This is a genomic window from Cypionkella sp. (assembly GCF_028290025.1).
In the GTDB taxonomy this organism is placed as follows: domain Bacteria; phylum Pseudomonadota; class Alphaproteobacteria; order Rhodobacterales; family Rhodobacteraceae; genus Cypionkella.
This window is the reverse complement of sequence record NZ_JAQGKQ010000098.1, coordinates 1-55,490: the sequence shown is the minus strand read 5'-3', so window position 1 is coordinate 55,490 and position 55,490 is coordinate 1. Positions and strand designations below refer to the sequence as shown.

The following is a 55,490-nucleotide window of genomic DNA, read 5'->3' as shown; positions in this document are numbered from 1 at the left end:
AGTCCCCGACATCCTTGAATGTCACCTGATGGCAGGCACCGCCGACTACCTGATCAAGATCATGGCGGAAGATACCGAAGATTTCGCCCGCATCCACCGCCAACACCTAAGCCGCCTACCCGGAGTGCGCCAAATGCAGTCCAGTTTTTCGCTGCGCACCGTGGTTAAGACGACGGCACTCGCGGTCTGACTCACCCCTAATTTCTGCTTATAGCTTGTTCTGCGTCATCTTCCGCGAGCACCTGCCCATCACGCACGCGTTACACGCCGCCGCTATCTCTGCTGCGACCCAGCCAGAGGAAACTCCAGTCATGAACAAGACCCCTGACAATTTGCACAACCGTGCCACCAACAAACCAATGCGCGACATCATTGCTGACCGTTCCCGCCGCAACTTTCTGAAAAGCGCAGGAGCCACCCTTGGAGCCGTCGCCGCACAAGGTTTTGTCGGCTCGCTGTTTTCCACACAAGCCTATGCCAAGGCCGCACAGTCCAGCCTGCAATTCACCGAACTGACCCGCATATACGACAAAATGCACCATGTCGCCGACGGCTATAAGGCCGATGTCGTGGTCGCTTGGGGCGATGCCATGAAAGCCGGGCAAGGGGCTTTTGACCCCACCAAAATCGACGCCGCAACCCAAGCCGACCGATTCGGCTATAACTGCGATTTCATCGCCTTCATGCCGCTGCCGCGCGGCTCGCAGACCTCGGATCACGGCTTGCTGTGCGTGAACAACGAATACGTCTCGCCCAACGTCATGTTCGCGGGCATGACCGAAGATGAAGCTGGCGCGAAGATGACCGAAGCGCAGGTTGCGCTTTGCAACATGGCGATTGGGCATTCGATTGTCGAAATCATCCGTAAGGATGGCGTGTGGTCGGTGGTGCAAGACAGCCCGCTGAACCGCCGCATCACACTGGATACCCCGATGACGATTTTCGGCCCTGCGGCTGGCAATGCGCATTTGAAAACCTCGTATGACGCAACTGGCACAATGGCCAAGGGCACAACCTACAACTGCTCGGGCGGCGTGACGCCTTGGGGTACCGTGCTAACCTGCGAAGAAGGTGCGTCAGATACGTTTGGCGGCGTGACGGAAGGCAATCCCGAAGCCGCCGTGCTCGAACGCTACGGTTATGACGGCTCAGACTATTACGGCCGCGCCCGGTTTGATGCACGGTTTGATATGGCAAAAGAGCCGAACGAGCCGAACCGCTTTGACTGGGTTGTCGAGATCGACCCCTACGAGCCGAACTCTACCCCCGTCAAGCGCACCGCTTTGGGCCGCATGTCGCATGAAGCCTCGACCGTTGTATTGAACAAAGACGGTCGCGTTGTGGTTTATATGGGCGATGACGATTACTTTGAATACGTTTACCGCTTTGTAACTGAAGCGAAATATGATCCGGCCAATCCGGCATCGGGAAAAGATTTGCTGGATGCGGGCACGCTTTCGGTCGCGCGTTATGATGCCGACGGCACGCTGACGTGGTTGCCACTGATCCACGGCACCGCAGGGCTCACCGCAGACGCGGGCTTCGCCGATCAGTCCGATGTGGTGCGCAAGGCCCGTCTGGCTGCCGATATCTTAGGTGCGACGCCAATGGATCGCCCGGAAGATATGGAAACCAATCCGGTAACAGGCCGCGTCTATGCCGTGATGACCAAGAACAAAAAGATCACGCAGGATAAACTGAACGCCGCCAACACCCGTCCGGAAAATCTGTGGGGCCACATCGTCGAGATGATCCCACCGGGCGGCGCAGGCGTCGATGCCGACCATACTGCCGAAAAATATGAATGGGATCTGTTCGTTTTGGCGGGCAACCCGAAAGACCCTACGACCGGCTCCACCTTTAGCCCGGATACCTCCGAGAACGGCTGGTTCGTCAACCCCGACAACCTGACATTCGACCCCAAAGGCCGCATGTTCGTCTCCACCGATGGCGCGAATGACTTTGACATCGCCGACGGCGTTTACGGTGTCGATACCGAAGGCCCAGCGCGCGGTCTGCCAAAACTGCTGTTCGCCTGCCCGATCGGTGCAGAAGCTTCCGGTCCTTGCTTCACCCCGGATGGCACTACGCTGTTTGTTTCGGTGCAACATCCGGCAGAAAATGCCGAAACTTTGGATAAAGCTGAAACCTTATGGCCAGATTTTAAAGAAGGCGGTCTGCCACGTCCGGCAGTTGTAGCGATCCAGCGCAACGACGGTGCTGAAGTCGCAAGCTAAGACACATCGCCCACCTGCTGTGCGGGTGGGCGAAACCGCCCAAGCTCTTAAGCCGTCACTTCATCTGCCCAGACGGTGAACTTCTGCAACAGATGCGGCCCGAACGAATGGATCAGCGGCACGTCCGCCGCATCCCGCCCGTAAGCCACCTCTACCCGGCCAATCCGAGGCACATTGTTGCGCGGATCAAACGTGTGCCAGCCGCCATCCAGGTAAACTTGTATCCAGGCTGCAAAATCCATCGGCCCGGTCACCGGAACTCCAATATCCGGAATATAGCCGTTCACGTAGCGCGTCGGAATATTCATGCAGCGACAGAACGTCACCGCCAGATGCGCGAAATCCCGACACACACCCGTCTGCTCTTGCCAAGCCTCATACGCAGTGCGGGTATAGCGGGCGTTTTGGTAATTGAACCGGATGTGATTGTGTACATAGTCGCAAATCGCCTGCACCCGCGCATAGCCCGGCGCGATATTGCCAAACATATCCCAAGCGACCTGGCTCAAACGATCCGTCTCGCAATAGCGGCTGCCGAGCAGATAAATCAGCACGTCATCCGGCAATTCGGCCAACGGTGTCGGCTGCAACCACGGCTGCACCGGATCAGGATCACCGGTAATTTCGATCGTGCAATCGCTGTGCAGCGTAAACGGTCCCGGCTCAGCCACCATCCGCCGACACGTATTGCCGAACAAATCGCGATATAGCTTCGTTGGCACCACTGGCGTCGTCTGCATCGCCGATTGCTGGCGTAAATTCTCGCGCAATTCGTCGCGAACCGACATCATGCAAATCATCGGAGTCTCTAGGATGCAAGAGACCGTAATGTCATAGCCAAACCGCACAAGCATAGACAGCCCTTTCGCTGTTAACCCTCAGGCTAGAACGTCGCCCCGGGTTTTCGGTTGCTGCACTGCCGCATTTAACGCGAGGGAAAGCCACAATTTACGCGACACGCACAAGACGCAAGCATATTGCCCAAAATTCATACGTAAAGAAAAACCCCCGGCCTTGTGGGACGGGGGTCAATCGGGTTGGGGATCGCTCCCCCAGTGTCGCTAACGTGTAGCAATCCCGGCCTAAGCCAAAATTACATACCGCCTTCGCGCTGAAGCTTCTTCCGGGCGAGCTTGCGCGCACGGCGCACGGCTTCGGCGGATTCGCGAGCTTTCTTGACGGAGGGTTTCTCGAAATGTTGCTTGAGCTTCATTTCGCGGAACACGCCTTCGCGCTGGAGCTTTTTCTTGAGGGCCCGGAGGGCTTGCTCAACGTTATTATCGCGGACGCTGACCTGCATGTGGTTGTCACCACCTTCCTAAGTTAGAGTTGCACTGAAATGTGCAGGCTCGGGCCGGATAGCAAAGCCGCGCAGCTTTGTCTACCTTGTGTAAAGAAAGGGAACCAAATGGACGATAATAACACCTCGGAAACCAGTATGGATGCCGCCAAAACACTTATACTCAACGCCGCTTTGCCACACGCGGCGTTTGATGGTTGGTCGGAATCCACTTTTGCCGCAGCATTGACCGATTCGGGTGTGGCCTCCGGTTTGGCGCGTGCCCTCTTTCCGCGCGGTGGCATTGATCTCGCAGTCGCCTATCACCAATCCGGCGACCGGGCGATGACCGAGGCCATAAATGCCGCCGATCTCACCGCTTTGCGCTACACCGACCGCGTCGCCCAAGCGATCAAATTGCGCTTGGCCGATGCCGACAAAGAGCTCGTGCGCCGTGCCACCACGCTGTTCAGCCTGCCGCACCACGCCCCCGAGGGCGCAAAACTGATCTGGGGCACCGCCGATGCGATCTGGAAAGCATTGGGCGATACCTCGAACGATCTGAACTGGTATTCCAAACGCGCCACTCTTTCGGCGGTTTACAGCGCCACCGTGCTGTTCTGGCTTGGCGACCAATCGGATGGCAACGCCGAGACATGGGCCTTCCTTGAGCGCCGCCTTGCCAATGTCACCCAGTTTGAGAAAACCAAAGCCGCCGTGATGCGCAATCCGATTGCCAAAGCCTTGCTAAGCGGTCCGCTTAAGCTGATGGAAAAAATCCGTGCTCCGCAGTCGGCTGCCGACCTGCCTGGCCACCATAAATCCTGAAAGGGCTGCGATATGACGCTTGCCACCTCGATGATGGATACCTCAATGCTGGCGATGGAAATCTCGGCCCCCGGCGGCCCCGATGTGCTGGTGCCGACCTCGCTTCCGGTGCCAGTTCCCGGCCATGGTCAGATCATCATTCGCCTCGCCTATGCCGGAGTGAACCGTCCCGACGCTCTGCAACGCGCCGGTTCCTACGCGCCGCCCGCCAATGCCTCGCCCTTGCCGGGACTAGAAGGCGCGGGCACCGTCGTGGCGATGGGCCCCGGCGTCACCCGTTGGCAGATCGGTGACAAAGTCTGCGCTTTGCTGCCCGGTGGCGGCTACGCCGAATACGCCGCCTGCAACGAAGCCCACGCCTTGCCGATCCCCGAGGGCTTAAGCCTACGCGAAGCCGCCTGCCTGCCCGAAACCTGCTTCACCGTCTGGTCCAACATGGTGATGCGCGGCAAACTCAAGGCAGGTGAGCGTTTCCTTGTCCACGGCGGCTCCTCCGGCATCGGCACCACCGCAGTGCAAATCGCCCGCGCCTTAGGTGCCCGAGTTTTCGCCACCGCTGGCACAGACGAAAAATGCCGCGCAGTAGAAGCCTTGGGCGCTGAAACCTGCTTCAACTACGAAACCACCGATTTTCAGGAAGAAGCCAAAACCCTCGGCGGCTTTGATCTGATCCTTGACATGGTCGGCGGCCCCTACCTACCCCGCAACGTCCGCGCCTTAGCCGACGATGGCCGCCTCGTGCAGATCGCATTCCTGCAAGGCCCAAAGGTCGAGCTTAACTTTGCCGAGATGATGATGCGCCGCCTAACCCTCACCGGCTCAACCCTACGGCCTCAGTCTGACGCCGCTAAAGCCGCCATCGCGCATCAGGTGGAAACCCATGTCTGGCCACTAATAAAATCCGGCAAATTCCGCGTGGTGATCGACAGCGAATACGCCCTAACCGACGCCCCCGCCGCGCATTGGCGCATGGAAAGCTCCGGCCATATTGGCAAAATCGTACTGAGGATGCCGGAGTAACCCAAAACAAACTACAACAATTTATCTAAAATTGTTTCATCTGCTCATAAATATCCCACGGGGGTCAGGTCACATTGGCTCACAGCCAATGTGACTTTGGGGGTGTGAAACCCCCAGTTCCGACGCCAAACTCAATCGCCCAGCTTGGCGTGAACCTCATCCAGATCGACTTCGGCCAAAGGCATCTTGTTGCCCGGATTGTCGAAATCATACTTGAACAACTGGAAATCGCGCTTGTAGATTTCCCAAACCAAATGGCGCGACAGATCGTCGAAGTAATCCTCAACCGGGTGCAGCCGCTTCGGCCCATGCCCCTCGCTCTCGTTAAACTTCGGGATCTTCTTCAGATCAACCTTATGTTTTACTTTGATTTTTTTGAGAACCGCGCCCATTCCCTCATCGAATTTCTCGGTGAAGAAAATCTTGTCATAGCGCCCGCCGTTGACGATATAGGTAGAGACATGCCCCGCCATCGCTGACCAGTGAATGTCAGGCTCCATCGGTTTTTTGAATCGGATGGTGTCGCGCGCAAACAGCAAAAACCGCCGGAAACTGTCGATCTGATCGAACTCGCCTTGCCCATCATCGCCGCCGACCTGCACACCGTATTTTTGGATCAGCAGCGGCACAAGATTGCCGCGATAACGCTTGCCGTTGCGCTGAATCCCACAAATCTTATCGAAAAACGACGACAAAACCCGGGTGTAAGGGTTACGCACGCAGGTAAACGCATAAGACTTATGCGCCTTCACATTGCGTTCGATAATCGGCTGGCTCGCGTCTAGCGCCCACTTATGCATCCCACCGCCGGCATCGTGTATATCGCCATCAAAGAACGTGCCGTGGTCAGAATAGTACATGATCTGTCCGATGGTAGAGCAGGCACATTTAGGCACCACCCGATACACTACCGATTCCGACTCAGTCATCCAAGTTCCGGGAAAACCCATCCACAACACTCCTTCACGCCCGCAAGCACGCGGCACAAACCCACTCAGCCACGAAAAAGCAAACAAGTGCTGTCTTTTCCATACCTCTTCAAGCTATTTAGAGAAACAACGATGCGTTCAAGGGTTTAATGTTCTCGAAATGGCCAAAATAGCCTATATCCTGCTCTGCCATAAAGATCCCGAAGGTATTATCTCGCAGGCCCAGCGGCTGACAGCCGTTGGCGACTTTGTGGCGATTCACTTCGACGCCCGCGCCAAGCCTGCCGATTTTGAGAAAATCCGCACCGTTTTGGCCGACAATTCCCGCGTGGTCTTCACCAAACGCCGCCTTAAATGCGGTTGGGGCGAATGGTCATTGGTCGAGGCCACCCTGCTCGCCGTCGAGGCTGCGGTGAACGCCTTCCCGCGCGCGACGCATTTTTACATGCTTTCCGGTGACTGCATGCCGATCAAATCCGCTGAATACGCGCATAAGTTCTTGGATCGCAACGAAGTCGACTACATCGAAAGCTTCGACTTTTTCAATTCCGAGTGGATCAAGACCGGCATCAAGGAAGAACGCCTGATCTACCGGCACTACTTCAACGAGCGCACACAAAAAACCTTGTTCTACGCCTCGATGAAATGGCAGGACAAACTCGGGCTGACCCGCAAAGTCCCCGGCGATATCGCCATGCAGATCGGCAGCCAGTGGTGGTGTCTGCGCCGCCGCACCGTCGAATCCCTATTGGATTTCACCAAAAAACGCCGCGACGTGATGCGATTTTTCCGTACCACTTGGATCCCGGATGAGACGTTTTTCCAAACCGTCGTTCGCCACCTTGTTCCCGAGGCAGAGCTCAGCACCCGCACGCTGACCTTCTTGATGTTCACCGATTACGGTATGCCACTGACGTTTTATAACGACAACTATGCCCTGCTGATCAGCCAGGATTACCTGTTTGCCCGCAAAATAAGTGTCGATGCGAAAGAGCTGAAAGAGCGGCTCGGCAAGCTTTACGCAGCCCGCGGGGTGCCGTTTGCAATTTCAAATGAAGGCCCGTCGCTGTTTAAGTTTATCACCGGGCGCGGCCGCGTCGGTCGCCGTTTTGCGCCGCGTTTTTGGGAAACCGAAAGCACCTTGGGCCGCCACCGCACCCTGATGATGGTCACCTGCAAGAAATGGCACGTCGCCAAGCGTCTGGTCGAACGTGTCCGCCAAGTCACCAACCTGCCCGCGCTGGATTATCTCTTTAACGAGGCTGACACCCCCTTGCCGGACCTCGGCGGCATCCAGTCCACGCTTGAAAAACGCACCCGCCACCGCCGCGCGCTGATGCGGGTTCTGTTTGATTATTGGCAGACCGATCACCTCGTTGTCTGCATAGACCCCGCCAACGTCGATCTGATGCAGGATTTCTACAACGACAAAGCCAAAATCCGTCTGCTGGAAATTGAGTGCGACTTCACCGACGATTATCTGATCGGCCATGCCAAACGCGTCGGCCTCGCGTCTGAAAGCACGCCACGCGACACCATTGAGCGTCTGCTGCCGACCATCCGCTACGATGTGAAGTTTGAGGGCGACCGCATTCAAGATGCCGGCTTTCCCAACCTGCTGCGGATGCGTCAAAGTGCCAGCGTCGATGAAAACACTATACCACTGGCCGAGTTTCTTGATATCTCACCAGACAAAGCCCGCGAGATCGCCGCCACCGAATATCTGTTTGTGGATTGACCGATGCCCCATAACTACGACCCGCAAAATGTCTTCGCCCGCATCCTGCGCGGTGAGATACCGAACAAGACCGTCGTGGAAACCGAGCATACCCTGGCGTTCCACGACATCGCGCCCTCGGCTCCGGTGCATGTGCTGGTGATCCCAAAAGGCCCCTACACCACATTCGATCATTTCGCAGCCCACGCCTCTGCCGAGGAAATCGTCGATTTCCACCGCGCCTGTGCAAAGGTTTTTGAGATCGTCGGAGTGGCCCCCGGTCAAGGTTACCGCGCCATCACCAACGCCGGCCCGCACGGTATGCAAGAGGTGCCGCACTACCATTTGCACATCTTGGGCGGCAAAGTCATGGGGCCGCTCATCCAGCGTTAAGGCGGTTTGTGGTGTCGTACATGTTGATCAGAACATCCACTCCATCAGTGATTCTGTTTCAGCTTAAAGCCAATGCGTTAACCGCAGGTTTCGGGTCGCCGGATCCCTGATCGCAACGCTATCTGGGCCATACCCTAGCCCAGAGGTCGAAATGATCCGCTTCACCCCAATCCCCACCGCAATCGTCCGCGCCTATCAGGCAGGCGGGCTTGACGCCAACGGCCAAACACCCGAGCGCCACATCTCCGATGGCCCTGGCACCCCCTGCCGCCATTGCCTGCAAAACATTCCCAAAGGTGCCGGAATGCTAATCCTAGCCCACCGCCCGTTCCCCGAACCGCAACCCTACGCCGAACTCGGCCCGATATTCCTGTGCGCCGATGCGTGTGAAGCAGGCGGTGGCGCAGCCGTCCCCGAAATCCTCGCCTCGCCCGAATACATCATCCGAGGCTACTCCGCCGAGCACCGCATCGTCTACGGCACCGGCGCAGTCGTCGCCACGGCCACAATCCCAGCCGAAGCCGAAACCCGCCTGACCGACCCGCGCATCGCCTACCTCCACATCAGATCCGCCCGCAACAACTGCTACCAGTTGCGGATCGACCGCGCATAACTCGACGCCGCCCCGGCCTTGAGCCGGGGCCTTAACGCTGACCCAAAAATACCGGCTCAAGGTCGGTGCGCCCTCTGCGATCAAATGTCCTCGGAGTCTGTGGGCGAGCCCCCAGCGCCAGCCGCTAATGCGCCGCAGCCCAAGTAGCCCCCACACCAGCCTCAACCGTCAACGGCACCTTCAGATGCACGGCGGGATGCGAAGCCCCCTCCATCACACCCTTCGCCACCGCAATCAGCGCCTCAGCCGAGCCTTCCTCTACCTCGAACAGCAACTCGTCATGCACCTGCAACAGCATCTTGGCCGGCATCCCCGCAATCGCCGCAGGCATCCGGATCATCGCCCGCCGGATTACATCCGCCGCCGTGCCCTGAATAGGCGCGTTGATCGCCGCCCGTTTGGCAAACCCCGCCCCCGGCCCCTTAGCGTTGATCTCGGGCGTATTGATCTTGCGCCCAAACAAAGTCTGCACAAAGCCGTTCTTCTGCGCAAACGCCACCGTCGCCGACATATATTCCTTGATCCCCGGAAACCGCTCAAAATACCGGTCGATAAACCCCTGCGCTTCCGCCCTCGGTATCCGCAGGTTCCGAGCCAGACCGAACCCCGAAATCCCGTAGATCACCCCGAAGTTGATCGCCTTCGCCCGCCGCCTGATGTCAGAAGTCATCTGATCCAACGGCACGTTAAACATCTCACTCGCCGTCAGCGCATGAATATCAATGCCGTCTTTGAACGCTTGTTGCAGCGAGGCAATATCCGCCACATGCGCCAAAATCCGCAGCTCGATCTGGCTATAGTCCAGCGATACCAGCACCTTGCCCTTCGGTGCCACAAACGCTTCGCGAATCCTGCGCCCCTCCTCCGACCGGATAGGAATGTTCTGCAAGTTCGGATCGGTCGAGGCCAAGCGCCCCGTCACCGCCCCGGTGATCGAATATGAGGTGTGAACCCGCCCGGTTTCCGCGTTGATATGGTCCTGCAACGCATCGGTGTAGGTGGATTTCAGCTTGGCCAACTGCCGCCAATCCAGCACCAAACCCGGCAATTTATGCTCGGTCGCCAGATCCTCCAGCACATCCGCCCCCGTCGCATAAGCCCCGGTTTTGCCCTTTTCACCCCCCAGCAAACCCAGCTTGTCGAACAGGATCTCGCCCAACTGCTTCGGCGAACCTACGTTAAACGACACCCCCGCAACTTCTTGAATCTCCGCCTCCAGCCCCGCCATCTTCTGCGCAAACGCATTCGACATCCGGCTCAAAGTATCGCGATCCACCTCAATCCCGGCCATCTCCATCCGCGCCAATACCGGCACCAAAGGCCGCTCCAGCGTCTCATACACCGTGGTCACCTGCGCTCGATGCAACTGCGGCTTGAACAGCGCCCACAGCCGCAGCGTCACATCAGCATCCTCGGCTGCATATTTCACCGCGTCATCAATCCCAACCCGATCAAATGTCACCTGAGATTTGCCCGTGCCCAGCAAGCTCTTGATCGGCATACAAATATGCCCAAGATATTTCTCGGCCAACGCATCCATACCATGCGGATTGAGCCCCGCCTGCATCGCCGAGCTCATCAGCATGGTGTCGTCAAGCGGCGCGATCTCAATCCCCAACCGCGCGAAAATCTTCCAGTCATACTTCATATTCTGACCGATTTTCAGCACCGAAGCATCTTCCAGTACTGGCTTCAACGCCGCCAACACCGCCTCCAGCCCCAACTGCCCCGGCACCAGTTCTGACGAGCCAAACAGATCGCCGCCGCCCTGCTTATGGCCCAGCGGAATATACGCGGCCTTCCCCGCATCGACGCACAAAGAAATCCCGACCAGTTCGGCCCGCATCTCATTCAGACTGGTGGTTTCGGTATCAATCGCGACATGACCAACCTCGATAATCCGCGCGATCGACGCATCCAGCGCCGCCATCGTGTCGATCTTCTCATAACCCGCCAAATCAAACGGCAGCTGCTCGGCTTCCAGCGCATTTTCAGCGTCATTCACCGCCGCCAAAGCCAAGCCATCCTCAACGGCGAGGACCGGAATCTTCAACCGCTCCGCCACCCGCTTGGTCAGCGTCGAAAACTCCATCTCGCGCAGAAAGCCCATCACCACGTCCGGCTCCGGCGAAGTCAGCTCCAGATCATCCAACAAACATTCCAGCGGCATATGCGCATCCAGCGTCACCAATCGCTTGGAAATGCGGATCAATTCGGCATTGTCCACCAAAGCCTCACGCCGCGTAGGCTGCTTGATCTCCCCCGCGCGCTCAAGCAAGGTTTCCAGATCGCCATATTTCTGAATAAGCAAAGCTGCGGTTTTCAAGCCGATTCCCGGCGCACCCGGCACGTTATCGACCGAATCCCCAGCCAAAGCTTGCACATCAATCACCCGATTGGGTGCGACACCAAACTTCTCAAACACCTCATCAATACCCAGCCGCTTGTTCTTCATCGGGTCCAGCATATCGACGCCGTCCCCCACCAACTGCATCAGGTCTTTATCCGAGGATATGATCGTGACAGACCCACCAGCCTCCCGCGCCCGCCGCGCCAAAGTCGCGATAATATCGTCGGCCTCAAAGCCGTCTTGCTCGATGCAAGAGACGTTGAACGCCTTGGTTGCCTTGCGGGTATAGATGAACTGCGGCTTCAAATCTTCCGGCAAATCCGGGCGGTTGGCTTTGTATTTGTCGTAAATCGCGTTGCGGAAAGTGATCGAGCCCGCATCAAAAATCACCGCGAGATGTGTCGGCGCGGTTTCCTTGCGGGTCGAGGTCAACTCGCTCCACAGCAGGTTACAAAACCCCGCCACAGCGCCCACCGGCATCCCGTCCGACTTCCGCGTTAGCGGCGGCAGCGCATGGTAAGCCCGGAAAATAAACGCCGAGCCGTCGATCAGATGCAGGTGATTGCCCTTGCCGAATGCCATGATCTCGCAGCCCCTTAATCCGTTACAGGGCCAAGTATTGCCACGAAGCGAGGCCACGTTCCACCCTTACAGCGGCGCGCCTTCATGCCAGCGCAGCGACAACTCCACCGCTTGCGGCGTCGGCGTCCAAATTCCAAACGGCACTCCCGCCGCTCGCAGAGTTTCCCCCAGCCAAGCATTGCACGGATAAAGCAGGCTGAAATGACCGTTAGCCGCGAAAAACGCATCGTGATCGTTGAAACGCGCAGGCAGCGGCAACGGAGCCCCGGTCTGATCGCGCTGGAAATTCGCATCAAGACTGGCGAGCAAGGCCGCATATTGCGCCTCAGACAGCGTCAGATATTCGATGCCATCGACGCCGCTCACATCGCCCGCCACATCCAAGTGCAGCACGGCTTTATCGCCAGTGATCGCAGTCCAAACCGCCCCCGGCTTCATATCGCCGTAGCTGCCCGCAGTCGTGTAGAATGCTTCCGATCCCCAACCCACCAGCAACCACTCCGCTTGCAGCGCTTGCACAGGCACACCAGCACTTTCCGCAAAGCCATAGCGCGCCCGCAGTTCCGGCGACATTGGCAGCAGAAAGTCGTAATGGATCGGCGCACGGGCAAGACCGATCAAGACATCGGTGCCTTGCGGCAAATCCGCGTGCTTGCCGGGAATTATTGCGCCGACAAATCCCGCAGCGAAATACAGCAGCGGCAGGCAAATGATCGCCGTGATCGCCCGTATAATTCGACGCAAGATCAGACCTTAACGCGCAGAGCCGATGATGCCCGAAGCCCTAGTGATCATCATGCGCGTGTTCGCGGTCGATCTCAAAGCGTTTGTCGCAATAGCCACATTCGACATAGCCGGTATCTTCTGGGATAGGCAGCCAAACCCGTGGATGGCCCAAAGGCCCCTCGCCGCCGTCGCAGGCGACTTTCCAATGGGTGACAATCTGCGTTTCCGGCGGGTCGATCGGCATGGGCGCGTCCTTGGCTGAGGTATCTGCATTGTAACCGCTACAGCCTCGTGAGCAAGGGGCACACCATTGATATCGAGCAATGGTATGCGGGCGCAGTTAAGCCATGATGAAACTGCGGAATGTTCACAATTGCTCAATTACTCCCGCCGGCAGCATCCCGAAACTCATCCCGCGGAGTGTTAACAGATTGTGAACATGCCCTATATAACCCATTGAATTTGTTCACAGTCATGTCGTTGTCCACGTGTGGACAGCCCACAATTCGAGCCTAGGCACCTCTCCGCCAAGTGATCGCGAGGGGGGTGCGAACCCGACTTTGATGACGTATATATACCGCATGAAAAAGCTCCGCACCCTGCTTGCCCCGCTCGCCCTGATCCTGCTCGCCGCCCCCGCGTTGGCTGAGAAGATTCCGTTGAAGGATCTGTCAGCCTATCTGAACAGCCTGACCACGGCGGAAACTCAGTTCACCCAAGTCAACGCCGACGGCTCCATCGCCACCGGCAAGCTGATCATCAAACGCCCCGGCCGCGTCCGCTTTGAATACGCGCCGCCTGATAAATCGCTGGTTCTGGCTTCCAGCGGCAACGTCGCGATCTTCGATGCGAAGTCCAACCAAGCCCCCGAGCAATACCCGCTGACACGCACGCCGCTGAACCTGATCTTAGCGGCCAACGTCGATCTGAGCCGCGCGAAGATGGTTGTCGCCCACACCGAGTCGAAAAACGCCACGCAGGTCGTCGCCCAAGACCCGCAACACCCCGAATATGGCCAAATAGCACTGGTGTTCACCGCCAAACCCACCACCCTGCGGCAGTGGGTGATCACCGATGATCTCGGCCAGCAAACCACGGTGATCCTCGGCGATCTAAAAACCGGCGCCAACTACAGCGCCACCATGTTCAACATCACCGACGAAGTCGAACGTCGCGGCGGCAGTCGCTGATCAGTCGCAATAGCTCAGCTGACCCGCATACATCGCCGACCGCCGCCCAATCGCAGCGGCAACATCGACCAACCAAGGCTTCTCCAAATAAGACTTGTTGGCGAACCCCGACCGCCCCTCATGGTAAGCCAAATACTGCGACTCGGCGTCATTCAACGAGATGCCCAGCTTTGCGGTGCTCTGGCTCATGTACCAGCCCATGAAATCAGTCGCGTCGTTGATCCGGTCCCGCTTTGCGCCAAACCGCCGCTGCTCTTGCTGATACTCATCCCAAGTGCCGTCCAGCGCCTGACTGTAACCGTAGGCCGACGACTGCCGTCCCATCGGGATCACTCCCAATGCAAATTGATGCGGCGTGCGCGCATTGCCGATGAACTTCGATTCCTGATAAATCGCAGCCATCTGCACATGCACCGGTACGCCCCACTTGCGTTCAGTTGCCCGCATCGCTTTGAAGTACGCCGGGCGCTGCCGCAAAATTGCGCAGGCATCATCCATGTTTTGCGGCGCCGAAGAGTTTCCTCCCCCGCAAGATGCAAGGGCCAGCAACAGGATCGACGCACGGAGAAGTCTGCTCATTCGCCCCTCGTGCTTTTATTTTGTGCTGACGATACGAGAAAACCATCGTCGAGGAAATGGGTATGTCTTCGATTTTCCATGACATTCCCGTGCAAAGCAGGAGCCATACATATTTCCGCCTGCAAGCAGCCTTGGCAGACTAGGACCAAGCGCACGACAGACTGTTTCCCCTGCGGCGCGCCTGTGGAATAGACACCGCCACGCCAAGAGATTACTAAACCTTTATGGGGAGCAAAAATGAAATGCTGACGACGGCGGCCAAATATCACATCGGTCAGGTTTTGCGCCATCGCAAGCATCCGTTTCGCGGTGTGGTTTTTGATGTGGATGCGAGGTTTTCCAACACTGAAGAATGGTATCACGCTATCCCGGAAGATGCTCGCCCGTTACGCAATCAGCCGTTTTATCATCTGTTGGCCGAAAATGAGCAAAGCTACTACGTCGCCTACGTGTCAGAGCAAAATCTTGTGCCTGATGAAACCGGCGAGCCCGTGACTCATCCCGATCTGCCCGATCTGTTTGGCGATTTTGAGAATGGGCGATACCCGCTGCAATTCCAGCTCAACTGATTCTCTGGCCCCGCTTACCAAACAGTAACCTCTTCGGCTTAACCTGAGCTTACAGATTCAGGAAAGGGCCAAGCGGATGCAGCTTTTGGCAGAACAACGCGGCGAGGTTATTGTCGTGCAGGCGCTGGGTGATCGCATCGACGCGGCAGGTGCAATTCAGTTCAAAGATCGTATGCGCGAATTGACGCAACTGCCTTCCCTGCGGGTGATATTGGATTTGTCACGCGTGGCCTTTCTAGACAGCAGCGGTTTGGGTGCCGTTGTCGCGGTGATGAAGGCATTGGGACCGGAACGTAAGCTCGAACTTTCCGGTCTGACCCCGACCGTGCAGAAGGTATTTCGGCTCACCCGAATGGACAGCATTTTCATCATCCATGATCAATTGCCGGAAGATTTGCTGCCAGCCAAGCCAGGCCAATGCAGGTAATTGACGCCGAATACGCCACCCGTACCCGGCTGACGATACCTAGCCATTACAACGGCGTCCGCGATGGCTTGCGCGCATTGTTAGACTCGGTCCTGCTGCGCAGTTTACCCGAGGACGGTCGAGGCAACGCTGAAATTGTGCTGGCAGAAGCTTTGAACAACATCGTCGAGCACGCCTATGCCGGACGTCAGGGCGAAATCGAAATCTCACTGCATTTGCGCCAGAATGAACTGCTGTGCCAAATCTCAGACACTGGGTTACCGATGCCCGGTGGCACAATACCCACTGGTAGCCTCGCGGCTTCCGGCGAAAGCGTCAATCCGCCCGAAGGTGGTTTCGGTTGGCATTTGATTCGCTGCCTATCGAAAGATTTAGCGTATCAGCGGATCGGCGGGCGGAACCTGCTCAGCTTCAGTCTTAATACGCAACAATCGCCCGCATAGCAGGCTATTAATCACAAATCGTCAAATATGCCGTCAGTTTGCCGAAATTTCCCCGTAAAACAGCCGCGCAAAATGCCGATAATGTAGGTGTAGCTGCACAAAGCTTCACTCGGCGCTGCGGATCAAGCCCCCACCCAGTTCGTGGCGCCGAGGTCCACTTGCTCTTGGAAATTCCGCCGCACTTCCTTAGGCTTGCGCCAACAGGAGGGTTTTCATGCGCGATTTTCAGGCTCCGGGCCGATCTGCAATCTACGCCAGCAATGGCATATGCGCCACGTCGCATCCTTTGGCTGCCAAGGTGGCTGTCGAAACGCTAGAAGCAGGCGGTAACGCCGTCGATGCAGCCTTGGCAGGTGCCATTCTATTGGGGATTTGCGAGCCGCAAATGACCGGGATTGGCGGCGATTGTTTTGCCCTCATCAAGCCCGCAGGCGATGAGCGAGTCATTGCGCTGAACGGTTCGGGTCGCGCGCCCGCAGCCTATTCAGCCGAATCAATGCGTGCACGGGGCCTGAGTGCCGTCCCGGTACGCGGGGTCGATCCGGTCACCATTCCCGGCGCGATGGACGCGTTTTGCAAGCTTTCCGCCGACTGGGGCAAACTCGGGCTCGCCCGCGTTCTCGCCCCGGCCATCCGTTACGCCGATGAAGGCGTCCCCGTGGCCCCCCGCGTGGCTTTTGATTGGGCCGAGGATGGCCCGGCCTTGACCGGCGATGCGCGCAAGTTTTATCTCATTGACGGCAATATCCCCCAGATCGGGCAGATTTTCCGCGCCCCCAGCCAAGCTGAAGTGCTGCGCCGTGTCGCCAGCCAAGGTCGCGCTGGTTTCTATGAAGGTGAGGTCGCCGAAGATATGGTCGCCTCGCTGCAGGCCATGGGCGGCACGCATACACTGGAAGATTTCGCAGCAACTGCGTGCACTTACGAGCCTCCAGTTGCCGGTGATTACAAAGGCACCGAACTGGTTGAGCATCCGCCAAATGGTCAGGGTGCCACCGCAATCCTGCTCTTGAACATCCTCAAACATTTCGACCTTACCGCGATGGACCCATTCGGCACCCAGCGCGCGCATATTGAGGCAGAGGCGAGCAAACTTGCCTACGACGCCCGCAATCGCTTCATTGCCGAGTCGACGCCGCGCCTTGACCACATGCTTTCTGTCGAAACCGCCGCCAAACTGGCCGCACTGATCGACCCCAAACGCGCGATGGCGCAGGCCGCCCCGCTGACCGAGGCCGTCCATAAAGATACGATCTATATCACCGTGGTGGACCATGATCGCATGGCCGTCTCGCTGATTTACTCGATTTTCTGGGGCTTTGGCGCCGGGATAGCCTCGCAAAAGTTCGGCATCAACTTCCAAAATCGTGGCGCGGGCTTTAGTCTTGAAGCTGGTCACCCCAACGAAGCAGGCGGCGGCAGACGTCCGATGCACACCATCATTCCGGGTATGCTGCGCAAAAATGGCAAGGTTATCATGCCGTTCGGGGTGATGGGCGGCGCGTATCAGCCCTGCGGTCACGCGCGGTTTGTGACGAATATGGTGGACTATGGCCTGCAAGCCCAAGCCGCGATCGACGCACCGCGCTGTTTTTCGGGTGCCGACGGCATGTTAATGGAAAGCGGCTACAGCCCGCAGGTGCGCGCCGAACTGGCGGATATGGAGCATCAGGTGTCGCTGTCGCCCGAGCCGATCGGTGGCGCGCAAAGCATCCTGATTGACGAATCCGGCATCCTGATCGGCGCGTCAGACCCGCGCAAAGACGGCTGCGCTCTGGGGTATTGAGATGCAACATATCACCGAAACCATCCGCGCCCTGACGCATGGCGAAACCGACACTGTGGCACTGATGGCGACCGTCGCTTGTGAAATTCACCATGCGCATCCGTTCGCCGATTGGACAGGTTTTTACCGGGTAACCGAGCCTAACCTGTTGAAAATAGGGCCGTATCAGGGCGGCCACGGCTGCCTCGTCATCCCGTTCTCGCGCGGTGTATGCGGTGCTTGCGCCCGCACGGGACAGGTGCAAAACGTGCCAGATGTCGATGCCTTCCCCGACCACATCGCCTGCGCTTCGAGCACAAAATCCGAACTCGTGATGCCAGTTTGGAACGGGGTCGGAGAATTGCTCGGCGTGTTTGATCTCGACAGCAATACCCCCGCCGCGTTTACCAAAGCTGACGAAGATTGGCTGGTGCCACTGCTGGCCGAAGTCTTCAAGGACGCGATATGAGGGGCGGGTGTCTTTGCGGTCAAGTTCGGTTTGAGGCCGACGCCCCCCTACGCGACGTTGTCGCCTGCCATTGCACGCAATGCCGCAAAACGTCCGGACACTTCTGGGCCGCAACTTCGGTGCCGCACGACCGTTTCCGCCTAACCGAAAGCACTGGCCTCCGCTGGTTTCAATCTTCCGATATCGCCAGGCGCGGCTTTTGCGGCACCTGCGGCTCCAGCCTGTTCTGGGAACCCGTCGGAGAAAACCGCATCAGCATCGCCGCTGGAGCGTTGGAAGGCCCGACGGCCTTGAAGATAATCGAAAACTCGTGCCTTGAGGACAAGGGCGATTATTACGATATTCCCACGGCTTAGAATGTCGGAGATTATCAGCGGCATCGGCCTGAATAACCTGCTCGCCTTTCATCGGCGGCGGTATGGCTATGCTCAATCAAGTCGCAGCGGCGCCGTTCGCGGGCTTGGCGGCAAAACTAACACGGAGTGAATGATGCAGATTACCCTTCTCGACGGCGGCATGGGGCAGGAACTGGTGGCGCGCTCTGGCGATGATCCGACCCCGCTTTGGGCGACCCGCGCGATGATCGACAACCCCGGTTTGGTCAAAGCCATTCACGATGAATACTTCGCAGCGGGCGCTTCGGTGGCAACCACCAACACCTACAACATTCTGCATGATCGGCTAGAGGCCGTTGGTCTCGACGCTTTGTATCACGCCCTGCATCTGCGCGCGTTGATGGAGGCGCATGAGTCGAAAGCCCAAGCGGGTCGGGGGCTTATCGCAGGTTCGATGGGCCCGCTGGGCGAGTCCTACCGCCCCGATCTGACACCTCCAGTCTCTGTTTCCGCTCCGCTTTACGCTGAAAAGGCCCGCATCCTTGCCCCGCATGTCGATGTCATTCTGCTGGAAACCATGTCGTCTCTGGACCTTGCGCGCGGCGCTTTGCAGGGTGCGCAAGCCGCTGGCCTTCCGGTGTGGCTTTCGGTTTCTGTCGATGATCGTGACGGTAGCCGCCTGCGTTCGGGTGAACCGATAGCCGGCTTGCGCGATCTGATAGCCGAGCATCCCACCGCCGCCGTGCTGGCAAATTGCTCGATGCCAGAGGCGATGCTGGCCGCCCTGCACGAACTTTCGAGCATGGGCCTGCCGTTCGGTGCCTATGCCAACGGCTTCAGCGAAATCTCCAGCCTGCCGCTGCCAGACACCGTCGCAGCACCTGACTACACCCACCGCCACGACCTATCCCCCGAGAAGTATACCGCGTTCGTCATGGAGTGGGTCGCCCTTGGGGCCAGCATTGTCGGCGGCTGTTGCGAGGTTGGCCCCGCCCATATCCGCCACCTTGCCGCCAGCCTCAAAGCCGCCGGTCACAATATTTTATGATCCCAGATTTCATCTACAACCCGCCGGATGTTCCGCTGGATATTCTATATCAAGATGCCCAAATCATAGTGGCGAACAAGCCTGCTGGCCTGCTCTCAGTGCCGGGCAAGTTGGCGGGTCGCGAGGATTGCCTGGTCAGCCGCTTGCAAGCTGCGCTGTGGGACACTTTACTGGTGCATCGTCTGGATTGTGACACCTCTGGCGTGATGATTTTTGCCCGCACCAAACAAGCTCAGCGCTTTTTGGGACAGGAGTTTGAAAAACGGCGCGCCAAGAAGACTTATATCGCAGAAGTTTACGGACAGTTAACGCCCGATCAGGGTCATATCGACCTGCCAATTTGCACCGATTGGCCGAACCGCCCGCGCCAAATGGTCGATCACGTCAATGGTCGCTCCGCGCAAACCGATTGGCAAGTGCTCAGCCGTGGCGGCGAAACCACCCGCGTCCGGCTGTTTCCCTTGACGGGGCGCAGTCATCAGTTGCGCGTACATATGTTGGCGCAGGGCTGCCCGATCTTGGGGGACCCGATCTATGCCACTGGTAACGCCCGAGAATTTCCGCGACTTATGCTGCACGCCGAGAGCCTGTCGCTGCACCATCCGACCACCGGCGATTGGGTGACTTTCACCGCGCCGCTGCCATTCTGATCTGACAAGACTCTGTGACCTTCTGTCGTTAATCTTGCCGCAACATCTTTCGCTTTAAATGGTCAGCAGCCACGCTGGCCCAAGGATTATTATGCAATTTCTGCGCTATCCGTTTGAGCCCCGCTATATGCTGTTAACAATGTCGGTGATGCTTTGCGCATTGTTTGTCGTGCTCAGCCAAGCCTGGCCCTATTACGCCGAAGGGCTAGAGCTGCTGTCCGTGATCATGGCGGCGTTTGTGGCGCTCGGCGTGCACGATTTATTGCAAACCCGCCACGCGATCCTGCGCAACTACCCGATCATCGCGCATATGCGCTTTTTGCTCGAAGACATTCGCCCGGAGCTTCGGCAATATTTCTTTGAAGGCGACAAAGACGGCGCGCCGTTCCCGCGTGATAAGCGCGCGATTGTCTATCAGCGCGCCAAAAAAGACCTCGATAAGCGGCCATTCGGCACGATGTATGACGTCTACCAAGAGCAGTATGAGTGGCTGCATCATTCGATTGCGCCCCGCCCTGCCGCCCCGATTGATGCGATGCGGGTCAACATCGGCCTTGGCCCGCAGGCATATTCGGCGTCACTGCTGAACATCTCGGCGATGAGTTACGGCGCGCTTTCTGCCAATGCGATCAGGTCGTTAAACCGTGGCGCCAAGGCTGGTGGCTTCTTTCACGACACCGGTGAGGGCGGCGTTTCGCCCTATCACCGCGAATTTGGCGGCGATCTGGTGTGGGAATTGGGCTCGGGTTACTTCGGCGCGCGCAATATGGCGGGCGGCTTTGATGCCACGTTGTTCGCCGAAGCTGCTGCCGATCCGCAGATCAAGATGGTCGAACTGAAACTCTCGCAAGGCGCAAAGCCCGGTCATGGCGGCGTACTGCCAGCGGCGAAAGTCACCGCAGAAATCTCAGCGATTCGCGGTGTGCCGATGGGGCAAGACTGCGTCTCGCCCGCCAGCCATTCCGAATTCTCAACCCCTATAGGTCTGCTGGAATTTGTTGCGCGGATGCGTGAATTATCCGGCGGCAAGCCTGCTGGATTCAAGCTGTGCATCGGTCACACATGGGAGTTTATGGCGATCTGCAAGGCGATGTTAGAGACCGGCATCACCCCGGATTTCATCGTTATCGACGGTAAGGAAGGCGGCACGGGCGCTGCTCCGTTAGAGTTTATGGATCATGTCGGGATGCCTTTGCGCGACGGATTATCCTTTGCGCACAATGCTTTGATCGGTGTTGGCCTGCGAGATAAAATCAAGATCGGTGCTTCCGGCAAGATCACTTCGGCTTTTGATATGGCAACAATTCTGGCGCTGGGGGCGGATTGGTGCAACGCCGCGCGGGGTTTCATGTTCGCGGTTGGCTGCATTCAGGCGCAGTCTTGCCACACCGGGCTGTGCCCCACTGGCGTCACCTCGCAGGATCCCATCATCCGACAAGGTGATCTCGTTCGCCGAGCAATATGAGCAGCTTAAACCCGGTCAGTTACTCGCAGACCCCGCCTCATCGCCACATTTTCGCGACGCTTGGGCGCTGTCATCGGCCTACAGTTTCGCGCGCGTCGGCTAAAGCGATATTGCCAGCTTGCGGCCTTCGTGAAACGCGTAGGCCGCCAGCCGGGGTGCCACACAATCGCCGATCCGATGGGTTTGTTTTCCGGCAAAGACCTCGGGATTTAAATCAAAAGCCCGGTTCGTCGTCGCCATCACCAGACCCGAGGCCGCGATGGTTTCTTCCTCCCCTGTCAGCAGGTTGAGAATCGAGGCGCCATTGCCATGCCAGCGCGCGATGCAACTTTCGGTTTTGAACACCACGCCAAGCTTTGCCATGCGCCGCCGCGCCGCGCCATCCGCTGCCGTCCGTGCGATTTCTTTCCCGACAAAGGCTTCGGGAGTCACAATCGTCACCTGCTTGCCCGCCTCGGCCAAACTCCAAGCCGTGCCCACGCCGCGCCAGTTAGAGCCCTCGTCACAGACAATCACCGAATCGCCCAGCCGAGCCTCGCGCCTCATCACTTCCTCTGGCGACCAAACGCCACCCAACTCTAGCCCCGGCAGGCTTTCGAGATGCGGTAACCAGCGCTGAAATGCTTTTTCGTCGGGCAGTGAACCCGTCGCTAGTACCACTATATCCGCCGGATGCGCGGCGATTTCATCCTCATCCAGATAGGTGTTCAGCCGCAGCGTCACGCCAAGTTTTTCAAACTGCCGCTCATACCAATCCATCAAATCCAAAATCTGTGCGCGGCGTGGCTGCATACCCGCGAGCCGGAATTGCCCGCCAATAACAGGTAAGGCTTCCACGATTTCCACGGCAAAGCCGCGTTCTGCCGCGCCGCGCGCAGCCTCCAGCCCCGCGGGACCTGCTCCTACGACCAAGATAGATTTTGCTGCGGGTGTTGGAACAAAACGGTCGCCGCCCCATTCAAATTCGCGGCCCGCAGAGGGGTTAATCAGGCAGGAGATCCAGTAATCCCGGCTGCGACGCCCCCAGCACATCTGATTGCACGAAATGCAGCCGCGAATATCGTCGGCGCGGCCTTCGGTGACTTTTCGCGCCAAATGCGGATCAGCGATTTGACCGCGCACGATGGACACCAAGTCGGCCTCGCCGGCAGCGATCACCTGCTCGCCATTTTCCGGCGTGCGGATCCCAGCTTCCGAAGTCACCTTGATATGTTTCGCCAGCGCCTTCAGCTGAGCCGTCAGCGGCGTCGTCAGCTTTTCGCCATGGGTAAACGGTGGAATAATCGCGTCAAATTCCAGATAGCTGCCTGCGCCGACCGTGACATAATCGAGGTGCCCCGTCTCATCGTGCAAAGCTATGATTTCACACAGGTTTTCCGCTGAAAGCGTCGCCGAAAATGCCGTTGAATAGCTGACAGCCATCCCGACAATGAAATCCTCGCCACAGGCACGGCGGATATTTTCCACCAAAGTCCGCGAGAACCGCGTACGGTTTTCCAGTGAACCGCCCCATTTATCATCGCGCTGGTTTGACCACGGTGTCCAAAACTGATCGAGCAGCGAGTGGTAAGCCGCCCAAACTTCAACCCCCTGGAACCCAGATTTCTGCGCGCGCAACGCCGCGTCCAGATGCGCCGCCAGCAGTTCCTCGATCTCGTTTTCGGTCATCTTATGCGAGCCGTCGCTGTCGTGATACGAAGGCCCACCCGAGGGCGACCAATGCGGTGCAAAGCTAAGATCGGAATCGCCATGCGCGCCGACATGGTAAAGCTGCTGGCAAATCACCGCGCCCGCAACTTTCACGCGCTCGGTAATGCGCTGAAAATGTGGAATAATCTCATCGGAACCGTGTAGCATATTGCCGCGTGTCAAAACTCCGGTGCGGTGCACTGGTACTGGTTCGGTCACGATCATCCCAGCACCGCCTAAGGCGCGCTCGACAAAATAGCCCTCCATCCGCGGCCCTGGTATGCCCTGATCCGCCATATTGTTGGTATGAGCGCCGAAAACGATGCGATTGCGCAGGGTCTGGCCCCGCATTTGCAACGGCGAAAGCAAGCGGGGATGCGAGGTCATATTGGCTCCTGCGGTGGCTTCGGCCAGCAGAGCTCGAATCGACACATGTGTCAAGTTTTTCTGGCCGGCCGCAAAAGCAAAACGCCGCCGACAATGCGGCGGCGTTTCAAGCTATCGGACGAAGCTAACCCAGATTAGAATCCCAACCCGAAATCGCCTTGGCCTCAAGAAACTCCTCCAGCCCCCAATGGCCGCCCTCACGCGCCCGGCCCGAGGCTTTCACACCACCAAAAGGCGCTCCCGCACCCCGAGAATTGCCGTTCATCTCAACCATTCCAGCGCGCAACTGCCGCGCCAGCCGATTGCGCCGCGCGCCGTCACTGGACTGAACGTAGTTGGTGAGGCCATAGGGCGTATCATTGGCGATGCGCACCGCTTCTTCCTCGGTGTCAAAGGGGATGATCGACAGCACCGGCCCGAAAATCTCCTCACGCTCAATCGTCATGCCCGGCACCACATCGGCGAATACCGTCGGTTTGATATAATAGCCGCGATTAAACTCCTCCGGCAGACCCGGACCGCCCGCCACCAGACGCGCGCCCTCGTCGATGCCCTTCTGGATATAGCCTTGGATCTGATCCCACTGCCGCTTGTTCACCACCGGGCCGATATGTTTCCCCGGCTCATGCGCCGAGCCGACCTTAATGGAATCAGCCACTTGCGCGGCGATCTCAACCGCGCGATCGTAAATCGGACGCTCCACCAGCATCCGGCTTGGCGCGTTACACGACTGCCCCGAGTTGTTCATCATATGACGCACGCCACGTTCGACGGCCTTGTCGTCGGCATCGGCGAAAATCAGGTTTGCGCCTTTGCCACCAAGTTCCAGCGTCACGCGCTTCAATGTCTGCGCCGCTGCCGCCGAAATCGCACGGCCAGCGCGGGTAGACCCAGTGAACGAAATCATCTCAACATCCGGATGCGCCGACAACACCGAGCCCACGCCCGCGCCATCGCCGTTTACCAAGTTGAACACCCCCGGCGGCACGCCAGCGTCATGGCAAAGCTCGGCGAACAGCAGCGCGTTCAGCGGGCTTTCCTCTGACGGTTTCAGCACGCAAGTACAGCCCGCCAAAATCGCCGGAATAACCTTCAGCGCGATCTGGTTCATCGGCCAATTCCACGGCGTAATCAGGCCAACCACGCCAATCGGCTCCAGCGAAATCCGGTCATTCGGCGCATGTGGCCCCAAGGGTCGCACCCATTCCAGCGCATCAAACGCCGTCAGGAAATTCGTCGCGTGCCACGGCAGGCAAGGCGCCTGGCTGCCACGCGCCATGTCAATCGGCGCGCCCATTTCAATTGCGATGGCATGGGCGAGCTCGTCCAACCGCAGCTCGTATTGCTGCAATATCTTCACCACAACCTCGCGCCGCACCGCTGGATCGGTCGCAGCCCACGCCGGAAACGCCGCCTTCGCCGCAGCCACAGCCGCATTGGTATCGGTCTCTGACCCAAGCGAAATCACCGCGCAGGGTTCTTCCGTCGAAGGGTCAATCACCTCGCAATCGCGCGGCACAACCGGGGCCACCCATTTACCGTTAATGTAGAAGTCGCGCTTGATGATCATGTCAGTCTCCTGAATTTGATCAGAATATGGCAGCGGCAACCCCTTCGCACAAGCGCAAGCCCGACAAGAAATGTCGCGAAACCAGCCCCGCAAACCAACGCGGCCTTCCTTCTGGCAACCGTTTCGCAGAATTTCGTTCCATTCTGGGGCCGAGCCCACACATGATAGTGAATTTGCGTTCCAAATCGCTTACATCAAAGCCATCAGACAGCTGCAGGAGAACTCATGTCTATCCGCATCAACGACGTAGCCCCCGATTTTACCGCCGAATCGACCGCCGGCACCATTCATTTCCACGATTGGCTGGCGGGCGGTTACGCCATTATCTTCAGCCATCCGCGCGATTTCACCCCGGTTTGCACCACCGAGTTTGGTGCGGTCGCCCAACTCGCGCCCGAGTGGGCCAAGCGTAAAACCAAGGTGATCGGAGTTTCGGTTGATTCCGTCGGCGATCACGGCAAATGGAAGCGCGATATTGAGGCGTTCGGCGGTGCTGCTGCCGATTTTCCGATCATCGACGATACCAGCCTGGCCGTCGCCAAAGCCTTCGACATGCTGCCCGCCGATTACTACCTGCCAACCGAAGGCCGCACTCCGGCCAATACCGCGACGGTGCGGACGGTTTATATCATCGGGCCGGATAAAAAAGTCCGCCTCTCAATGACTTATCCAATGTCTGTCGGTCGCAACTTTGCCGAGATTTTGCGCGCCTTGGATGCCGTTCAAGCCACCGATGGCGTGCCGATTGCCACCCCCGCCAACTGGCAGCCCGGCCAAGACGTCATCGTGGCGCTTAGCCTAAACAACGAGCAGGCGACCGAGAAATTCGGCCCGCTGGACATCAAACTGCCTTATCTGCGGTTTGCGAAACAGCCGAAGTAAGGCCACGCTCCGCCAGCATATCCGGGCCCATCGGATCGCCAAGATCGTTGATCAAGGCGATCAAGGCGGCCGTCTCGCGGACGTTTGGCCGGAATATCTTCTTCTTCAAGAAGGTGTGGTTCTTCTGTTCGATCAAAAACCGTGGCGCCGTCATCGCGGCGCCACCTTGGCCAATAGCAAAGAACATGAACTGTTCCAGTTGTTGACGCGTCAGGTTTTCAACGCCGGGACAAGTTGTTAATATTTCATGTTCGTGGCTGCGTTTTGGCGCATCGAAAAAGTTCAGATTTTCAAACACATGTCGAAGTGCTGGAAGGTCCATCGCAGCAAAGACCTCGCCGAGATCCGCCATTTCGGTGGTGCTGCCATGGCTGAACCCGTTACGCAAAACCCATTGTGAAAAACCTGTTTCACCCCGCCGAATAGTGCGGTGCCTGCCTTGCGAAATGCGCAGTTTTTTCCACCACTTTAGAAAGCCTGTATCACCCAGCAGTTTGGGCCCGATAGAAAGCGCGTAAGAGCCGTAATGGAAATTTTTCCGGGTGCGATCCGCCGCCCACTTCCGCGTTTCAGACGACTCGACTTTGCCACGATTTTTAATGAAGCCAGACTCCATTGCGCCAACGAAATCTTTGCCTAAAGCTTCCGCCTCAGCCAGCCAATTCATTTTTCCGGCTAGCGGAAACCAAGCGGAATCGTTCAGCAAAACAAGGCGATCCAGTGTTGGCAGCATCTTTTCAATTTGCAGGATAGCCGCTCGGTAGCCGCCAAAATCATAGCCGAAGTTTGGACGCTCCAACACTTGCCAAGCATAGGGCTGCAGCACCAAAAGATCCTCTGGCAGCAACGGCAAGTTCGCCACCACAAGCGGCGCATAGCCGTTTTCGATCATGTAACGCAGCGAATGTAAATGGGTTGGCAAGATGCCGGTCTTGGGAAAAATCAGGTAAATCGCAACTTTCTTGCTGGCTGGCACCGATCCTTGAGAAATTTTGTGAAAACGGCTTAGATATAAATCACTAAATTGCCGCGGAAACACATTTTGAAACAATTTAAGTGCGGCTTTTTTGACGATACCCGGATTGCCCGGCGGTACACGCCCGCGATTGATCGCCATGTCAAAAAAATCCTCATAATATAATCAGTTGATAACCCTCAAACTCCTGCATGCGACAAAGACAGGCTGCACAAATGCACTACGGGCAGGGAATAATCCCTGCCCGAACTGTTAAGGCAAAAAAGCTTACGCCTCAGCGCCTTCTTCTTTTACTTCAGTGATTTCCACACCAGTTTCCTGATCGACCATCTTCATGCCCAGACGGACCTTGCCGCGATCATCAAAGCCCAAAAGCTTGACCTTCACTTCTTGGCCCTCTTTCAGGATTTCATTCGGGTGGTTCAGGCGCTTGTTGGCAATCTGGCTAACATGCACCAGACCGTCACGCTTGCCGAAGAAGTTCACGAACGCGCCGAAATCGACCAGTTTCACCACTTTGCCGGTGTAAACTTGGCCTTCTTCTGGCTCTGCCACGATCGACCAGATCATGTCATAGGCTTTCTTGATCGACGCCGCATCAGACGAGGCAATCTTGATCACGCCGTCGTCGTTGATATCAACTTTAGCACCCGAAAGCTCCACGATCTCACGGATCACTTTGCCGCCCGAGCCAATCACTTCGCGGATTTTGTCGGTCGGGATTTGCAAGGTTTCGATTTTCGGAGCGTATTCCGAGAAGCCTTGCGGAGCCGACAGCGCCTTGTTCATCTCACCAAGGATATGCAAACGCCCGTCCTTGGCCTGACCCAAAGCCTGCGCCATAATCTCCGGCGTGATGCCAGCCACTTTGATATCCATCTGCATCGTGGTGATGCCGTTGGCGGTGCCTGCAACCTTGAAGTCCATATCGCCCAAGTGATCTTCATCACCCAAGATGTCGGTCAGAACAGCAAAGCGGCCATCGTCTTCTAGGATCAGACCCATCGCGACGCCAGCGACCGGCGATTTCAGCGGAACGCCCGCATCCATCATCGAAAGCGAACCACCGCAGACCGAAGCCATAGAGGATGAGCCGTTAGACTCCGTGATCTCCGACACCAAACGGATGGTGTAAGGGAAGTCGGTCGAGGCTGGCAGAACAGCCTGCAACGCGCGCCATGCCAGTTTTCCGTGACCAATCTCACGACGACCCGGGCTACCCACACGGCCAACTTCACCAACCGAATAGGGAGGGAAGTTATAGTGCAGCAGGAAGTTCGAACGCGAATTGCCATGCAAAGCGTCGATGATCTGCTCATCTTCGCCAGTGCCCAAAGTGGTCACAACCAGACCTTGAGTCTCGCCACGGGTGAACAAAGCCGAACCATGGGTGCGCGGCAGAATTCCGGTTTCCGACACGATCGGACGCACGGTTTTGTTGTCACGCCCGTCAATCCGCGCGCCACCGTTGATGATATCGCCACGCAGGATCGAGGCTTCCAGCTTTTTGATCGCCGAACCAAGGTTCGCATCGGCCTTGTCCTCGTCAGACAACACGCCTTTGATCGCCGTAACCGCTGCCGAAATCGCCGAAGTCCGCTCTTGCTTGTCACGAATAGCAAAAGCCGCGCGCATCTGCACTTCGCCAGCCGCTTTCACCCGACCATACAGCTCGGAATAATCCGGCGCATGGAAGTCGAACGGCTCTTTGGCGCAATCTTCGGCAAAGTCGATGATCAGATCAATCACCGGCTGCATCGCGGCATGGCCGAACTTCACCGCGCCCAGCATTTCTTCTTCGGTCAGCTCATAAGCTTCCGATTCCACCATCATCACGGCGTCTTTGGTGCCAGCGATAACCAGATCCAAGCGCTGATCCGGGTTGTTGCGCAGCTGATGCATGTCATCCACGCTCGGGTTCAGCTTGTATTCGCCACCCGAGAAACCAATGCGCGCGGCGCCAATCGGCCCCATAAACGGCACGCCAGAAATCGTCAGCGCCGCCGAAACCGCGATCATCGCGACGATATCCGGGTCGTTCTCAAGGTCGTGGCTCAGCACAGTCGCCATCACCAGGACTTCATTCTTGAAGCCTTCGACAAACAGCGGACGGCACGGACGGTCGATCAGACGCGAGGTCAGCGTCTCTTTTTCGCTCGGACGCGCTTCGCGTTTGAAAAAGCCGCCCGGGATTTTGCCCGCAGCGTAGTATTTCTCTTGATAATGTACGGTCAGCGGGAAGAAATCCTGCCCCGGTTTCGGCGCGCGCGCGTAAGTCACGTTGGCCATAACGCTGGTTTCACCCAAAGTGGCGATCACCGAGCCGTCAGCCTGACGGGCAACCTTGCCCGATTCCAGCGTCAGCGTTTCATCGCCCCACTGGATTGATTTTTTAGTCACGTTGAACATCTATCGTTCCCTGTATGAGAGCACCCACGACCCCTGTCGTGTCTCCCGTTTGCATAGCGGCCCCATTGCCGCCGCCCCCAATCCTAAATGCATGTGGCCGGGGGCAGGCCTCATATCGCAGATTGCGCGCGTTTACAGGAAAATTGGGCGTTTGGGAAGGGGGAGTGGCAGTTGACAAACTTTAGCGAGAAGAACACATTTTAAGAATGCGCAGCAAAAACATTCAGTCTTCCGATGGAGATTCAGAGCCCCATCAGGCTATCAATGTTTCATCGCAGTAGGTTGCTTTTGACGAAATTCAGGCTTTGATCGACGCAGGTTTAGCGTCTGGCGCTGCGCAAAGTTTTTATCGCGCGTTTATTACTACACAAAAAAACCGCAAATCCCCTCTGACCCCAAAAAGCAAAACGCCCGCAGCTTTCACCACGGGCGTTCCAACCAACAAACCGAAAAGCTTAGCGACGCAGGCCGAGGCGTGCGATCAGCGAAGCGTAACGGGCTTCGTCTTTGCCCTTCAGATAGTCCAACAGCTTACGACGCTGAGCAACCTGCATCAGCAGACCGCGGCGCGAGTGGTTGTCTTTCTTGTGGGTTTTGAAGTGCTCGGTCAGCGTAGCGATACGCGACGACAGAATCGCAACCTGAACTTCCGGCGAGCCGGTGTCGTGTTCTTTAGTCGCGAATTCTTTGATAAGGCGGGCTTTTTCTTCGACGGTGATCGACATCGGGATCTCCTGTTAAGTGGGTTGCGGCACAAGCCGGGATGTCGTCCAGCAGGGCCAATGACACCACCATCACTGGCGGATGCGCGCGTATAGGGTGATTTCGGCACAAAGGGAAGCCGATTCGCCCTACCGCCCGAGTTGCGAGGCGTGGCCGGGCCTTCGGCAACATTGTTTACCACGCTTCCAATATCCGGCAGAAAACCACAATCAACTTTTGAACTGGGCGGCTTTCTGTGATAATTTCTATCTCGGATTACCTAATATAAACAATAGGTTAATAGGCAATTCAGTTACTGAAAGATTAATATCACCACTCGCCGGAGGTTATCTTATGCTTGGATTGCTTGGCCTGCTCGGCGCTGTATTCGCTGGCGTAATGGTGGACTCGTTCAGCCACACCGATGACGCATCGGATAACGATGACCAGCAGGACGATCAGCACGAAGATAACGGCGATCCATCAAATATCTTTCATATGTTATCATCCCGCGATGGCAGCGAAGCTCATGCCGATGAAGGCGACGACCCGGAACAAGACGGGGTAAATTCTTCAAATGACATCATCGCGCCCGTGCCCGAGGATTTGTGGCTCCATGGCGATGATCTGGCGAATATGCTGGGCGGCAATGGGGGTGATGATCTTATCACTGGCGCGGGCGGCGATGATGCGCTGACCGGCTATGCTGGCAACGATAGTTTGGCCGGGGACGACGGCGACGATGCCCTGAATGGCGGCGCAGGCGACGACAGTCTTACTGGCGGGGTGGGTGCCGATGTTCTGCATGGCGAGGCGGGGAATGACCTGCTTGACGACGGCATTGGGGCCGACACTCTGCAAGGTTGCGACGGCGCTGACAGTCTTATCGGCGGCAAGGGGATGACAGCTTGATCGGTGGCGAGGGCGAAGATAATCTGCACGGCGACACAGGCAATGACGCGCTTGATGGCGGCTATGGCAATGACATTCTCGCAGGCGGCGCGGGCAGCGATACGCTCGACGGCGGTGCCGGCAATGACACGATCTGGGGCCAAACCGAAGCCGATCCTGACCATAGCCTTGACCAACTGAATGGTGGCGACGGCGATGACACTCTGATGCTTGGCGCAGGCGATTACGGCAACGGCGGTGACGGCGCGGACGCTTTCCACCTGCTAGACATCAGCGCGAATGACCCGCCGATGCAGATCACCGACTTCAACCCGCATGAAGATGCGCTGGTGGTGATGTATGACGCCGCCGTGCATCCCGACCCGCAACTGACGATGGAAACCTCGCCCTCTGGCACCCTGCTGTTGCTTGATGGCGTTGCCTTGGCCAGCCTGCACTCGGTCGCCAACCTTGATCTTGGCAGCATCACATTGCAGGCAGCTTAAACCCACAACTCCGGCTGCACCTGATAACCAATATACAACGGATGTTTCGGCGCGCCCGCCAGCGTCAGCCCCAAATGATACAGCGGCAATCCGGTGTCGCGCAGCAAGTTCGCCACCGCTGCACCGCGCTCCAGATGCGCGCCATGTGTGCCCCAGCCACAAACAATCTGATCCGCCCAAGCCGCACCCTCGGCAATCGCCGCATCATTGCCCGGCCCCACTGGGTCCGCCTGCGCCCGCATTACCTTCGGGTCAGTTGCGCGATAGGCAAAGATATTCGCCACCCGAAACGCACCAAACCCCAAAGCCCGCGCCCGCCGCTCACAACGCTCCACCGTCGGATCATTCTGCACTTCGGTTGCCGTTGACGGGTTCAGCATCACGAACAACGCCCTCCGCCCCCCCCGCTGCCACACCCGCGTCAAAGCATAGCGATACGCCTCACAAGGCGAATAAACCGCCACGCTTTCCGCATCACCCTTCAAATGCACCCGCGTGATCATCGTCTAGCCCTTCACATTGGCACAAATACTCCCTGCGGAGCATCCAAACTCAGCCTCAAATCGCTACGATACAAACCTTAACAAACCGTAAACGAAATCAATAATTCGTTGATATTAAACGATAATTAAACATGCCCACATGTGGACGCCCCGATTTAATTAAACACCCGGCTCGGATGCAGTTCCCCGGATTTATAAATACCCACCGCCACAGCCCGCCCCTGATAGCTCGCCCAAGCCTCATCGCCGTAGCCGACTGAGGATGCCAGAACCATCCCTGGATTACCGTTCTTCAGCCGAGCAGCCCCCTCCGGCGTGCAGGGCAATTCCGGCAAATCCGCCAGCCCCAACTCCAGCGGCTTCAACCAAGCATCCAATTCCGCCGTCTTCGCCAGCGCATCAATCTGCTCCAGCGAAATCCCCTCAGCCGCCGTAAACGGCCCCGACCACTCCCGCCGCAACCAAGCCACATGCCCCAAACAGCCCAACACCGCCCCAAGATCGCGGGCAATCGAGCGCACATACCCGCCCTTACCGCAGACCATCTCCAACTCCACCTGATCCGCCGAGGGCCGCGAGAGAACTTCCAACCGCTCCACCCACAAAGGCCGCGCCGCCAGATCCATCGCCTCGCCAACCCGCGCCAGATCGTAAGCTCGCTCGCCATCAACCTTCACAGCCGAGAACTGCGGCGGCACCTGCTGAATATCGCCGCGAAACGCCACCAAAGCCGCTTCAATCTCGCCGTCCAACGGCCGCAACGCGGACTCAGAAATCACAGCCCCCTCCGCATCATCCGTCGTCGTCGCCGTCCCGAAATTGACCACAAACCGATAACATTTCAGCGCATCCGTCACATAAGGCACCGTCTTGGTCGCCTCACCCAAAGCAATCGCCAGCACGCCAGTCGCCGCCGGATCGAGCGTGCCCGCATGGCCCGCCTTCTGCGCGTCCATCGCCCATTTCACCTTGTTGACCACGGCGGTTGAGGTGATCCCGGCAGGCTTGTCCACCACCAGCCAGCCCGAAACCGCCCTACCCTTTTTGCCGCGCGCCATGCTGATCTCCTGTTGCAAACCGCCCGATAGCCCCCGGTCTGCCCGAGGTCAACGCGGAACCACCACGCCCACCATCGGCCCCATCGGAAACCCGGCGTCATGCCGATCCAACTCGGGCGCATAGAGCCGCGAGATCGAGCCATCAAAATACAGCGCATCCGGCAGCCCCAGCCCATCGCGAAACAGCCGCGCGAAGGCATAGAAATTCACCGCCTGATTAGAAATCACGAACACCGCACGGCTGCCATCCTCGGAAACCCCCACGCCATTGCGCACATTCAGCGAATCAGAATCCGCCAGAAACTTCGGATGGAGCTTGCCGCCAATCACCAACATCGGCCCCGACTGCGTCGCATAGCGACAGGCGGGCTTTTCCGCCTCAAACGTCAAGGTCTCAATCACCCGCAGCGTCGCACCAACGCAAAACACCCCATTCGGCACCAGCCCAAAATTCCCCGGCCCCGCCCGCGTCACCAATGGCGTCGCCTGCACACCGTCCTCGACATATAGACCCACCGGAGCCAAATCGTGATGATACATCCCGGCATTCATCGCAAAATCCAAGTGCAAACCCTGCGGCTCCAGCAGCTTTTCTACCGCGTTGAAATTTCCCAAAGCCCCGTCAGCGCCAGAGTGGAACAGCCGCACATCCGCGCCCGCCACCACCTCACAAACGGTATAAGATGCGCCTTCAAACGCCACGTCCCGGCAACTCGCCGCAGCGTTTCCCGCCCAAACCGCCAGCACAAATGCCAGCCGCCACATGATTATTCTGACGCCTTAGGCGGCTCACCATCCGCGGCCGCATCGTCCGGCTTGGCAATATCCGCCTGCACTTTAGGGTCAGCAAACAGCCGCCGCGCTTCTTCCAGCCGATCAAACGTATCATCTGGCCGGAACCGCAACTCCGGCGAATGCCGCAAAGTCATTTCCGCCGAGACGCGCTTGCGCAGCTCCCAAGCGTTCTTCGCTAGTGACGCTATCGCGGCCTCAACCGTCGCCCCGCCCAGCAGCGGCATCACATAGACCGTCGCCACCTTCAGATCGACCGAGACCGAAACCTCGCCCACCGTGATCGACATGTCGTTCAGCACCGGATCATGCACCTCGCCGCGTGCCAAAATCTCCGACAACGTGCGCCGGATCAATTCGCCAACCCGAAGTTGACGCTGCGAAGGCCCCTTGGCCGAATAAGAACGTGTGTTTGCCATGCCGCCCCTTACGCCAATCCGTCCGCGCCCGCAACGCCGGGCTTTCACCACTCCGTCAAACCCGCTAAACCCTGCCAAAATTCGAAAGGCGCGCCATGACCCAACTTCCCGGCATCACCGTTACCGGCGCCTCAGGTCGCATGGGTCAAATGTTGGTCAAAGGCATCAGCGCCCACCCCGGTGCCACCCTCGTCGGCTGCATCGAACGCTCCGGCCACGCTTGGATCGGCCAAGATATCGGCATCTGCATGGGCGGCCCAGCTTTAGGCGTCAAAGTCACCGACGACCCGCTCGAAGCCTTTGCCATATCGCAAGCGGTGATCGATTTCACTGCCCCCGCAGCCACCGTCGAGTTCGCGGCCCTAGCCGCCCAAGCCCGCGCCGTCCATGTCGTCGGCACCACTGGGCTGGAACCCGCACATCATCACAAACTCGATCTCGCCGCACATCACGCCGTGATCATCCAAGCTGGCAACATGAGCCTTGGCGTCAATCTGCTCACCCGCCTGACCCAAAAAGTCGCCGCTGCATTAGATTCCGATTGGGATATCGAGATTATCGAATCGCACCATCGCAACAAGGTCGATGCTCCCTCTGGCACCGCTCTGATGCTCGGCCAAGCCGCTGCCGCAGGGCGCGAAGTCGATTTCGACACCGCAAAAGTCTCGGGCCGCGACGGTATCACCGGCGCGCGCCGCCGTGGCGATATCGGCTTTTCGGCGATCCGAGGCGGCGATATCGTCGGCGAACATGACGTGCTTTTCGCCGCTGATGGTGAGCGCATCATCCTGCGCCACATTGCCACCGATCGCTCCATCTTCGTGCGCGGCGCATTGAAAGCCGCCCTCTGGGGCCAGTCGCAAAAACCGGGTCGCTACGACATGATGGACGTGCTCGGCATCTAAATACCTAAACTTTATCTAAAAATTGCTTTCAGACTGGCTCAAATATCCCGGGGGTTTGGGGGCTGGCCCCCAATCCGGCTTGTCAAAAATCACCACAAGTCTGATCCAAACCCTTTGCCGCAGCGTAACCGCGCGATGTCCCATCAAGGTATCACCATGCGCAGCCTCGCCGCTTTCCTGCTTTTGACCGCCCCGACTTGGGCCGAAACCTATCAACCAATTACCGACCGCAGCGCCTTCGTCGATATAATCGGTAAGCACGAACTGCGCATCGGCCTCTATAATCTCAGGATTACCATCAGCCCCAAAGGTCAAATCACCGGCTCTGCCTTGGGTTGGCAGATCACTGGGAATTGGACATGGGAGGATGGCTATTTCTGTCGAAAGCTGGATTGGAGCGGCACCCCGATCCCCTACAATTGCCAATTGGTTGAGGCCAAAGGCACCGAAAAACTGCGCTTTACCACCGACAAAGGTGCCGGCGAATCAGCCGCTTTTGATTTGCGTTGAAAGCTGTACGCGCTCTTAGCTGCCTGATTTGGTAGTCCGACTTCCATTAAACACTGTCAATTCTCAGCTGGGAAGACCAAACCGGCCAAATCAAAAATCGACCGCCAGCCCCTTCTTCTCCCAATCGCCATAGCGCACAGGCTCCGGGCCGTCTCGGCCGCCCAATTCCACCGGTCGCTCGATCAAATCGGCTAATCTGCGGCGCTCCTCGGCCTCGGCCAAGGCGCGCAGAGCGGCGGCGGGCAGGTCAACTGTGTCTGACATAGCGGTTTCCTTGCGGCTTCATCTTTGTTGATATACGGCCAAGCCACGCAATCTCAAGGGTAGGCATATGGCAGAGGCGAACGCAGGCTTGGCAGCACGGGCCGCCACCTTGGCAATCCTGTCAGCGATTATGGAGGAAGGTCAGACCTTGGCCGTCGTCCTCGCCAACAAAAACGGCGCGCTGAAAGGTGTCGGCCCGCAAGATCGCGCCCGGGCGCAACGGCTTGCCTTGCAAGTTATACGCCTGCTGGAGCCGATTGATCGCCTGCTGGAACCGCATCTGCGCAAAGCCCCGCCGTTGGCGGTGATGAACATTCTGCGGCTGGCTGTAACGGAATTGCATGAAGGCACAGCTGCGCATGGGGTCGTCAACACTGCGGTAGAACTCGCCCGCCAAGGCAAGAAAACCACCCACATGACCGGCCTAATCAACGCGGTGTTACGCAAAATCCCCGAAGGCGCGCCGTTGTCTGGCCCGGCGCAGATGATGCCGCGCTGGCTGCGGCAGCCGTTGGTTCACGCTTATGGGCGGGAGGCTGTAACCGCGATAGAGGCCGTGCAGGCCAAAGCCCCACCGCTGGATATTACTCCACGCGGCCAGACTTTGCCCGAAGGCACCACGCTGCCGACCGGCTCTATCCGCCTCACAGAACCCGGCCAAGTCTCAACCCTCCCCGGCTTCGCCTCAGGCGATTGGTGGGTGCAAGACGCTGCTGCGGCGCTGGCAGCGCAGCTTCTCGCGGCTCAACCCGGCGAGAAGGTGCTTGACCTTTGTGCGGCGCCGGGTGGCAAGACATTGCAACTTGCCGCCGCTGGGGCACATGTCACGGCTTTGGATATCTCCGCCCCTCGGATGGAGAAGCTGCGCGAAAACCTCACTCGCACCCGGTTGCAGGCCAAAATAGTCATCGCCGACGCCCTGCATTGGCAGCCTGAGCATCTGTTCGACGCCGTTCTGCTTGATGCTCCGTGTTCCGCTACTGGGACGATCCGCCGCCACCCAGAACTGCCGTTCCTCAAAGACGGCTCGGAACTGGCTGAACTTACGACGCTACAAGCCGCGCTGATTGATCGTGCGCTTATGTTTCTGAAACCCGGTGGGCGGTTGGTATTTTGTACCTGCTCGCTTTTGCCCGACGAGGGCGAGGCGCAACTGACGAGCGCCCTCACCCGCCACCCCGGCTTGACGGTGCAAACACCAACTTTAATCGGCATTGATCCAAACTGGATCACCCCGGAGGGCGGGCTGCGTTTGCGCCCTGACTATTGGGCCGATATGGGCGGGATGGACGGGTTTTTCATGGCGCATGTCACTCGGGGATAAGATGTGTCCGCGCGTGGCACGCCATGGGTCTCATATAGTTCAATGACTTAGCGGCCTATCATTCATCCTTCCTTAACCTTTGCCTCGGTTAGCTTGCGCGGTTTTAACGGGGCAAAGATTCGGTAATACAGCCAATCTGGCAAAAACTGGCTGCCACGAAATAGCCACGAAAACACTGTTGGAAAGCTGCGCTTGAAGTGCGTGGTTTTCATCAGCGCCAGCATCTCGGCTGCGGCCTGCTCCGGCTCCATTAAGAACGGCATCGAGAAATCATTCTTCTCGGTCAACCTTGTGCGAATAAACCCCGGGTTTCCCAACTGCACCCGAACTCCAGTCCCGCGCAGATCGGCGTAGAGGCTTTCAGCCAAAGCCATCACTCCCGCCTTGCTGGCCGCGTATCCCAACGCACCCGGCAAGCCTCGGAACCCGGAAAGCGACCCGGTAATCACCAGATGCCCCTCTCCGCGCGCCACCATAGCAGGCAGAACCGCTGCCATCACCCGCGCGCAGCCAGTGAAGTTAACGTCACACATCGCCTCTAACTGGCCCGCATCGACTGTTTGCGCGGTCATCGGCCAATAAACTCCGGCGAGAAACACCACGCCGTCGAGTTTGCCAATCTGCGCGACCGCTGCATTGATGGAATCGCTATTTGCAACGTCCACCACCACCGCACTCGCCCTAGGAACCGCGCCGCAGGCGACTGCGAGCCGATTCGGATCACGCGCGGAAAGGATAACGTCTGCGCCCTCGGCCGCCATCGCCTGCGCCAGTGCCAAACCCAAGCCATCGCTCGCGCCGACAAGCCAATAGCGTTTGCCTGCAAAGTTCATCGCCCTGCCCTAACGTGAGATTTCGTCGCGCGGAGGCTCGGGGCGAGGACGGAACCGCGCACCTTTCCACCACAGTTTTATCGCCTGCCAATGGATCAACGCCAGCACCCGACGCGAGCCGAACGGGCGACGCAGGCAGGCCCGCAGGATCGCCGCATTGGTCAGCGGCGCGCGCGGGCCGGTCAGCGTGGCGATCAGGCCGCCGTCGCCGGTGCTATAGTCGATCCAGATGCCGATCTTGCTGGCTGTGATGTCAAAGCGGAAGCGGTAGCTGCCTTCAACCGGTTGAAACGGCGAGACATGAAAGATTTTCTGCGCCGTTACGGTATCATCGCGGGTCAACGGCACCAGATCATCGCGGTGGCAGAGATAGCTATGCCGATCGCCAAAAGTGTTTGAAACCTCTGCAATCACCACCCTCAGGCCCTTGGCGTCGCTGCATAACCAGAATGACACCGGGTTGAACACATGGCCCAGCACACGCGGTTGCGCCAGGAACAAGATTTCGCTGGCTTGCGGCAGGTTGTGCGCGGCCAAAACTTCGCGCACCCACGCAACCCCGCGCCCCTCTTTCGGTACCCCGCCGTGGTCGCTGTCAAAAACCGAGGTCAGATTGCGCCGATTACGCGAAAACAGCCACGGCCCATGCGAATCTTCAGGGTTCAACAGCACATAATCGACGCGGTAGTTGAAGCGATTCGCCACCGCACCGCGTCGTCCGTGAAACGTGCTGCCCGCAACATGCTCGACCGCACTCATCTGTCTTCGACCGCCGCTCGCATCGCATCAACCACATCGACGGCACTGGCGAAGCCATCCTCGTGAAAACCGTTGCGCATCCATGCGCCACAGAACCACGTGTTGTTATCGCCATTGATCGCTCTGATCTGCTTTTGAGCCCGCAAAGCCGCGCCATCATAAACCGGATGCCGAAAGGTAACTTGGTCATAAATCAGCTCTTGGCGGATAGGCTGATTGGCATTCAGCGTCACGAACATCGGGTCGTCGTGCGGGATCGGTTGCAGCGAGTTCATCCAGTAGGTCAGGTCAATTTTATCGGAACGCTCTGCGGCAGGCTCGGTGTAGACCCAACTCGACCAGCACTTGCGCAAACTTGGCATCAAGCTGGCATCCGCGTGAAGCGTGGCATGGTTGGGCTGATAGCGGATCGCTGACAGGGCGGCGGTTTCAGCGTGGGTGGGATCAGACAGCAAACGCAAGGAGTCATCCGAATGCGTGGCGAGGATTAAATCGTCAAACAACTCCCACTCGCCGCCCGCCGCACGCACCATCACGCCATCGGGTAAGCGTTGAATACCCGCAATCGGGGTAGACAGTCGCAGTTCAACGCCATGACGTCGCAGGTCGGCAGAAAGGCGGCTGACGTATTGGATCGAACCTCCGCGCACAGTAAACCACTGGTGTTGACTGGATATTTGCATCAACGCGTGGTTCTGGAAGAACGAAATCAGCGCCTGTGCCGGAAAATCGAGGATGTCTTGCGGTGGCGTTGACCAGATCGCGCCTGACAGCGGCAAGATGTAGTAATCTCGGAAATACGGGCCGGTGCGCAGGGTCAACAACAGCTCGGCAATGGTCATTTGAGGATCTTGCGCGAGCGTGGCCGCGTGTTTGTTGAAATGCGTGATATCGCGGCACATCCGCAAAAACGCCGGGCTGAGCAGGTTGCGACGCTGCGCAAACAAGCTGTCGAGGTCGCGCAGAGCGTATTGCAGGCGACCGCCCCTGATCGAAGCGCCAAAGCTCATATTGCTGGGGGCGATTGGCACGTCCAAGGACTCGAACAATTTGAGGAGGTGGGGGTAGTTGACCTTGTTGAAGACGATAAATCCAGTATCGACCGGCTGATCGCCGCGCTTGCCTGCGTGCACTGTGCGGGCATGGCCCCCCAGTTGCGGTTGAGATTCGAACAGCACTACCGCATTGTGAGGTGCGAGGAGATGCGCCGCCGCCATGCCTGAGATGCCACCGCCGACCACTGCAATCCGGCGTGGCATCTGGTCGTAATTCTCAAAAGGCATGGAGCGTCCTTGGGTAACGTTTAGTGTGATACGCGGCGGATGGCGGGATGGATCATCTTTTGTTGTGATCCAGTTACGGGTGGTGCGCGTAAAAGTTTCATGTTGCTTGACCTCGCCCCCTGCACGGCCATTTATGGCGCGAAGCTACCGCCCGTTCGGGTGGTGTGGCCGGACATGGGCACAGGGAAGTTGCGAGTGGTCGAGGCGTCGTGCGAAACCGATTGGGCCGCTCTGATGGTGGCGGTGCGCGATAGCCAGGATCGGGCGGCTTTCGCGGCGTTGTTTCAGCATTTCGCGCCCCGGGTGAAGGGTTTCTTGATGAAGTCCGGCACTGACGCGGCAATGGCGGAAGACTGCGCGCAAGATGTTATGGCGACGCTATGGAATAAGGCGGCGTTGTATGATCCTGCTCGGGCAAGCGTGGCGACATGGGTGTTCACCATCGCGCGCAATCGGCGCATTGATCTGGCCCGCAAGGCGCGCAGGCCAGAGCCCGATGCGTTGGATTGGGGGCCGGATAGCCAGCCAGATCAGGCCGATATTTACGAGGCCGGGCAGGAAACCGCGCGGCTGGTGGCAGCGTTAAGCGCATTGCCGGAAAAGCAGCGCACCCTGATCCAACGGGCGTTTTATGGCGAGTTGTCGCATTCCGAAATCGCGGCCGAGACCGGGTTGCCTTTGGGCACGATCAAATCTCGGATCCGGCTTGCGCTGGACCGTTTGCGTCAGAACATGAAGTAAGGCACTGAAATGAGTATCCGTCATCATCTGTCTGATGCGCTGTTGATCGCCTACGCGGCGGGGAATTTGCCCGAGGCGTTTGGGCTGGTCGTCGCCACGCATGTCTCTATGTGCGACGATTGCCGGGCACAGTTGGCAACGTTTGAGGCCGTTGGTGGTGCGGTTCTGGACGGTGATGCCGCGGTTGCGATGACTGACGGAGCGTTGGATGCGGTAATGGCGCGGTTGGGTGCGCCGGAAATTATTGCGCCGCCGTCGCCGCAGGAAGATTTTCCAGCGGCGTTGCGGGGTTATCTCGGTGGTGGTCTGGCAGCGGTGAAGTGGCGCAATCTGGGGATGGGGGTACGGCAGGCGATTCTGCCGACCAGCAAGGGTGCGATGGCGCGGCTTTTGTATATCCCGGCGGGGCAAGCGGTGCCCGATCACGGCCACCGCGGCACCGAGTTGACGCTGGTGCTGCAGGGTGCATTTCGCGATGCCGTAGACCGTTTCGGGCCGGGTGATTTAGAGATTGCGACAGAGGAGTTGCAACATACTCCGGTTGCAGAGGCAGGCGAGGCATGTATTTGTCTGGCGGCTACGGACGCGCCGCTGCGCTTTAACGCGTTCATTCCTCGGCTGTTGCAGCCGTTGTTTAGGATTTAACGAGCGAAGCCGCTGGCGCCAACCTTAGCGAAAAAGTCTTACGGCGATCATTTGGCCGACAAGCGATACGGGTTCATCGGTAAGTACAAGGTCGTAACGACCGACAACGGTTCCGTTGATTTCTCCGGTTTGCAGAGCAAAAATCGCAACCGTATCTCGCCCCGGCAACTGAGCCGTTCCCGTAATCACAGCCACATCCGGGCGGGGCAGTTTGCGGGCGCTCATTACGTTGAAATCATCGCTGGGCGTGGTGACGGCTTCGGCGCGGATCGGTGTGTCGCCCGCGAAAGCCACCGGGATCAAGGGTTTGGCGGGCAGGTGCAGGCCATCGCCGACCAAATCAAAGCCGGGGCCAGTGATGACGGTCAGATTGCGCTCGATGCCCGGAAACAACGAGAAATCGCCATTCTCAACCACCGAAGCGCGGGACAGTCGCCACAGCAGTTGGCCGTTTTCTTCAAGCTTCAGCATTTCCACAGTGACGCCTTTGCCATTGGCCCAAGGCATGGTTTTGTAGTCGGCGGGCGTCAGATGACGGATCATTCAGCTAATCGCGATGGAGATGTCGGTGCCGCGAGGATTGGAGTTGGCTCGTTGCGCTCCAACTCCTCGAAGTCGAAATTATCCAAACGCGCGGCACGTTTGCCAGCACGCTCGGCTGCGGTTGAGATGCCGTCGAGGTCGGCGCGGGCTTGGTTGAAATGGGTGGAGAGTTTCTCAGCCCGCTCCACCACAATCTCAACATCGCGGTGCAACTGCCGCAGGGTCGTGCGGATCGCGCCCGCCTGCTCGCGCATCCGTGCGTCTTTCAGCACGGCGCGCATTGTGTTCAACGTCGCCATGCAGGTGGTGGGCGAAACGATCCAGACACGGGCGGTGAAGCCATCGCGCACCACTTCGGGGAAGTTCGCGTGCAACTCGGCGTAGACCGCTTCCGATGGCAAAAACATCAGCGCGCCGTCGGCCGTCTCACCGTCAAGGATGTATTTCTCGGAGATCGCCTTGATGTGAACACGCACGGCCGAGCGAAGTTGAGCCTGCGCTTCGGTCGTCTCGCGCGGATTTTGGGCGCGGCGCAAAGCCTCGTAAGCTTCCAGAGGAAACTTGGCATCAATGACGATTGGCCCCGGTGGATTGGGCAGGTGGATCAGGCAATCAGCACGCTTACCGTTACTCAAGGTCGCCTGCATCGTGTAGGCGTCCGACGGCAATGCCTTTTGCACAATGTCGTTCAACTGGATTTCGCCAAACGCACCGCGCGCCTGTTTGTTGGCAAGAATGTCTTGCAGGTTCAAGACGTTGCCAGACAGCTTTTCGATATTGGCCTGCGCTTTGTCGATGGTTTGCAGGCGCTGCTGCAACTCGCCAAGACTATGCGCGGTGCGGGTGGCGGTGCCGTGCAGGCTTTCGCCCATCGCACGTTGCACTTCCGCCAAGCGTTTTTCCATCAGTTGCAGCATGGCCGCTTGGCTGACCGCTTGGTTCTCTGAGACATGGTGCAGACCGCCCGCTAGACGTTCCTGACCCTCGCCCAAGGCTTGCACGCGCTGACCGAGCCACCCCATTTCGCGCATCAGCGGTGCGGCCATGGTCGCCGAACGTCCAGCAGCGCGCAGGATCAGGATGAGCAGAGCCGCAAGCAGCAGAACCGCCCCGGCGATCAGCAGAATCTCAGGCGCGTTCCACGCATAGGTTTGGCCGAAAAGAGTGATCATCTGCGCCCGAAAAGCCTTTCGATATCGTGAAGTTTCAACTCCACATAAGTGGGGCGGCCATGGTTGCACTGACCGGAATGCGGCGTCGCCTCCATCTCACGCAGCAGGGCGTTCATTTCCTCTGCGCGCATTTGGCGACCGGAACGGATCGAGCCATGACAGGCCATGCGGGACAGGATCGCTTCCATTTTCGATTGCAGCGAATGGCTTTGGCCGAGGTCTGTCAACTCATCCAGCACGTCGCGCAGCAGGGCGGCGGCAGAGGTATTGCCAAGGATGGCCGGGATTTCACGCACCGCTATGGCGTTGCCGCCGAAGGGTTCGATGGTTAACCCCAGCGCCGTCAGATCCTGTGCAATCTCGAGCAGGCGGATCGCATCGCTGGCGGAAAGTTCAACGATTTCAGGGATTAACAGGGCTTGAGCTTTGATGCCAGTTTCCGCCATCTGACGTTTCAGGCGTTCATAAACAAGGCGCTCATGTGCTGCGTGCTGGTCAACGATCACCATACCAGTTGCGGTTTGGGCGATGATGTAATTCTCATGCAGCTGCGCGCGGGCGGCACCTAGCGGGGTGTTGGTGTCGTCCGTTCTTGCAGGCTCGAAGCGGGCAGAGGGTGCTTCGGCAAAGCCCTGAGCCTCTGGCGCTTGATAGGCATAAGCGCGGCCTAAAGCGGCGCTGCTGGGGCGGTCCATTTGGTAAATGCGGGGATAGGCGATGCTGGCTTGCATAGTGGGTTCAGGGCGCATCGCGGCCAAAGTCGCATCGGCGACAGTGCTGCTGGCGCGGTGGCCGGCTTGGGTCAAAGCGGTGCGCAACCCGGTGATGAACAGGCTGCGGGCGGCTTCGGGTTCGCGAAAACGCACCTCAGATTTGGCCGGGTGGACGTTCACATCGACGCGCTCGGGGTCGCAGATCAGGTTCAGCACGGCAGCCGGATGGCGGTCTCGACTGAGGAAATCGTAGTAAGCGACCCGCAAAGCGCCCAGAAGCGTGCGGTCGAGCACTGGGCGGCCATTGACGCAGACGAATTGCTGCACCGACGAGCCGCGCGAATAGGTCGGCAGGGCCGCGTATCCGGTAAGACGCAGGCCGTCGCGTTCGACGTCGATTTTCAGCGCGTTGTCGATGAAATCACGGCCCAAGACATGCGCTAGGCGACCGTGCAGGGCGTCGAACAGATCGCCAGTCAGCGGGTCTGCGCGGAAGATTGTGCGAGGGGGTTCCTCGGTGATCTCGGTCAGCGTGAAGCCGACATGCGGTTCGGCCATCGCGAGGCGCTTGATGACTTCGGCAATGGCTTGGGCCTCGGCGCGGTCGGTGCGCAGGAATTTCAGACGGGCGGGGGTGGCGTAGAACAGGTCGCGGAGCTCAACAGTGGTGCCGCGCGATGCGGCAGCGGGGCGGGCTTGGCCCAAGCGTCCGCCTGCGATGGTTAACGAAGCGCCGACGTGGCCGTCAGCGCGGGAGGTTAGGGTGAGGCGACCGACGGAGCCGAGGGAGGCAAGCGCCTCGCCACGAAAGCCGAACGAGCGGATATTGAGCAGGTCGGAGCCATCGATTTTCGAGGTAGCATGGCGCGCGACGGCGAGGGGCAAGTCTTCGGGGGTCATGCCACAGCCGTCATCGGTGACGCGAATCAGGACTTTGCCGCCAGCGGAATATTCAACGGCGATACGCTTCGCGCCTGCGTCTAAAGCGTTTTCGACCAGCTCTTTGACGGCAGAGGCTGGACGTTCCACCACTTCACCCGCTGCGATGCGGTTGATGGCGGCTTCGTCCAAAGCGCGAATGATGGGGCGTATATTGGGGGCATGCAGCGTCATGCCCCCAGTTCTAGCATTGTGTGGCGCAAACCTCCACAGATTCGCTATTCGTTCACAACCCCTGTCGGTTGCCCCACCACGGTGAAATGCAGATCATCCGGCTTGATCAAACGAGCGGCGACGCGTTTGACATCCTCCAGCGTGACAGCCTCGACCTTGGCATTGCGGGTCTTCGGATAATCGGGCGAAAGGCCCAAGTCCTGCATACCAACAAGGATCGAGGCAATCGTATCATTGCCATCAAAACGCAGCGGATAGGCGCCGGTCATATAGGTTTTGGCGTTGGCGAGTTCTTGCTCGGTCACACCATCTTTCGCCAGTTTCGCCCATTCGTCGCGGATCACCTTGATGGCTTCGGCAACTTTGTCATTGCTGGCTTGGAACTGACCGATCAGCACCTCGGCATGATCGTAGGCGGCAAGGCCGGTGCCGATACCGTAGGTCAGACCACGCTTTGTGCGCACCTCGTTCATCAGGCGGGCGCTGAAACGACCACCGCCGAGAATTTCGTTCAGCAAGCTCGCCGCAAAGTAATCGGGGTCAGAAAACTTCATGCCACCTTGGGCAAAAATGATCGTCGATTGCGGGCCGGGGAAATCTTGCACGGTGATGCCGCCTTTGGTCAGCAGCGTCGCCTCGGGAGGAAGCGGCGCACCTTGGGCGGGCAGATCGGCGAGTAAGTTGTCGAGCACGACGCCCAGTTCGGTTGCTGTGATGTCACCAGCGGCGGCGACGGTGATGCGGTCGCGCGCGATTGCGTCGTGGAATGCGAGTTCGATATCGTCGCGGGTCAAGGCGGTAACGCTGGCGATGGTGCCAGAACCATCCGAGCCATAGGGATGGGTGCCAAAACTGCGGGCGCGCTCCAAATTGGCGGCAATCGTGGCGGGGTCTTTGGCGTCCGAGCGCAGGCCCGACAAAACCTGTTCACGCACCCGGTCCACCGCATCTTGGTCAAAGCGCGGCTTGGTCAAGGCAGAATGCAGCAGTGCCAATGCCTGATCCCGGTTCTCGGTCAGGAAGTGGCTGGAGACCGAAACGCCATCAAGATCGCTGCTGAATTGGAAGCTGGCCGCCAGGCCATCGCGGGCGGCGGCAAAGCCTTGGCTGTCAAGCGGGCCCGCACCTTCCTCAATAAGCGCCGTCATCAAATTGACCGCGCCGCGCTGCTCGGGCGCATCAAGCGAGGTGCCGCCTTTGAAGCGGATCTCCAGCGCGGTGAAGGGGATACCGTGATCTTCCACCAGCCATGCCTTGATGCCACCCGGAGAGGTGACGGCTTGGATGTTGATTTCAGCGCGCAGTGGAGCGGCAAGCGTCAGCAGAAGAATTGCGGCTTTAAACAGGGTGCGAACGGTCATTCTGCGGCCTCTTTGGTGGTGAGCCATCCGGTGACGGCTTGATCGCGGTTAAAGACCAGCTTGGCTGCGGCCATCACGTCTTCGGGGGTGACGGCTTGCAGCACGTCCGGCCAATCCTGCACGTCCTTGACCGACAAGCCGACGGCCAGCGCCTCGCCATACATGCGGGCGAGGCCGCCTGCATCGTCGCGCGCATAGATCTGGCCCGCGCGGATCTGGGTCTTGATGCGGGCAAAATCGTCGGCGTTGACGCCGTCTTTCAGGAATTGCGCGATGACTTTGTCCATTGCAGCCTCGGCATCGGCCAAGCTGACACCCTCGGCAGGGACCACGACAAGCCCGAAGGTCTGCGGATCAACCGAAGTGCCATCGTAATAGGCCGAGGAATAGACCGCGGTTTGGGTGTCAAACTGCAACGCTTTGGTAAGCACCGAAGTCGTACCAGAGCCGCCCAGCAGATCAGCCAACACCGCGAGGGCTGCGGCTTGCTTCTGATCGCCGGGATTACGTTCGGGCGACATATAGCTGCGCGCGACATAAGGTTGGGCCACACGCTCATCTGCCAGCACCATGCGACGCTCGGCCAGTTGTGGCGGTTCTTCCGGGCGGTGACGCGGTTTTATTTTATCGGAGGTGGGCAGCGGTCCGTAGTATTTCTTGGCCAAGGCCAGCACATCGGCAGGCTTCACATCGCCTGCGACGATCAGGATGGCGTTATTCGGCGCATAATAGGCGCGATAAAAATTGATCGCATCATCGCGGGACAGCGCTGCTATTTCAGCGCGCCAACCGATCACCGGGATGCCGTAGGGGTGGTTCAGATATTGCGCCGCCGACATTTGCTCTTGCAGCAGGCTGCCGGGATCGGAATCTGTGCGCTGACCGCGTTCTTCCAAAATCACCTGCCGCTCGGTCGTCACATCTTCTTCCGACATGTTCAGATTGACCATGCGATCAGATTCCATCTGCATCATCAGATCGAGCCGATCAGCCGCAACACGCTGGAAATAGGCGGTGTAATCCTGCGTGGTGAAGGCATTATCATTGCCGCCCTGCTTTTCGACCGTCGCCGAAAACTCACCCGTTGGCACTTTTGCGGTGCCTTTGAACATCAGATGCTCGAAGAAATGCGCGATGCCGGAATGGCCGGGGGATTCGTCGGCGCGGCCGATTTTATACCAGACCATCTGCGTGACAACCGGCGCGCGATGATCTTCGATCACCACCACCTGCATGCCGTTATCAAGGGTATAGCTGCTGACTGTATCGGCGCTTGCGGGCAAAGACAGGGCGAGAAGGCCGAACATCGTGCGGCCAAGGGTGCGAAACATCGCGGTCCTCCGTTGGATGGGCTGCGGGGGCAACTTGCGGGCAAGCTAACCGCAACGGACGCCTACCGAAAGCCGGGGCAACGGGGTTGTGATCATTCGCCCTTATTACGTGGCGGGGCGGAAGGAGTGCGCGCACCTGCTGCCCGCCATCGCAGCAATTCTGCGTGCTGATCCAACGACATTTTGGCATAGGCTTTGTAATAGACGTTCTGGTTAAACAAACGCTCTAGCGGACGACCGCGATTTTTGCTGCGGAATTCAAGATCTTCTGCGGCCAAAGTCGCACGGATGCCCGGCGTTACGCCCTGACGGGTGGCATAGTTGTAAAGCCCCGCATCGCTGACGCCAGTGGTCGGTTGGGGTTTGCCGCCCAAGGCCAGGATAGCTTCATTCTGCGGTTGCGGATCGGTCATATTGCCGCCACCCGGCGTAGGCGCAGGCAGTTCAGCCAAAGATACTGGCATTTCCAGGGCTTTCGGCGGCAGAATCGCAAATTCGTCCGGGCCATTGCTGTCAGAGCGCAGATTCATCAGCTCTGGCGCCTTTTCGCTGCAAGCCGACAGCGCCAACAACGCTGCACCCGCGATTGCGAGAACCACCCGTGCTGATCGCATGTTGCTGCCTCCAGAAAGCCTTACCATCGCCGTCTTAGCCTATGATCCCGCCCGCGTCACGGGGTCTTTCGGCGCTTAGGCGGGGTTGGCTTGGCGGATTTGCCACCAAACAGCACCAAACCCAGCGCACCGGCGAAAATTGCGATGTCTGCGACGTTGAATGAATAGGGATTTTCATAGCCGCAACACGCCATCGTCAGGAAATCCGCGACATAACCGTAGGCAATGCGGTCCACCACATTGCCCAAAGCGCCGCCGATCAAGAGGCCGCCCGCGATCATCGACCATTTGCCGGGACGCTCGCGCCGCAGCCACCACAACACCCAAGCCGAGATCACAAGGGCTATGGCGATCAGCACCCAACGCATGAATTCCGCGCTGTTGGCGAATAGGCCAAAGTTGACGCCACGATTCTCGGCCCAGCGGAAGTTCAGCAGCGGGTCGAGCACTTCGATTTCGCCGCGTTCGCGTAAGGACAGAAGGCGGATCACGCCGAGTTTGCTCAGTTGATCCAGCAGGAAGACGATGATGGCGGTGAGGGAAAGCGCGCGCATCTAGTGCCGGAAATGCCGTTGATCGGTGAACACCATCGCAAGGCCCGCCGCATCTGCAGCCGCAATAACTTCATCATCGCGCATCGAGCCGCCGGGTTGGATAATCGCGGTAGCGCCCGCCTCGGCTGCAGCGAGCAGCCCATCGGCAAAGGGAAAGAACGCATCCGACGCCACCACAGAACCGACAGTCGGGCTTTGGCTAAGGCTAAGCGCATCGGCCATATCGCCCGCTTTACGCGCAGCAATGCGAGTCGAATCAATGCGGCTCATCTGCCCTGCCCCCACCCCAACCGTCGCTCCATCCTTGACATAAACGATAGCGTTTGACTTCACATGCTTGGCAACTTTCCACGCAAACATCAGGTCGGCAAGTTCAGTGTCGGTCGGCGCGCGCTTTGTCACCACCTTCAAATCGGCGGCTGTGATGCGGTCAACATCGCGGTCCTGCACAAGAAAACCGCCCGCGACCTGCTTGAAGGCGAGCGATTTCTCGGTGGGGTCGGGCAAGCCCTTGGTGGTCAGCAGGCGCAGGTTTTTCTTAGTGGCGAAGATCGCTTTCGCCTCATCGCTGGCACCGGGCGCAATCACCACTTCGGTGAAGATTTTAATGATTTCCTCAGCCGTTTCGGCATCAAGCGCCTGATTAAGCGCGACAATCCCACCGAAAGCACTCGTCTGATCGCAGGCATAAGCCCGCAGATACGCCTCTTTCAGCGTCGTCGCCGTGCCTACTCCGCACGGGTTGGCGTGTTTGATAATGGCGCAAGCTGGGCCCGCACCCGCAAACTCCGCCACCAATTCGAACGCCGCATCGGTGTCGTTGATGTTGTTGTAAGACAGTTCCTTGCCCTGCCATTGCTTCGCCGTAGCAACCCCTTCACGGCGCGAACCATCAGTATAAAACGCCGCCGCCTGATGCGGATTTTCGCCATAACGCAAGCCTTGCGCCAACACGCCGCCGAAGCTTTTAGAACGGGTGAACGGCTGGTTCAACTGCCCCGATAGCCAGCCCGACACAGCCGTGTCATAGGCGGCAGTGCGGGAATAGGCGGCCAGCCCTAGTTTCTGCCGGAACGCCAAAGTCGTCGCTCCGTCATGCGCTTTCATCTGGTCGATCAACCCGGCGTAATCGGCAGGATCGGTCAAGACCGTAACAAAGCGGTGGTTCTTCGCAGCCGCCCTGATCATCGCGGGCCCGCCAATGTCGATATTCTCGATGCAGGTGTCGTAGTCGGCACCCTTGGCGACGGTTTCCTCAAACGGGTAGAGGTTGACGACCAGCAAATCAATCGGCTCGATCCCATGCGCCGCCATTGCCAACAGGTGCTCGTCATCATCGCGCAGCGCCAGCAAAGCGCCATGCACATTCGGATGCAGGGTTTTGACGCGGCCATCCATCATCTCGGGGAAACCGGTGACGTCCGAAACATCACGCACTTTCAGTCCCGCCGTGCGCAACATACCGCTTGTGCCGCCGGTTGAAATCAACTCGACCCCCTGCGCAGCCAAGGCGCGCGCAAGGTCCAAGAGGCCAGATTTATCGGACACGGAAATCAGCGCGCGGCCGATCGGCACGAGGTTGGTCATCGTCTAGCCCCTTCGAGGTCAGATCGGAACCGGCATCTCATCGCGGTCCAGATCACGGATCGCAAGCGGAGTATCCTGTGCTTTCGCCAAGGTCCAGCCGATCCGCGTCTCGAGATCAACCGCGCGAGCCGAAAGGACAATCTGCCGCGTCGGACGCGGTTTTAAGCGGCCTTTCTCCAGATAAACCGAAGGCTCAAGGGACAAAGTTGCAAAGCCATCATGGCGAAACACCCAAATCTCTCCGCTTTTTAAGGCAAGTGAGACTGCAGCCCCACCCATATCCAGCGTTGCATCGACATCGGGATGCAAATGGAATCGCACAGCAAAGCCCGCACCTTGCAATTGCGCCTCATTCATCAACCGCTCAAATCGCGCCCGTTCGGCTTGAGTGCGAGCAATCAGCGCGTCAGTGCCCGCCAGCTTGCGACCGTTTTTCGTCAGCAATAATTCGCGGGAATGCGACAGGCCATGCGTCACCGACCACCCCGAATGCGCCATGTACAGGTGTAACCCATCCGGCAGCTGGCCCTGCCGCAGCGAAGTCACCTGCGCGCAATCAACCAATGCGTCACGCCCGAATGCCACCCGAGGGCCGGGCTTCAATCGGCTCGATGAAAACCCATCCACCGCCAAAGTTGCATGCGACGCCGTCGCCCGACCAGCTTGCCGCCAATCCGCCCCAAACGGCGCACCCGAACCACAACTCACGATCACCGGACGTCGCCCTGATGTCAGCTCGAACGCGGCTGTCGAGGCATGTGCCCACACTCCCGCAGCCCCACCCGGAGGCCGCGCCGCGTCGATAATCACCGTTGTACGGGCCTCGGCCATACGGACAAACCCCATTGCAAAGGCTTGACCGACGCTCGGTCCCGGTTTGACGCCCGTTGCGGCAAGCGCCATATCCAGGCGGCCTTCCAATCCACGCCCGCCGCCATGAAACCGGGCAAGCCCACCATCGGCATGGCGCAGCGCCCTCAAACTGGGCGCAATCCGCTCCAACGACGCGACCAAAGCGGGCGGCGGCGTGTGGCCCGCTTCGGACAGAGCCTGCTCGGCCCAAGTCAAAAGCGTGAAAACTTCCAGCAACTCCTCGGGGTTGCGGGTGGGAATACCGCCCATCGCGTCAATCTCGCGACCACATTCCACTGCCAAAGCGGCGACAGCCGGCGCAACGCGGGCTTCCATTCCGGTCAGCGCAAGACCGGCATAGATCAGCCCGGTCAGCGCCTCAAACCGCGGCAATCCGGGGGCTACATGCGCCCAGCGCCGTGACAAAAACACCACCTGCGCCGACAGACTGCGATAATAGGCATCGGATTGCACCCTATCGCGCCCTTGCAACAACAGCAGCGCGTGGTTTATCAGACGGATAAGCCGCCGTCCGGTCAGATCGGGCGTCCACCCCGGCCCTTGGCCGCGACCAAACCGCGCGATCCAATCCCATGTCCATTCCTGCGCCCGGGTGCGGGCGGCGGAATCGCCCAAAGCCGCCAGATCGTCCAGCCACAAAAATCCGTGCGTCTCAGTAGGGGCGCCGGGATCATCCAGCTTGACGTCCCAGATCGACGCGCCCACGGCTTGAACCAACTGTCCGGCAAACTGGAAATTGCCCGCCACCAACTGCCGCCCACGCGCATAAAGCCCGATTGAACGCGGTTCGGGCTGCGAGACAAATCCGGTCGCAGCTTGCGCCCGCAGCGCACGCCACATCGCCAGCCGATTGCCAAGGCTTCCCTTACCGGGCGTCCGTGTCATGCCGATCCTGTAATTCCTGTAGCCCGCTTCAGCCGCCGGGTCGTTGCAGGTAACATAACGCCCGAAGCCCTGCCTGTCACCGCTTCATCTTGGCGAAACATCCCCGCCGGAGGCCCTCCGCCTATCGAAAGCAAGAAAGGCCGGGCATTACACCCGACCTCGCAAGCAGCACCAAAGCCGCCGAGTGGTGCCTCGATGGCACCCGAAGCGGCACCCCGCCTCAGATATGCTCGATCCGCTCCATATATTGCGCAAGGCCGCGCACTTGGCCAAGCCAGCTTTTCAACAGCTTCGGGTCATGCGGTGCGGCATGCACACCGACGGCGATTTCACGGTTCAGCACCGACTCCACCGCGAAACTCACCGGGGTTGATACCAGCCGCGCCATAGCAGAGCCGCGCGCATCGCCCCAAGCATCCATCGCCCAAGTCTCATGGAACACCGGGCGGCCATCGCGCTCGGCTTTCAGCGACACGAACAAGATCACCCGATCCGGCTCTCCCGGCGCATAAGAGTTCTCGGCGACAAACTGCGCCGCCATTTCGGCCAGCCGTGCATCGCCGCTTGGCCCTTCCAGCGTCTCAATCTCGCGGAACACCGGTGTCCAAGCCGCTTCCCAGCCGTTCAGCCGAATGGTGCCGCGCACGAAATCCTTGACCTTCCAATCGGGATCAAACCGATAATCCTCCATGAACGGGTAGCTGTCACGGTTGGGATAAACCTCAAAGCTTTCCGGTTGCGGCAGCGGCGCGTCATAGCGGGTGATCGCATCCCACGGACGATTGACCCGCAATTCCGCAAAGTTCCGCAAGCTGCGCGAAGGTGAGCGCAGGGCTTTCAGCACCCCCAGCGGAGCCCATGAGAATTTGTAACGGAACGGGTTCGGAATCTTTGGCACACCGCCGCAATAGCTGGTGAAGGAGATCACGTTATCAACGTGGTAAGCCTTCGACGCCCGGTAGCGCGCCACCAGATCATGCGCCATCACGTGATCAATGCCGGGATCGAGACCGACCTCGTTGACCGAGACCAGACCGGCCTCACGGAACGCACTGTCCAATGCCTTCATCTCGGGCGCGATATACGATGACGATACAAAATGCGCGCCCTTGTCCAAGCAGGTCTGCGCAATCGCCACATGCTGATCGGCGGGCAACATCGAGATCGCAACATCACCGGGCTGCAAGGCTGCCGCTAAAGCCTCAAGGCTATAGGCGCGAATGTCCGCGCCCAGATCGCCGACAGCCTCTTGCGCCTTCTCAACAGTTCGGTTCCACACCACAACCTTGTGGCCAGTTTCAATCAGCCGCCGCAGGCCCGGACCAGATGACAGCCCTGTGCCACACCAATGAATCGTCATGCTTTTCTCCTTTACAGGCTGCCCGAGCTTAAAGTTTGGCCGAGTGCAGGACGAAATCCGCCTCGGCCCGGCCCCAAACGCCAGATTTCAAATCATTCAGCGTTGCCAAAGATGGCAACAACTGCGCCGCATAATCTTCGCTGCTTTCTACCGGCAACAACGACGGCAAGTTGTCAATCGCGGTCACGTCCAGCACTGGATCTTCCGCCACCCGCAAGGCAGGCGCATCCCATTCAGTCACCCGATCATAAACCTTGATCGGTGAGAAATCCGAGGTTGGATCGCAGGCAATATCACCGATCACCGTCAGTTTCCGCGCCGCATCGGTTTTGGCCGAAGCTGCTACGAACACCGGGCAACCGGGGCTGGCGAGGATGCAGTTCAGGAAAATCTCATGCTGCAACACCTCAGGGAACGGCCCGCCGCTTGCCGTTTCGGCCTGATCCCATTTTGTCACCGCCACGCCCAGCGCCGCGCACAGATCAGACGCACCGGTGCCAACCCGGCCCAAGGCACCGATCACGATGGCTTTCGGGCGCGGGAAGCCTGCTAGTTCAGCCTTCAAATCCGCCAGCAAGGCCGCTTTGCCGGGATACTTCGCCACTGGCCCAGCAATACCCCCACGCTGCTGTGCGGCCCAGCATTTCAGCGAAACCGCAGCACCCGCATAGCCCGCCCAATAGCCAAAGGCTGCCACCCGGCGGCCATTTTCATTCACCAGATATTCCAGATCGTACAGAGTGCCGCCGCCCGCTTTGAATCGCTTCAGCAACACCTGCCCAGCAGGTTGGCCTTTGAACGCATGGCCGAACATGATGTGACGATGGGTCAGCGGGGTGCCATCCTCGGGCAGTTCTTTCAGCCCAAAGATGATCGCATCGGCAGGCGCTTTCGGCCAAAGATTTTCTGCTGCAATCTCGCAACCCGCGCCCTTGTAGCCCTCAATGCCAATCGCGCGCACCGAGCTTTGCTCGACCGTCACCCGAATGCCCGCCTTGATCAGCGTCGCAGCACCTTCCGGCGTCAAGCCGACGCGCTCTTCATTCGGGCGCTGCTCTGCCCGGACCCACAGATGCGTCATGCCAATCCCCGAACTTGTCCAATTGTGCGGCTGAATATCAGATCACCGCGCAAGAAACAGGGGGCACGTCACCTCGCGGCCCGAATTTTGCCCAAGCTGCGGCATAGGAGAAGTGGCGAGGCGGCGGCGATGCGGCTATCGTCACCGCAACCCGCTGAAAGAGGCACCGATGTTCCTGCTGTCTTTGCTGACCGATGTGCTGTTTATCGGCCATTCGTTGGTCGGCCCCACACTGCCCACCGTGCTGGACGCCACCTTGCGGGCGATGGGTCAGCCTTCGGTCGTGCAAGCGCAGATCATCAACGGCTCATCGCTGGCCTACAACTGGGACAATTCCGCCAATGCCGAAGGCGTCGATGCCAAGGCGCGGCTGAAAGCGCAGCCGACCGACGTGCTTATCATGACCGAAGCGCAGCCGCTGAAAGCGCAGCTTCAGTATAACGACACTTCGGGCTACGTGGCAAAGTTCTCAGGGCTGGCGCTGGAAGCCAATCCGCACACAAGGCTTTATGTGTATGAGACTTGGCCCAGCCTGAACTCCGGTCCCGGCAATATCACCAAAGACGACCCCGACGCAGGCATTCCGTGGCGCGAACGTTTAGCACTCGATTTGCCTTTGTGGGAGGGCGTGGTAGCGGATG

At 58.7% G+C, this 55,490-nt stretch carries 56 protein-coding genes and 1 pseudogene (1 of these 57 running past the window's edge); 26 read left to right on the top strand and 31 right to left on the bottom strand.

The features are described from left to right. Together JWS10_RS17835 and JWS10_RS17830 are read left to right on the top strand one after the other, a co-directional pair. Positions 1-190: the final stretch of an Lrp/AsnC family transcriptional regulator gene (locus tag JWS10_RS17835; RefSeq protein WP_299509150.1), read on the top strand. 275 nt of this gene lie to the left of the window's left edge; only the last 190 of its 465 coding nucleotides appear in the window; its start codon lies beyond the left edge, outside the window; the stop codon is at positions 188-190. 121 nt (positions 191-311) lie between these two features. Then, entirely contained in the window at positions 312-2,237 is a 1,926-nt protein-coding gene (locus JWS10_RS17830) for a PhoX family phosphatase (RefSeq protein ID WP_299509149.1), read from the top strand. 47 nt (positions 2,238-2,284) lie between these two features. Here the strand turns inward: JWS10_RS17830 and JWS10_RS17825 are convergent, their stop codons facing one another. Both JWS10_RS17825 and rpsU read right to left on the bottom strand, forming a co-directional pair. Beyond that, complete coding sequence (locus JWS10_RS17825) at positions 2,285-3,091, bottom strand: transglutaminase family protein (protein WP_299480705.1); 807 nt, start codon at positions 3,089-3,091, stop codon at positions 2,285-2,287. A 239-nt stretch (positions 3,092-3,330) separates the two neighbouring features. Next, positions 3,331-3,537: a 30S ribosomal protein S21 gene (gene rpsU, locus JWS10_RS17820; protein WP_054008279.1), complete on the bottom strand. Its 207-nt coding sequence runs from the start codon at positions 3,535-3,537 to the stop codon at positions 3,331-3,333. 108 nt (positions 3,538-3,645) lie between these two features. On the opposite strand from rpsU, the gene JWS10_RS17815 reads away from it, so the two are divergent. Both JWS10_RS17815 and JWS10_RS17810 read left to right on the top strand, forming a co-directional pair. Next, the gene (locus JWS10_RS17815; protein ID WP_299509148.1) at positions 3,646-4,344 is read left to right on the top strand and encodes a COQ9 family protein; all 699 of its coding nucleotides are present in this window, start codon (positions 3,646-3,648) and stop codon (positions 4,342-4,344) included. 33 nt (positions 4,345-4,377) lie between these two features. Continuing rightward, positions 4,378-5,364, top strand: a complete 987-nt coding sequence (locus JWS10_RS17810) for an NAD(P)H-quinone oxidoreductase (protein ID WP_299509159.1) — start codon at positions 4,378-4,380, stop codon at positions 5,362-5,364. Between the two features lie 131 nt (positions 5,365-5,495). On the opposite strand, the gene JWS10_RS17805 is transcribed toward JWS10_RS17810, so the two are convergent. Then, positions 5,496-6,314 (bottom strand): sulfotransferase family protein, encoded by an 819-nt coding sequence (locus JWS10_RS17805; protein WP_299480718.1) that lies wholly within the window; start codon positions 6,312-6,314, stop codon positions 5,496-5,498. 139 nt (positions 6,315-6,453) lie between these two features. Between JWS10_RS17805 and JWS10_RS17800 the strand changes: the two genes are divergently transcribed. From JWS10_RS17800 to JWS10_RS17790, 3 genes are all read left to right on the top strand, one after another. After that, positions 6,454-8,031, top strand: coding sequence for a DUF5928 domain-containing protein (locus JWS10_RS17800; RefSeq protein ID WP_299509147.1), 1,578 nt, complete (start codon positions 6,454-6,456; stop codon positions 8,029-8,031). 3 nt (positions 8,032-8,034) lie between these two features. Then, positions 8,035-8,403: an HIT domain-containing protein gene (locus JWS10_RS17795; protein ID WP_299509146.1), complete on the top strand. Its 369-nt coding sequence runs from the start codon at positions 8,035-8,037 to the stop codon at positions 8,401-8,403. A 151-nt stretch (positions 8,404-8,554) separates the two neighbouring features. Beyond that, on the top strand, positions 8,555-9,016 hold the full coding sequence (locus JWS10_RS17790; protein ID WP_299509145.1) for a DUF1203 domain-containing protein: 462 nt from the start codon (positions 8,555-8,557) through the stop codon (positions 9,014-9,016). A 124-nt stretch (positions 9,017-9,140) separates the two neighbouring features. Here JWS10_RS17790 and polA read toward each other — a convergent pair whose 3' ends face one another. From polA to JWS10_RS17775, 3 genes are all read right to left on the bottom strand, one after another. After that, positions 9,141-11,948, bottom strand: coding sequence for a DNA polymerase I (gene polA, locus JWS10_RS17785; protein WP_299509144.1), 2,808 nt, complete (start codon positions 11,946-11,948; stop codon positions 9,141-9,143). Positions 11,949-12,014: 66 nt separating this feature from the next. Continuing rightward, entirely contained in the window at positions 12,015-12,692 is a 678-nt protein-coding gene (locus JWS10_RS17780; protein WP_299509143.1) for a TIGR02117 family protein, read from the bottom strand. A gap of 40 nt (positions 12,693-12,732) precedes the next feature. Continuing rightward, positions 12,733-12,918 carry a zinc-finger domain-containing protein gene (locus JWS10_RS17775; RefSeq protein WP_299509142.1) on the bottom strand — a complete coding sequence of 62 codons (186 nt, stop codon included), beginning with the start codon at positions 12,916-12,918 and terminating at the stop codon, positions 12,733-12,735. 319 nt (positions 12,919-13,237) lie between these two features. On the opposite strand from JWS10_RS17775, the gene JWS10_RS17770 reads away from it, so the two are divergent. Beyond that, a complete protein-coding gene (locus JWS10_RS17770) occupies positions 13,238-13,864 on the top strand; it encodes an outer membrane lipoprotein carrier protein LolA (RefSeq protein ID WP_299509141.1) in 627 nt (208 codons plus the stop codon). Here the strand turns inward: JWS10_RS17770 and JWS10_RS17765 are convergent, their stop codons facing one another. After that, positions 13,865-14,443, bottom strand: a complete 579-nt coding sequence (locus JWS10_RS17765; protein WP_299509140.1) for a lytic transglycosylase — start codon at positions 14,441-14,443, stop codon at positions 13,865-13,867. It lies immediately after the preceding gene. Positions 14,444-14,685: 242 nt separating this feature from the next. Here JWS10_RS17765 and hspQ point away from each other — a divergent pair, with 242 nt between their 5' ends. The 9 genes from hspQ (at position 14,686) to JWS10_RS17720 (ending at position 21,614) form a co-directional block, all read left to right on the top strand. Further along, on the top strand, positions 14,686-15,012 hold the full coding sequence (gene hspQ, locus JWS10_RS17760) for a heat shock protein HspQ (protein ID WP_299509139.1): 327 nt from the start codon (positions 14,686-14,688) through the stop codon (positions 15,010-15,012). Positions 15,013-15,088: 76 nt separating this feature from the next. Beyond that, positions 15,089-15,439: an STAS domain-containing protein gene (locus tag JWS10_RS17755; RefSeq protein WP_299509138.1), complete on the top strand. Its 351-nt coding sequence runs from the start codon at positions 15,089-15,091 to the stop codon at positions 15,437-15,439. Then, positions 15,430-15,882 (top strand): ATP-binding protein, encoded by a 453-nt coding sequence (locus JWS10_RS17750; RefSeq protein WP_299509137.1) that lies wholly within the window; start codon positions 15,430-15,432, stop codon positions 15,880-15,882. The genes JWS10_RS17755 and JWS10_RS17750 overlap by 10 nt, the downstream gene beginning before the upstream one ends. Before the next feature lie 214 nt (positions 15,883-16,096). Then, positions 16,097-17,668, top strand: coding sequence for a gamma-glutamyltransferase family protein (locus tag JWS10_RS17745; protein ID WP_299509136.1), 1,572 nt, complete (start codon positions 16,097-16,099; stop codon positions 17,666-17,668). After that, positions 17,664-18,116, top strand: coding sequence for a GAF domain-containing protein (locus JWS10_RS17740; RefSeq protein ID WP_299509158.1), 453 nt, complete (start codon positions 17,664-17,666; stop codon positions 18,114-18,116). Before JWS10_RS17745 ends, JWS10_RS17740 begins: the two co-directional genes overlap by 5 nt. Next, positions 18,113-18,472 (top strand): GFA family protein, encoded by a 360-nt coding sequence (locus tag JWS10_RS17735; RefSeq protein WP_299509135.1) that lies wholly within the window; start codon positions 18,113-18,115, stop codon positions 18,470-18,472. The genes JWS10_RS17740 and JWS10_RS17735 overlap by 4 nt, the downstream gene beginning before the upstream one ends. Positions 18,473-18,605: 133 nt before the next feature. After that, positions 18,606-19,499, top strand: coding sequence for a homocysteine S-methyltransferase family protein (locus tag JWS10_RS17730; RefSeq protein ID WP_366943553.1), 894 nt, complete (start codon positions 18,606-18,608; stop codon positions 19,497-19,499). Further along, a complete protein-coding gene (locus JWS10_RS17725; protein WP_299509133.1) occupies positions 19,496-20,149 on the top strand; it encodes a pseudouridine synthase in 654 nt (217 codons plus the stop codon). Before JWS10_RS17730 ends, JWS10_RS17725 begins: the two co-directional genes overlap by 4 nt. Positions 20,150-20,240: 91 nt before the next feature. Next, positions 20,241-21,614 (top strand): FMN-binding glutamate synthase family protein, encoded by a 1,374-nt coding sequence (locus tag JWS10_RS17720; protein ID WP_299509132.1) that lies wholly within the window; start codon positions 20,241-20,243, stop codon positions 21,612-21,614. A 99-nt stretch (positions 21,615-21,713) separates the two neighbouring features. Here the strand turns inward: JWS10_RS17720 and JWS10_RS17715 are convergent, their stop codons facing one another. Together JWS10_RS17715 and JWS10_RS17710 are read right to left on the bottom strand one after the other, a co-directional pair. Beyond that, complete coding sequence (locus JWS10_RS17715) at positions 21,714-23,690, bottom strand: FAD-dependent oxidoreductase (protein ID WP_299509131.1); 1,977 nt, start codon at positions 23,688-23,690, stop codon at positions 21,714-21,716. Between the two features lie 124 nt (positions 23,691-23,814). Beyond that, positions 23,815-25,260: an aldehyde dehydrogenase family protein gene (locus JWS10_RS17710; protein ID WP_299509130.1), complete on the bottom strand. Its 1,446-nt coding sequence runs from the start codon at positions 25,258-25,260 to the stop codon at positions 23,815-23,817. Positions 25,261-25,485: 225 nt separating this feature from the next. On the opposite strand from JWS10_RS17710, the gene JWS10_RS17705 reads away from it, so the two are divergent. Continuing rightward, positions 25,486-26,142, top strand: coding sequence for a peroxiredoxin (locus tag JWS10_RS17705; RefSeq protein WP_299509129.1), 657 nt, complete (start codon positions 25,486-25,488; stop codon positions 26,140-26,142). On the opposite strand, the gene JWS10_RS17700 is transcribed toward JWS10_RS17705, so the two are convergent. From JWS10_RS17700 to rpsO, 3 genes are all read right to left on the bottom strand, one after another. Next, positions 26,102-27,259, bottom strand: coding sequence for a rhamnan synthesis F family protein (locus tag JWS10_RS17700; RefSeq protein ID WP_299509128.1), 1,158 nt, complete (start codon positions 27,257-27,259; stop codon positions 26,102-26,104). The two genes, JWS10_RS17705 and JWS10_RS17700, sit on opposite strands and share 41 nt — an antisense overlap. 126 nt (positions 27,260-27,385) lie before the next feature. Continuing rightward, on the bottom strand, positions 27,386-29,527 hold the full coding sequence (gene pnp / locus JWS10_RS17695) for a polyribonucleotide nucleotidyltransferase (protein ID WP_299509127.1): 2,142 nt from the start codon (positions 29,525-29,527) through the stop codon (positions 27,386-27,388). 455 nt (positions 29,528-29,982) lie between these two features. Continuing rightward, positions 29,983-30,252, bottom strand: coding sequence for a 30S ribosomal protein S15 (gene rpsO, locus JWS10_RS17690; protein ID WP_299479392.1), 270 nt, complete (start codon positions 30,250-30,252; stop codon positions 29,983-29,985). Positions 30,253-30,583: 331 nt separating this feature from the next. On the opposite strand from rpsO, the gene JWS10_RS17685 reads away from it, so the two are divergent. Both JWS10_RS17685 and JWS10_RS17680 read left to right on the top strand, forming a co-directional pair. Continuing rightward, positions 30,584-31,141 carry a hypothetical protein gene (locus tag JWS10_RS17685; RefSeq protein WP_299509126.1) on the top strand — a complete coding sequence of 186 codons (558 nt, stop codon included), beginning with the start codon at positions 30,584-30,586 and terminating at the stop codon, positions 31,139-31,141. After that, complete coding sequence (locus JWS10_RS17680) at positions 31,138-31,626, top strand: hypothetical protein (RefSeq protein ID WP_299509125.1); 489 nt, start codon at positions 31,138-31,140, stop codon at positions 31,624-31,626. The genes JWS10_RS17685 and JWS10_RS17680 overlap by 4 nt, the downstream gene beginning before the upstream one ends. Here JWS10_RS17680 and JWS10_RS17675 read toward each other — a convergent pair. The 4 genes from JWS10_RS17675 to rbfA all read right to left on the bottom strand — a co-directional run bounded on the left by JWS10_RS17675 (position 31,623) and on the right by rbfA (position 34,398). Beyond that, the gene (locus JWS10_RS17675; RefSeq protein ID WP_299509124.1) at positions 31,623-32,129 is read right to left on the bottom strand and encodes a DUF1643 domain-containing protein; all 507 of its coding nucleotides are present in this window, start codon (positions 32,127-32,129) and stop codon (positions 31,623-31,625) included. The two genes, JWS10_RS17680 and JWS10_RS17675, sit on opposite strands and share 4 nt — an antisense overlap. A 155-nt stretch (positions 32,130-32,284) precedes the next feature. Continuing rightward, positions 32,285-33,187: a tRNA pseudouridine(55) synthase TruB gene (gene truB, locus JWS10_RS17670; protein ID WP_299509123.1), complete on the bottom strand. Its 903-nt coding sequence runs from the start codon at positions 33,185-33,187 to the stop codon at positions 32,285-32,287. Between the two features lie 48 nt (positions 33,188-33,235). After that, positions 33,236-33,952: a phosphodiester glycosidase family protein gene (locus JWS10_RS17665; RefSeq protein WP_299509122.1), complete on the bottom strand. Its 717-nt coding sequence runs from the start codon at positions 33,950-33,952 to the stop codon at positions 33,236-33,238. A gap of 2 nt (positions 33,953-33,954) precedes the next feature. Beyond that, positions 33,955-34,398 (bottom strand): 30S ribosome-binding factor RbfA, encoded by a 444-nt coding sequence (gene rbfA, locus JWS10_RS17660; RefSeq protein ID WP_299509121.1) that lies wholly within the window; start codon positions 34,396-34,398, stop codon positions 33,955-33,957. A gap of 95 nt (positions 34,399-34,493) precedes the next feature. Here rbfA and dapB point away from each other — a divergent pair, with 95 nt between their 5' ends. Continuing rightward, on the top strand, positions 34,494-35,303 hold the full coding sequence (gene dapB, locus JWS10_RS17655) for a 4-hydroxy-tetrahydrodipicolinate reductase (protein ID WP_299509120.1): 810 nt from the start codon (positions 34,494-34,496) through the stop codon (positions 35,301-35,303). Between the two features lie 156 nt (positions 35,304-35,459). After that, complete coding sequence (locus tag JWS10_RS17650) at positions 35,460-35,813, top strand: dihydrodipicolinate reductase (protein ID WP_299477102.1); 354 nt, start codon at positions 35,460-35,462, stop codon at positions 35,811-35,813. A gap of 90 nt (positions 35,814-35,903) precedes the next feature. Here JWS10_RS17650 and JWS10_RS17645 read toward each other — a convergent pair whose 3' ends face one another. After that, on the bottom strand, positions 35,904-36,077 hold the full coding sequence (locus tag JWS10_RS17645) for a DUF1674 domain-containing protein (RefSeq protein WP_299509119.1): 174 nt from the start codon (positions 36,075-36,077) through the stop codon (positions 35,904-35,906). A gap of 67 nt (positions 36,078-36,144) precedes the next feature. Between JWS10_RS17645 and JWS10_RS17640 the strand changes: the two genes are divergently transcribed. After that, positions 36,145-37,401, top strand: a complete 1,257-nt coding sequence (locus tag JWS10_RS17640; protein WP_299509118.1) for a transcription antitermination factor NusB — start codon at positions 36,145-36,147, stop codon at positions 37,399-37,401. 62 nt (positions 37,402-37,463) lie between these two features. Here the strand turns inward: JWS10_RS17640 and JWS10_RS17635 are convergent, their stop codons facing one another. The 3 genes from JWS10_RS17635 to JWS10_RS17625 are packed head-to-tail and all read right to left on the bottom strand — an operon-like array spanning position 37,464 to position 40,276. Continuing rightward, a complete protein-coding gene (locus JWS10_RS17635) occupies positions 37,464-38,234 on the bottom strand; it encodes an SDR family NAD(P)-dependent oxidoreductase (protein WP_299509117.1) in 771 nt (256 codons plus the stop codon). 9 nt (positions 38,235-38,243) lie between these two features. Then, positions 38,244-38,993, bottom strand: coding sequence for a DUF1365 domain-containing protein (locus JWS10_RS17630; RefSeq protein WP_299509116.1), 750 nt, complete (start codon positions 38,991-38,993; stop codon positions 38,244-38,246). After that, complete coding sequence (locus JWS10_RS17625; RefSeq protein ID WP_299509115.1) at positions 38,990-40,276, bottom strand: FAD-dependent oxidoreductase; 1,287 nt, start codon at positions 40,274-40,276, stop codon at positions 38,990-38,992. The genes JWS10_RS17630 and JWS10_RS17625 overlap by 4 nt, the downstream gene beginning before the upstream one ends. A gap of 174 nt (positions 40,277-40,450) precedes the next feature. Here JWS10_RS17625 and JWS10_RS17620 point away from each other — a divergent pair, with 174 nt between their 5' ends. Then, the gene (locus JWS10_RS17620; protein WP_299509157.1) at positions 40,451-41,017 is read left to right on the top strand and encodes a sigma-70 family RNA polymerase sigma factor; all 567 of its coding nucleotides are present in this window, start codon (positions 40,451-40,453) and stop codon (positions 41,015-41,017) included. Between the two features lie 9 nt (positions 41,018-41,026). Continuing rightward, positions 41,027-41,662 carry a ChrR family anti-sigma-E factor gene (locus JWS10_RS17615; RefSeq protein WP_299509114.1) on the top strand — a complete coding sequence of 212 codons (636 nt, stop codon included), beginning with the start codon at positions 41,027-41,029 and terminating at the stop codon, positions 41,660-41,662. A 24-nt stretch (positions 41,663-41,686) separates the two neighbouring features. Here JWS10_RS17615 and JWS10_RS17610 read toward each other — a convergent pair whose 3' ends face one another. The 11 genes from JWS10_RS17610 to JWS10_RS17560 all read right to left on the bottom strand — a co-directional run bounded on the left by JWS10_RS17610 (position 41,687) and on the right by JWS10_RS17560 (position 54,849). Beyond that, entirely contained in the window at positions 41,687-42,205 is a 519-nt protein-coding gene (locus JWS10_RS17610; RefSeq protein WP_299509113.1) for a HutD family protein, read from the bottom strand. Then, positions 42,202-43,377 carry a DNA recombination protein RmuC gene (gene rmuC, locus JWS10_RS17605; protein ID WP_299509112.1) on the bottom strand — a complete coding sequence of 392 codons (1,176 nt, stop codon included), beginning with the start codon at positions 43,375-43,377 and terminating at the stop codon, positions 42,202-42,204. The genes JWS10_RS17610 and rmuC overlap by 4 nt, the downstream gene beginning before the upstream one ends. Then, a complete protein-coding gene (gene mutL, locus JWS10_RS17600) occupies positions 43,374-45,203 on the bottom strand; it encodes a DNA mismatch repair endonuclease MutL (protein WP_299509111.1) in 1,830 nt (609 codons plus the stop codon). Before mutL ends, rmuC begins: the two co-directional genes overlap by 4 nt. A 44-nt stretch (positions 45,204-45,247) precedes the next feature. Continuing rightward, on the bottom strand, positions 45,248-46,564 hold the full coding sequence (locus JWS10_RS17595; RefSeq protein WP_299509110.1) for a pitrilysin family protein: 1,317 nt from the start codon (positions 46,562-46,564) through the stop codon (positions 45,248-45,250). Next, a complete protein-coding gene (locus JWS10_RS17590) occupies positions 46,561-47,895 on the bottom strand; it encodes a pitrilysin family protein (protein WP_299477113.1) in 1,335 nt (444 codons plus the stop codon). Before JWS10_RS17590 ends, JWS10_RS17595 begins: the two co-directional genes overlap by 4 nt. A gap of 92 nt (positions 47,896-47,987) precedes the next feature. After that, positions 47,988-48,509, bottom strand: a complete 522-nt coding sequence (locus tag JWS10_RS17585) for a DUF3035 domain-containing protein (RefSeq protein ID WP_299509109.1) — start codon at positions 48,507-48,509, stop codon at positions 47,988-47,990. Positions 48,510-48,565: 56 nt separating this feature from the next. Next, on the bottom strand, positions 48,566-49,063 hold the full coding sequence (gene lspA / locus JWS10_RS17580; RefSeq protein ID WP_299509108.1) for a signal peptidase II: 498 nt from the start codon (positions 49,061-49,063) through the stop codon (positions 48,566-48,568). Continuing rightward, positions 49,064-50,650, bottom strand: coding sequence for a bifunctional phosphoribosylaminoimidazolecarboxamide formyltransferase/IMP cyclohydrolase (purH, locus tag JWS10_RS17575; protein WP_299509107.1), 1,587 nt, complete (start codon positions 50,648-50,650; stop codon positions 49,064-49,066). A gap of 18 nt (positions 50,651-50,668) precedes the next feature. Next, entirely contained in the window at positions 50,669-52,408 is a 1,740-nt protein-coding gene (locus JWS10_RS17570; protein ID WP_299509106.1) for a heparinase II/III family protein, read from the bottom strand. 220 nt (positions 52,409-52,628) lie between these two features. Then, positions 52,629-53,768, bottom strand: a complete 1,140-nt coding sequence (locus tag JWS10_RS17565; RefSeq protein ID WP_299509105.1) for a saccharopine dehydrogenase family protein — start codon at positions 53,766-53,768, stop codon at positions 52,629-52,631. 28 nt (positions 53,769-53,796) lie between these two features. Then, positions 53,797-54,849, bottom strand: a complete 1,053-nt coding sequence (locus JWS10_RS17560; protein ID WP_299509104.1) for a saccharopine dehydrogenase — start codon at positions 54,847-54,849, stop codon at positions 53,797-53,799. Positions 54,850-55,018: 169 nt separating this feature from the next. Here JWS10_RS17560 and JWS10_RS17555 point away from each other — a divergent pair. Further along, positions 55,019-55,490 (top strand): annotated as a pseudogene (locus JWS10_RS17555) (hypothetical protein); the annotation flags it as partial.

What these genes read in the sequence shown, in the direction of transcription:
- JWS10_RS17650 (WP_299477102.1), top strand. Translation starts at nt 35,460, where the DNA reads ATGCGCAGCCTCGCCGCTTTCCTGCTTTTGACCGCCCCGACTTGGGCC.
- JWS10_RS17715 (WP_299509131.1), bottom strand. Translation starts at nt 23,690, where the DNA reads ATGACCTCGCATCCCCGCTTGCTTTCGCCGTTGCAAATGCGGGGCCAG.
- JWS10_RS17710 (WP_299509130.1), bottom strand. Translation starts at nt 25,260, where the DNA reads ATGATCATCAAGCGCGACTTCTACATTAACGGTAAATGGGTGGCCCCG.
- rbfA (WP_299509121.1), bottom strand. Translation starts at nt 34,398, where the DNA reads ATGGCAAACACACGTTCTTATTCGGCCAAGGGGCCTTCGCAGCGTCAA.
- JWS10_RS17560 (WP_299509104.1), bottom strand. Translation starts at nt 54,849, where the DNA reads ATGACGCATCTGTGGGTCCGGGCAGAGCAGCGCCCGAATGAAGAGCGC.
- JWS10_RS17825 (WP_299480705.1), bottom strand. Translation starts at nt 3,091, where the DNA reads ATGCTTGTGCGGTTTGGCTATGACATTACGGTCTCTTGCATCCTAGAG.
- JWS10_RS17665 (WP_299509122.1), bottom strand. Translation starts at nt 33,952, where the DNA reads ATGTGGCGGCTGGCATTTGTGCTGGCGGTTTGGGCGGGAAACGCTGCG.
- JWS10_RS17730 (WP_366943553.1), top strand. Translation starts at nt 18,606, where the DNA reads ATGCAGATTACCCTTCTCGACGGCGGCATGGGGCAGGAACTGGTGGCG.
- JWS10_RS17810 (WP_299509159.1), top strand. Translation starts at nt 4,378, where the DNA reads ATGGATACCTCAATGCTGGCGATGGAAATCTCGGCCCCCGGCGGCCCC.
- JWS10_RS17620 (WP_299509157.1), top strand. Translation starts at nt 40,451, where the DNA reads ATGGGCACAGGGAAGTTGCGAGTGGTCGAGGCGTCGTGCGAAACCGAT.
- hspQ (WP_299509139.1), top strand. Translation starts at nt 14,686, where the DNA reads ATGCTGACGACGGCGGCCAAATATCACATCGGTCAGGTTTTGCGCCAT.
- lspA (WP_299509108.1), bottom strand. Translation starts at nt 49,063, where the DNA reads ATGCGCGCGCTTTCCCTCACCGCCATCATCGTCTTCCTGCTGGATCAA.
- JWS10_RS17675 (WP_299509124.1), bottom strand. Translation starts at nt 32,129, where the DNA reads ATGATCACGCGGGTGCATTTGAAGGGTGATGCGGAAAGCGTGGCGGTT.
- JWS10_RS17770 (WP_299509141.1), top strand. Translation starts at nt 13,238, where the DNA reads ATGACGTATATATACCGCATGAAAAAGCTCCGCACCCTGCTTGCCCCG.
- JWS10_RS17815 (WP_299509148.1), top strand. Translation starts at nt 3,646, where the DNA reads ATGGACGATAATAACACCTCGGAAACCAGTATGGATGCCGCCAAAACA.
- JWS10_RS17645 (WP_299509119.1), bottom strand. Translation starts at nt 36,077, where the DNA reads ATGTCAGACACAGTTGACCTGCCCGCCGCCGCTCTGCGCGCCTTGGCC.
- JWS10_RS17610 (WP_299509113.1), bottom strand. Translation starts at nt 42,205, where the DNA reads ATGATCCGTCATCTGACGCCCGCCGACTACAAAACCATGCCTTGGGCC.
- rpsU (WP_054008279.1), bottom strand. Translation starts at nt 3,537, where the DNA reads ATGCAGGTCAGCGTCCGCGATAATAACGTTGAGCAAGCCCTCCGGGCC.
- JWS10_RS17800 (WP_299509147.1), top strand. Translation starts at nt 6,454, where the DNA reads ATGGCCAAAATAGCCTATATCCTGCTCTGCCATAAAGATCCCGAAGGT.
- JWS10_RS17595 (WP_299509110.1), bottom strand. Translation starts at nt 46,564, where the DNA reads ATGACCGTTCGCACCCTGTTTAAAGCCGCAATTCTTCTGCTGACGCTT.
- JWS10_RS17720 (WP_299509132.1), top strand. Translation starts at nt 20,241, where the DNA reads ATGCAATTTCTGCGCTATCCGTTTGAGCCCCGCTATATGCTGTTAACA.
- rpsO (WP_299479392.1), bottom strand. Translation starts at nt 30,252, where the DNA reads ATGTCGATCACCGTCGAAGAAAAAGCCCGCCTTATCAAAGAATTCGCG.
- JWS10_RS17755 (WP_299509138.1), top strand. Translation starts at nt 15,089, where the DNA reads ATGCAGCTTTTGGCAGAACAACGCGGCGAGGTTATTGTCGTGCAGGCG.
- pnp (WP_299509127.1), bottom strand. Translation starts at nt 29,527, where the DNA reads ATGTTCAACGTGACTAAAAAATCAATCCAGTGGGGCGATGAAACGCTG.
- rmuC (WP_299509112.1), bottom strand. Translation starts at nt 43,377, where the DNA reads ATGATCACTCTTTTCGGCCAAACCTATGCGTGGAACGCGCCTGAGATT.
- JWS10_RS17750 (WP_299509137.1), top strand. Translation starts at nt 15,430, where the DNA reads ATGCAGGTAATTGACGCCGAATACGCCACCCGTACCCGGCTGACGATA.
- dapB (WP_299509120.1), top strand. Translation starts at nt 34,494, where the DNA reads ATGACCCAACTTCCCGGCATCACCGTTACCGGCGCCTCAGGTCGCATG.
- JWS10_RS17640 (WP_299509118.1), top strand. Translation starts at nt 36,145, where the DNA reads ATGGCAGAGGCGAACGCAGGCTTGGCAGCACGGGCCGCCACCTTGGCA.
- JWS10_RS17585 (WP_299509109.1), bottom strand. Translation starts at nt 48,509, where the DNA reads ATGCGATCAGCACGGGTGGTTCTCGCAATCGCGGGTGCAGCGTTGTTG.
- JWS10_RS17570 (WP_299509106.1), bottom strand. Translation starts at nt 52,408, where the DNA reads ATGACACGGACGCCCGGTAAGGGAAGCCTTGGCAATCGGCTGGCGATG.
- JWS10_RS17700 (WP_299509128.1), bottom strand. Translation starts at nt 27,259, where the DNA reads ATGGCGATCAATCGCGGGCGTGTACCGCCGGGCAATCCGGGTATCGTC.
- JWS10_RS17745 (WP_299509136.1), top strand. Translation starts at nt 16,097, where the DNA reads ATGCGCGATTTTCAGGCTCCGGGCCGATCTGCAATCTACGCCAGCAAT.
- polA (WP_299509144.1), bottom strand. Translation starts at nt 11,948, where the DNA reads ATGGCATTCGGCAAGGGCAATCACCTGCATCTGATCGACGGCTCGGCG.
- JWS10_RS17790 (WP_299509145.1), top strand. Translation starts at nt 8,555, where the DNA reads ATGATCCGCTTCACCCCAATCCCCACCGCAATCGTCCGCGCCTATCAG.
- JWS10_RS17615 (WP_299509114.1), top strand. Translation starts at nt 41,027, where the DNA reads ATGAGTATCCGTCATCATCTGTCTGATGCGCTGTTGATCGCCTACGCG.
- JWS10_RS17565 (WP_299509105.1), bottom strand. Translation starts at nt 53,768, where the DNA reads ATGACGATTCATTGGTGTGGCACAGGGCTGTCATCTGGTCCGGGCCTG.
- JWS10_RS17590 (WP_299477113.1), bottom strand. Translation starts at nt 47,895, where the DNA reads ATGTTTCGCACCCTTGGCCGCACGATGTTCGGCCTTCTCGCCCTGTCT.
- JWS10_RS17685 (WP_299509126.1), top strand. Translation starts at nt 30,584, where the DNA reads ATGCTTGGATTGCTTGGCCTGCTCGGCGCTGTATTCGCTGGCGTAATG.
- JWS10_RS17635 (WP_299509117.1), bottom strand. Translation starts at nt 38,234, where the DNA reads ATGAACTTTGCAGGCAAACGCTATTGGCTTGTCGGCGCGAGCGATGGC.
- purH (WP_299509107.1), bottom strand. Translation starts at nt 50,650, where the DNA reads ATGACCAACCTCGTGCCGATCGGCCGCGCGCTGATTTCCGTGTCCGAT.
- JWS10_RS17805 (WP_299480718.1), bottom strand. Translation starts at nt 6,314, where the DNA reads ATGGGTTTTCCCGGAACTTGGATGACTGAGTCGGAATCGGTAGTGTAT.
- JWS10_RS17625 (WP_299509115.1), bottom strand. Translation starts at nt 40,276, where the DNA reads ATGCCTTTTGAGAATTACGACCAGATGCCACGCCGGATTGCAGTGGTC.
- JWS10_RS17795 (WP_299509146.1), top strand. Translation starts at nt 8,035, where the DNA reads ATGCCCCATAACTACGACCCGCAAAATGTCTTCGCCCGCATCCTGCGC.
- JWS10_RS17735 (WP_299509135.1), top strand. Translation starts at nt 18,113, where the DNA reads ATGAGGGGCGGGTGTCTTTGCGGTCAAGTTCGGTTTGAGGCCGACGCC.
- JWS10_RS17775 (WP_299509142.1), bottom strand. Translation starts at nt 12,918, where the DNA reads ATGCCGATCGACCCGCCGGAAACGCAGATTGTCACCCATTGGAAAGTC.
- truB (WP_299509123.1), bottom strand. Translation starts at nt 33,187, where the DNA reads ATGGCGCGCGGCAAAAAGGGTAGGGCGGTTTCGGGCTGGCTGGTGGTG.
- JWS10_RS17725 (WP_299509133.1), top strand. Translation starts at nt 19,496, where the DNA reads ATGATCCCAGATTTCATCTACAACCCGCCGGATGTTCCGCTGGATATT.
- JWS10_RS17765 (WP_299509140.1), bottom strand. Translation starts at nt 14,443, where the DNA reads ATGAGCAGACTTCTCCGTGCGTCGATCCTGTTGCTGGCCCTTGCATCT.
- mutL (WP_299509111.1), bottom strand. Translation starts at nt 45,203, where the DNA reads ATGACGCTGCATGCCCCCAATATACGCCCCATCATTCGCGCTTTGGAC.
- JWS10_RS17630 (WP_299509116.1), bottom strand. Translation starts at nt 38,993, where the DNA reads ATGAGTGCGGTCGAGCATGTTGCGGGCAGCACGTTTCACGGACGACGC.
- JWS10_RS17830 (WP_299509149.1), top strand. Translation starts at nt 312, where the DNA reads ATGAACAAGACCCCTGACAATTTGCACAACCGTGCCACCAACAAACCA.
- JWS10_RS17705 (WP_299509129.1), top strand. Translation starts at nt 25,486, where the DNA reads ATGTCTATCCGCATCAACGACGTAGCCCCCGATTTTACCGCCGAATCG.